This is a genomic window from Bradyrhizobium sp. CSA207 (assembly GCF_029051685.1).
In the GTDB taxonomy this organism is placed as follows: Bacteria; Pseudomonadota; Alphaproteobacteria; order Rhizobiales; family Xanthobacteraceae; genus Bradyrhizobium.
The window spans coordinates 225444-280974 of record NZ_JAACFT010000003.1; the positions used below are offsets into that span (position 1 = coordinate 225444).

Here is a 55531-nt window from a genome sequence, read left to right on the forward strand (position 1 = left end):
AGCCATCACCAATGAAAATATGAGTCTCGCCGAAGGCAATCCGCCCCTCGAGCAATTGCGCGGTCCGCGCCACGATGAACAGGGCTTCGCCGTATTGCTCGATCTTGGGCCGCTGATGGGCGTTGTTGGCATCCTCAATGGCGAGCTCGTGCAGATCGAACTGCTTCTGCACGGCGCCGAGCAGCGCCATGTCGGGCTCATGCAGCCCGATCCAGACCACGTGGCCGGGCTTGGCGCGCCAGCTAGACGCCTCGCTGATGGCGATATTGGCGACGCGCCGTCCGTCGACATAGGCGCCGGCAGCGACGACGCCGTCGGCGGAAACCGGCTCGGCGGCGGATGTGGGCAGCGACGGGACATTCATGGTTTCAATCCCGGCAAATCGTTCGGCCAAATTGCGATGGCCAAATTGCGATAACCATGGCCTGTGCACAAGGCGGCCCGGCGAGGCTAGCACTAGTAAAATCCCCGTCAAATGGTTATGTCTCTTCACGATTTAGCCCCTCGCGAAGCCGATTCCTGCCACCATCGGAACCTCAACCATGAAAGCCGCCATTCTCGTTTTTCCCGGAATCAACCGCGAGCGCGACATGGCGCGCGCGCTGAAGCTGATCTCGGGCAACGAGCCTGCGATGGTGTGGCACGCGGAGACGTCGCTTCCTGCCGGCACTGATCTTGTGGTGGTCCCCGGCGGCTTCTCCTATGGCGACTATCTACGCTGCGGCGCGATTGCGGCGCGCGCGCCGGTGATGGATGCGGTGCGCGACTATTCGGCCAAGGGCGGCCTCGTGCTCGGCGTCTGCAACGGCTTTCAGATCCTCTGCGAATCCGGCCTGCTGCCGGGCGTGTTGATGCGCAACGCGCAACTGAAATTCATCTGCCGCGACGTGCATCTGCGCGTCGAGCGTTCCGACACGCCGTTCACCCGCGGCTACAATGCGGGCCAGGTGATCCGCGTGCCAGTCGCGCATGGCGAAGGCAATTACGAAGCGGACGAAGAGACCATCAAGCGCCTCGAAGGCGAGGGGCGGGTGCTGTACCGCTACTGCTCGGCCGACGGCGTGGTCGATGAGAGCCACAACATCAACGGCGCGGCGCATTCGATCGCCGGCCTCGTCAACGACAACGGCAACGTGCTCGGCATGATGCCGCATCCCGAGAACCACGTCGAAGACATCATGGGCTGCACCGACGGCCGCGGCCTGTTCGCCGGCCTGGTCCAGCACCTGGAAAAGGCCGCGTGATCTCGGTCATTTTGAAGCGGTGTCTCGCCGCATTCGCGGTGCTCTCGTTCGCGACTGCTGCGTCCGCGCAGGATTTTCCCAAGCGTCCGATCACCTTGATTGTGCCGTTCGCGGCCGGCGGCACCTCCGACGTGATCGCCCGCACCGTCGCCGAGCAGATGGGCGTTGCGCTCGGCCAGACCATCGTGATCGAGAACGTCGCCGGGGCCGGCGGCTCGACCGCGCTGGCGCGCGCCTCCCGCGCCGAGCCTGACGGCTACACCATCGCGATCGGCAATGCCGGCACCAATGCCGCGGCCTATACGATCTATCCAAAACTGCCGTTCACGCCGGACTCCTTCCTGCCGATCGCCATTGTGGCGAAAACGTTCGGCATCATCGCCCTGCGCAAGGATTTTCCGGCAAAGGACCTCAAGGAGTTCATCGCCTACGCCAAGGCCAATCCGGGCAAGATCAATCTCGGCCATGCCGGCGTCGGCTCGTCGAATTATTTGATCTGCAAGAGTTTCGTCACGGCCGCCGGGATCGAGGCGACACTGGTGGGCTATCGCGGCGCGGCGCCTGCGCTGACCGACGCGGTCGGCAGCCAGATCGACGGCGTCTGCGATGCGGCAGCGTCCGTCTCGCAGTCGATCAACGAGAAGCTGGTGAGGGGGCTCGTTGTCGGCTCGACCGTGCGGCTCGCCACGCTGCCCGATTTGCCCACGTCCGCCGAAGCGGGCCTGCCCGAATTCGAGGCACAGGGCTGGAACGGCCTCTTCGCGCCCAAGGGCACGCCGCCGGCCGTTATCGCCAAGCTGAACGCCGCCGCGCGCACCGCAGTAGAAACCGACGCGGTGAAGAAGCGTTTTGGCGATCTGTCGACGGTCGCGCCCGATGCCGACGAGCACACGCCGGAGCTGCTTCAGCAACTTGTGTCGCGCGACGTCGAGAAATACCGGAAAATGCTGGCGGACGACGCCAAGTAGCCGCAAGGCTTCGATCCACAATCATTCATTCTTTGCAGGCGGTGCAGCGATCGTGGCGCATCAATGGTGCCTGACCGAAAGTCCGCTCAATCAGGGGTGGTCGGATTCGTCCATGTACAAAAATGGTCGCAATCTGCGCGTACACATCGTCGCGGCTGGAGAGGTAAACCACTGGACAGAGGCATCATCATGCACTTCGGCTCAGCCTGGCGTTCGAAGTTGCCTCACGCCGTGAACGATTCGTTCGCATGGACCGAAGATCAGGCGCTAGTCGATCAGGTCACGACCAACGTCCTGTCGCTGGACGTGCTCGCAAATGATCGCGCGGGCCACGCCGCAAGGCTCTATTCGATCGACGACGGTGGTGGGTGGGGGTTCGACTGGGCGCTTTTGGCAAGGGACGTCGGTCGCGAGGGGACCTCGCCCTGGGAAACGACCGACGACGGCAACCTGATCCGCATCAATCACGGCCAAATCGAGCTCGATCTCAGCCAATCACTATCTGCGCTCGGGGCGACTGATTTCAATTCCATGGCGGCCGGGGACGTCATCGACGACGATTTCGTGTATGCGATCCGGTTCGGGCACGGCAGGCTGAGCGAGGCCCACGTCCACGTGCATGTCGATGGCGTCAACGATCCTGCGACGATCAGTGGCACTTCGACCGGAACGGTGACGGAGGACTGCGCCGTCCAGGCCGCACGTGGCGCGCTGACCGTCACCGATCCCGACCATGGCCAGAGTCAGTTCCAGTCGTCTGCTTCGCTGGCCGGCACCTATGGGACGTTCGCGTTCGACCCGACGACCGGTGTCTGGGGCTACACGCTCGACAATAGCGCGGCCAATGTCCAGGCACTGACCGCCAATGATGTCAGGCACGACCTGCTGACGGTCAGCTCCGCGGACGGCACCTCGCATCAAGTTATCGACGTGACCATCCATGGCGCCGACGAACCGAGGCACCTGGATATCGTGGCGGGTGCGGAGTTCACGGACATCGCGGCAGACCCGGGCTCAGTGGCCGTTGTGTTGCATGATGAGCCCGGCGGATTTCAGGCTCCGGCCCCCTATCACAACGGTACAAGCTACTATAACGGCACGCTTGAATACACGACCGCGATCGGCATCGCCGATCTCAATGGTGACGGCGTGTCAGATATTGCGACCGCCGGCCTTGCCGGCCTCGGTACCAACTCGAGCGCCAGCGTCGGGGTGCTGCTCGGGCATGGCGACGGCACCTTCGGCGCCGCATCGACCTATCACAACGGCACATCGTGGGGACCCAACCAGGAGTACACTTACGCGCTCGATATCGCCGACTTCAACGGGGACGGCGTGCTCGACATCGCGACTGCGGGGGTCACCGGTGACCTCTCCGCCGGCAGCGTGGGCGTGTTGCTCGGAAACGGCGATGGCACGTTCCAGGCAGGCAAGCCCTATAGCACCGGGACCGTCTTCGCCAGTCTGTCGCAGATCACCTACGCGCTGGCGAGCGGCGATTTTAACGCAGACGGCAAGCTCGATATCGTGACCGTCGGCGCGGCAGGGTCCGGCGGTGCCTCTACCGAGAGCGTCAGCATGCTGCTTGGGAACGGTGACGGCAGCTTTGGGACGCCCATGACCTATGCGACGGCAAACCTCGTCGTCGATCATGAAATGACGGAAGCGGTTGCCGTCGGCGACGTGAATGGTGACGGCAGGCTCGATGTCGTCACTGGAGGATTTGACGACAACAACCTCGCGACGGGCAAGACCGTCCACTCCATGAGCCTGCTGCTGGGCAGCGGCGACGGCACTTTGCAAGCGGCGATGCCGCTCTCCAGTGGCATTCCGTTAAACTCGATCTCCTATCAGTCGGAGGAAACCACGGATCTGGTCCTGGCCGATCTGAATGGCGATGGCAGGCTCGACATCGTCGGCGCGACGCACAGTGCGAACAGCAGCGTATTCACCATGCTGGGCAACGGTGACGGGACCTTCCAGCCAGCGTCTAATTGGTCAAACGGTTCTCCGCCGGATGGCGATGAAACGACCACGTCGATCTCGGTCGGTGACATCAATGGCGACGGTCGCCTCGATATTGCCGCGCTCGACAGTGGAGGTTCTGTCGGCGTGCTCTATGGAAACAGTAGCGGCTTTCAGCCAGCCGAGGTCGTGCAGACGGGGATTCACGACGCTCTCGCCATCCAGCTCGGCTACCTCATATCGGCCTGAAACGCGGGTCGATGACCCCCGATGCGCCGGAGCTGTGCGGTAGTTCGTGACGCTCGACGTCGCGAAATACCGGAAATTGCTTGCGGACGACGCCAAACAATAGCGCTTCACGCCAAGGCAGGGTGAGCCTTATGCGTCTGGCTGAGCTTGTGGCTTCCGCTTCATCCGCTTGATCGTGCCGGAGAAGGTGAGCAGCGGCCGGTCGCCGGACATCATCTTGCCGCGCAGGAAGATCAGCGAGCCGCCAGCGCGGGAGACTTCGCCCACGCATTCGATCAGCTCACCCTCCCGTGCACCATCGAGGAAGTCGCAGGCGAAATTTGTGGTCACGGCCCGCCCATCCAGCTCGTGGGTGGCGATCGCAAACAGGCAATAGTCGGCGAACGCCATGAAGCATCCGCCATGGACGTTGCCGGAGCCGTTGAGGTGCTTTTTCTCGACCCTGAAAGCGCTGCGGACACTGCCGTCCGGCTCGATCTTGTGCCAGAACGGGCCGATATGGCTCTCAAAACTGTCGCGGATCCAGGTCCGCCAGCCCTGGAATTCCCCATCGGCGGCAATGTGGAGGTCGGGACGGCGGGACGGCGGCGCTTTGGTCAATTCGTGCAAGGAAACGGGCCTTCAATTACGGGTCTTTAGCCCTTAAATCCGATCCGACCGCGCCTTGCAATTCCTGTTCCCGCATCCCCCGCCGCAAAACGTGGGACAGCGGTAAAATGCACCATAAAGGGCTTTTCGTGAGCCCCCGATGTTCCTAAGAACGGCCAACCCCGCCGAAAGCCTCGAATCCATGAAGAACGAACCCAAGATCACCCCCGAGCTGGTTGCCGCCCACGGGCTCAAGCCCGACGAATATGAGCGCATCCTGAAGCTGATCGGGCGGGAGCCGACCTTCACCGAGCTCGGCATCTTCTCGGCGATGTGGAACGAGCACTGCTCGTACAAATCCTCGCGCATCCATCTGCGCGGATTGCCGACCAAGGCCCCCTGGGTGATCCAGGGCCCCGGCGAGAACGCCGGCGTGATCGATATTGGCGATGGCCAGGCCGTGGTGTTCAAGATGGAGAGCCACAACCACCCAAGCTACATCGAGCCCTACCAGGGCGCGACCACTGGCGTCGGCGGCATTCTGCGCGACGTCTTCACGATGGGCGCGCGGCCCATCGCCTGCCTCAACGCGCTGAGCTTTGGCGCGCCCGAACATGCCAGGACCCGGCATCTGGTCTCCGGCGTCGTGGCCGGCGTCGGCGGCTACGGCAATTCCTTCGGCGTGCCGACGGTCGGTGGCCAGGTGCGCTTCCACACCCGCTATGACGGCAACATCCTCGTCAATGCGATGGCCGTGGGCCTCGCCGATGCCGACAAGATTTTCTATGCGGCCGCCTCCGGCGTGAACATGCCGATCGTCTATCTCGGCTCGAAGACGGGACGCGACGGCATCCATGGTGCCTCGATGGCATCGGCCGAGTTCGACGACAAGTCCGAGGAGAAGCGCCCGACGGTGCAGGTCGGCGATCCCTTCGCCGAGAAGCTTTTGCTCGAAGCTTGCCTCGAGATTATGGAGCAGGGCTGTGTCATCGCGATCCAGGACATGGGTGCGGCGGGCCTGACCTGTTCGGCGGTTGAGATGGGCGCCAAGGGCGATCTCGGCGTCGACCTCGATCTCGACGCGGTGCCGACCCGCGAGACCGGCATGAGCGCCTACGAGATGATGCTCTCCGAGAGCCAGGAGCGCATGCTCATGGTGCTCAAGCCTGAGAAGGAGAAGGAAGCCGAGGCGATCTTCAAGAAGTGGGGGCTCGATTTCGCCGTCGTCGGCTACACCACGCCGAGCAAGCGCTTCGTGGTCAAGCATGGCGGTGACGTCATGGCCGACCTGCCGATCAAGGAGCTCGGCGACGAAGCGCCGCTTTATGACCGCCCGCATGTCGCCGCCACCGCACTGCCGATCGTGCACGCCCGCGAGGTGTCGGCGCCGATGGGTGTCGGTGCCGCGCTGGAGAAGCTGATCGGCACGCCGGATATGTGCAGCAAGCGCTGGGTCTGGGAGCAGTACGACCACGTCATCCTCGGCAACACCATGCAACGGCCCGGCGGCGATGCCGCCGTCGTGCGCGTGCAGGATGGGCCGAAGGGCCTGGCGCTGACCATCGACGTCACGCCGCGCTATTGCGAGGCGGATCCCTATCAGGGCGGCATGCAGGCAGTGGCGGAAGCCTGGCGCAACATCACCGCGGTCGGCGGCAAGCCGCTCGCGATCACCGACAATCTCAACTTTGGCAATCCGGAGCGGCCCGAGATCATGGGCCAGTTCGTCGGCTGCCTGAATGGCATTTCGGAGGCCTGCCGCACGCTCGACTTCCCGGTCGTGTCCGGCAACGTCTCGCTCTACAACGAGACCAACGGCCGCGCGATCCTGCCGACGCCCTCGATCGGCGGCGTCGGCCTGCTCGACGATTTCACCAAGTCGGCTTCGCTGGCTTTCAAGGCCGAGGGCGAAGCGATCCTGCTGATCGGCGAAACCCACGGCTGGCTCGGCCAGTCCGTCTATTTGCGCGACATCTGCGGTCGCGAAGAGGGCGCGCCGCCGCCGGTCGATCTCGCCGCCGAGAAGCGCAACGGCGACTGTGTGCGCGGCATGATCCACGCCGGCACCGCGACCGCCGCGCACGACCTCTCCGACGGCGGCCTTCTGGTCGCGCTTGCCGAGATGGCGATGGCAAGCGGCATCGGCGCGAAGCTGCTCGCAGCGCCCGCTGCACTCGTGCCGCACGCCTATTGGTTCGGCGAGGACCAGGCGCGCTATCTCGTCACCGTGCCGGAGGTGGAAGCTGGCCGTGTGCTCGCCAAGATGCGCGGCTGCGAGGTGCCCTGCGTGCGGATCGGCACCACCGGTGGCGACGCAATCGCGATCGCGGGCGAAGCGCCGGTCGCGATCGACACGTTGCGTGCATCGTTCGAGCGCTGGCTGCCGGAGTATATGGGCGGTAAGGCGGCCTGAGGGGCCGCCGCAAACTCCGTCATTGCGAGCGGAGCGAAGCAATCCAGAATCCCTCCGCGGGGGCAGTCTGGATTGCTTCGTCGCAAGGGCTCCTCGCAATGACGAGGAGAGACCGTGCCTCACAACACGTGCGACGCCCCCGGAATCTTCCGCAACGCCGCGGTCGCAGCCCAGCTCAGAATCACCGTCAGCACGAACACGGCGGAAGCCTTCGCGATTGCAGGCCAATTGTAGTCGAACAGCCAGTATTGCAACCACAGCGTGATCGGATAGTGCAGCAGGAACATGCCGTAGGCAGCGGCCTGCATCGGATCGAGTAGCCTTGCTGAGCCTGACTGCCTGAACCGCTGGAAGAGTGCCAGGATCAGAAACATGATGGCCACGCTGAAGACGGTGACGCAGACGGCGTAAATTCCTTCATACCAGTTCGGCAGTGGAGACGGATTCCCCAGTATTTCTCGCTTGATGAAGATCAGCACCCACAGCAGGCAATACGGAACGATCGCCAAGACCATCCAGTCCCAGCTCACCTTCGCCATCCTGCCGTCAGCCGAGAGCAGTCCGCGATCGATATTCGCAACGCCGATGCCGGCGCCGAAAAAGAAGTAGGTCGCATAGAGCATCACGCGCCCATGCTGGACCGAAAACGGCCCGAACTCGAACCAGTTGCTTGGTCCGAAATACATCAGCCCGGGTACATAGAACGCGGCGCTGACGGCCAGCATGACCGCGAAGAATTCCGCGGGTCGGCGCCGCCCGCGCAGCGAGAGGCGGTTGATAGGGTCGAGCAGATTGGGCGACAGCCGGTACAGGAGGCATGCGATCAGGTCGAAGGCGAACAAGACCCAGAGGAACCAGATCGGCCCGCTTGGCCACGGGCCTTTCGTGATCGTAGTCCACCAGAACTGCGAAAATCCGATCTCGGGGTTGAGCCGCAGCGAGATGGCGTAATACGCGAGCGGAATGACCGTGAATGCGCAGATCACGAACGGTATGCCGAGCCGACGGACGCGGTCTGCCAGATAGCTCGCGGGCCCCTTGCGAGCGATTCCCGACCACGCAAACAGGCCCGACAGGAAGAAGAACATCGCCATGAAGAAACTGTCGGTGGCGAGCACGATCATGTCGAAGCCGACCCAGGAGGTCGGATCGGTGTGGCCGAAATAGGTGTAGGGAATGACGGCGTGATGTAGCAGCACCACCAGCGTCAGGAAGGTGCGGGCGCGGTCGAGCGACAGATTGCGCACCTTGGCCTTCGGCTCGGCATGCGCCTCTACGCCGATCGCCGCGGAATGTGACATCGTGATCATGGTCGCCCCGGTCGCGTTTCTGTCTCGGCCGGACTCTGCCGCCGGGAACCCGATTCAGCAAGGGCGGATTGTGCCGCCACAACCTTCCGTCGTGCCTTTAGGAACCAGTTCCGCGCAACGCGGTTAGCGTTTCCGAAACGGGTGAAGGCCGCCGATTGCAGTGGCCATTGTCGCGGAGCTGGCGATGACGATCTTGAAATGGGCACTGATCTTCCTGCTGATCTCGATCGTGGCAGGTGTGCTCGGCTTCACCGGCATCTCGGCCGCCTCTGCCGACGTCGCCCGTTTCCTGTTTTACATCTTCGTCGTGATCTTCCTGGTGCTGCTGATATTGGGGCTAACGATATTCAGGGCGTAGCCCCACGGCTCCCGCGCGCGGTCGTCGGGCCCGGGCTTGCCGTCTTCGCTGAAGCTTCGCCGGCCCAACACTGAGTGCCCGGCGAAGCCTTGGCGGAGCCGGGTCTCGGGCATCCACGGTCTTCCGTATCCGAAGCACCAAGAACGTGGATGGGCGGGACATAGGCGAGCGTAAGCGACGCCCTCCTTCGGGACGGCTATGGACCGGCCATGACAGGAGAGGTTATCCAACCTCCTCGATCTTCACCTTGTCCGGATAGAAGGCGAGATGCCCGGAAATCTCCGCCATTGCGGGGAAGGGCGTCTCATAGGTCCAGATCGCGTTGTCGAGCGTCTTGCCGTCGGCTTTGATGCTGTAATAGCTCGCATCCCCCTTGTAGGGGCAATGCGTGACGCGGTCGGTGCGCTCGAGCAGCGCCATGTTGGCGTCTTCCCGCGGCACATATTGCACTGCCGGATATTTGGCCTCCTTTAGCGTCAGCGCCTTGGTGCTCTCGGCGATCACGATGTCGCCCGCCGTGACGCGGATACGCCGGGCGGTCGGGGTGATGGTGATGGGGTGGTCGGGCCCTGGAAGCTTCATGACTTCACGCCTTTTTCGATCGATCTGCCGTGCGCGGCACTTTGTCGTGCCTTTATCCTGGTCGGATCACCGATATAGTGCCTCAAGGCGTGACGTAGAAGGCTGTTCACGCTAAGTTTGGCCCTGCCGGTCCCGGGGACCCCGGCAGCGATTCGACGCCGAGGCTGATTTGCAGCCGAGATGAGGAGCAAGACCCGAATGCCAATGGACGCCCACGATATCGAGGCGATGATCAAGGCAGCGATCCCCGATGCCGAGGTGACCATCCGTGACCTCGCCGGCGATGGCGACCACTATGCCGCGACCGTGATCTCGGAATCGTTCCGCGGCAAATCCCGCGTCCAGCAGCACCAGATCGTCTATCAGTCGCTGCGCGGCCAGATGGGCGGCGTGCTGCACGCGCTGGCACTGCAAACCGGGGTGCCAGGTACTTAAGATTTGACGAGTACGTGATCTGACGAGCACCTGACCTGATCGCGAGAGCGGGGGACGACGATGGCTGCGGATAATCCTCGCGGTGCGATGTTTCGCGTCGTCGTGCCGAACCAGCACAGCCGCGTCACCAACGCCGAGCTGTTCTTCGACCTCGTCTTCGTCTTCGCCATCACGCAAGTCTCCCATACGCTGCTGCACCACTTTACGCCGCTCGGCGCGGTACACGTCACGGTGCTGTTTCTGGCCGTGTGGTGGGTGTGGGTCTACACCGCGTGGGTCACCAACTGGCTCAATCCCGAGCTGACCCCGGTCCGCATCCTGCTGTTTCTGATGATGCTGGGCGGCCTCGTGCTGTCGACCACGATCCCGACGGCGTTCGAGGGGCGCGGCCTGTGGTTTGCGATTGCCTATGCGACCATGCAGGTTGGACGCACCGCGTTCTGGCTGTTCGCAACCCCGCGCCATCGGCAACAGGTCCGTCATAACGCCATTCGCATCCTGACGTGGCTCTCGATCTCTGCGGTGTTGTGGATTGCAGGCGGCTTTTTCGAGGGCGAAACGCGGCTATGGCTGTGGATCGCGGCGGTCACATGGGAGTACGTCTCACCGGCGGTGCGCTTCTGGGTCCCGAAGCTGGGGTTTTCGTCGATCGAGGCCTGGGCCGTCGAAGGCGGCCACATGGCGGAGCGCTGCTCCCTGTTCGTCATCATCGCGCTTGGCGAGGCCGTCGTCGTCAATGGCGCGACCTTCGCCGAACTGGACTGGACGGCGGACAACATTCTCGCCTTCGTCTCGGCGCTGGTCGGCAGCATCGCGATGTGGTGGATCTACTTCCACAAGGGCGCGGAGGCCGGCGCTGAGCGGATCTCGAAGACCACCGAATCCGGCCGCCTGGCGCGGCTCGCCTATACCTATCTGCACATGCCGATCGTCGCGGGCATCATCCTGGCCGCGGTCTCGGATGAACTGGTGCTGAAGCACCCGAGCGGCCATTCCGACATCCGCACCATCATGAGCACGGTCGGCGGGCCGCTGGTATTCCTGATCGGCACCATCCTGTTCAAGCACGCGATCCGCGGCTTCCTCCAGCTCTCGCACGGCATCGGCATCATCCTGCTTCTGGCGCTGAGCTGGTTTGCGGCCGATCTCTCGCCGCTATGGCTGTCAGTCGTGACGACGGTGATCATGATCGTGGTCGCGGTGTGGGAGTCGGTGTCGCTGGGGTCGAAGCCGGAGCAGGCCGCCGAACACTGAACCGCCGGCCCCGTGGCTGGCGGAAATTTGTTCAGCGACATGCGCCGGAGCGCTTACTCCGCAGCCTCCAGCGCGTGCACCGAAAACATCTTCGCAGAATCCGTCCAGGTCTCGCGCACGCGCCAGCCGGCTCCTTGCGCCAGCGCAGCAAAACGCTCGAGGCTGTATTTGTAGCTGTTCTCGGTATGGATGCTCTCACCCGCCCGGAATGAGAAGCTCGTGCCGAGCATGCGCACGGTCTGGCTCTTCTTGCTGATCAGATGCATCTCTATTCGATGCCGCTCGCGGTTATAGATCGCGCGATGGGCGAAGGCGGAGAGGTCGAAATTGCCGCCGAGCTCGCGGTTGATGCGCACCAGCACATTGAGGTTGAAGCGCGCGGTGATACCGGCGGCGTCGTTGTAGGCGTCGTGCAGCACGCGCTCCTCTTTCTCCAGGTCGGCGCCGATGATCATCTGCGCGCCCCGGCCGAGAATCGTGCGGGCGCTCTTCAGGAAGGCCTGGGCCTCCTGCGGCTCGAAATTGCCGATGGTCGAGCCGGGGAAGAAGCCGACCTTCGGCATCGAGGCGACCGCCTTGGGCAACTCGAACGGCGTGGTGAAATCGGCTGCCACCGGATGAATGCCGAGCGAGAGGAAGTCCCGCTTCAGGCCGTTCGCCTGGGCCTTTAGGAAATCGCCGGAGATGTCCACGGGCACATAGGCTGCGAACTTGCAGTGGTTGAGCAGCAGACGAACCTTTGTCGTGGCGCCGGCGCCGAACTCGACCAGCGCTGCATGCTCCGGAATGATCTTCGTGATCTCGCTGCCGCGCTCCCTCAGGATCGCAAGCTCCGTGCGCGTCGGATAATATTCGGGCAGGCGCGTGATCGCCTCGAACAATTCCGATCCGGTCGCGTCGTAGAAATATTTCGGCGACAGCTTTTTCGGCTGCCGCGACAAATCCTCGATGGCTTCGCGGGCAAATGCGGTCGTTTGCTCGTCGGGAAGATGGGCCTCGGCCAATGCGCTGCCATGCACATTCATGATACTCTCCTGAACGCGCTGTCCGGCGCGCGGTTGTCGTCGGATGAGAATTAGTCGTAATCGGCAAGCCGCAATCCCGTGAATTGCCAACGATGATGCGGATAGAAGAAGTTGCGATAGGTGACGCGGCTGTGACCGTCAGGCGTTGCCAGCGAGGAGCCGCGCAGCACCAGTTGGTTGATCATGAACTTGCCGTTGTACTCGCCGAGCGCGCCTTCGATGGCGCGGTAACCGGGGTAGGGTGAGTAGGAGGAGCGCGTCCATTGCCAGACGATGCCGAAAGCGTCGTTCAGCGCGCCCGCGCGTGCGGCGACCTCCCATTCCATCTCGGTCGGCAAATGCTTGCCGGCCCAGCGCGCGAAGGCGTCGGCTTCGTAATAGCTGACGTGGCAGACGGGCGCCTCGGGATCGACCGGCTTGAGGCCGGCGAGCGTCATGACATGCCAGGCGCCATCGACCTTGCGCCAATGCCCCGGAGCCTCCCAGCCTTCGCTGTTCACGGCAGCAAAACCGTCCATCAGCCACAGCGTTGCGGTCCGATAGCCGTCGTCACGCATGAACGCGAGCCATTCGCCATTGCTGACGAGATTGCGCGAGATCCTGACCGGGCCAACCAGGGCGCGATGTGCCGGCTTCTCGTTGTCAAAATGGAAGCTGTCGTCGACATGGCCGACGGTATGGATGCCTTCGTTCAGCGTCAGCCATTCCTCGCCGGTGCGCGTCGACGCCGGGAAACGCCACGCCGGATCGTAGGCCGGCGGGATCGGGTTCTGGGCGAAGGCGTGCAGGATGTCGGTGAACATCAATTCTTGGTGTTGCTGTTCGTGGTTGAGCCCGACCTCGACCAACGGCGCGACGGCCTGAAGCGTGTCCTCGCCCGCCTCGCGGAAGAATTTCATGACGGCCGAGTCCACATGCTTGCGATAGGCGCCGACCTGATCGGCGCTTGGCCGCGTGATGTCGCCGCGGCGATGCCGGGCGTGACGGGGGCCTGCGCTGACGTAATAGGAATTGAACAGGAACGCGAAATCGGGATGGAAGGGCCGGTAGCCCGGACAGTGCTCGCCGAGCACGAATTGCTCCCAGAACCAGGTGGTGTGAGCGCGGTGCCATTTCGTCGGGCTCGCGTCTGGCATCGACTGAATCTGCTGGTCCTCGGGCGATAGCGGCGCAGCCCGGCGTTCGGTCTCGTTGCGGACGGTGAGAAAAGCATCCTCCAAGGACCGGGCGAGGCTGCCCGGGGCGGACACCTCTGACGAAAGCGCGGGGGCGGCCGTGGCGGAGGCTTGTTTCGTCACGTTTTTCTCCAGACAGGACAAGAGAACGTTGTTGGCATTGCCGGGTTCCAAAACCAAGGTTCGTCCTAGATAGGGGCTCCGTTACGGTATGAAAGTCCTCCTCGGCAATGATATTAGCGTCATCAGCCCATGCCGCCGGCCGGGCTTCGGATCGGCCGTCCGAGCCCCGTCGCCGCCATTTTACTTTGGATGCACAACGGTTTGGGCTACATATATGGGCAGGTATCGGGTTAAATCGGCTGAGCCGGCCCGAGTTGAATCGTTGAGGGCTCCGCCCCGGAAGGACATGGATATGAGCATAGAGGAATTCATCGGCAACGAAGTTAAGTCGAACGACGTGGTTCTGTTCATGAAGGGCACGCCGCAATTTCCGCAGTGCGGTTTCTCCGGCCAGGTCGTCCAGATCCTCGACCATCTCGGCGTCGGCTATAAGGGCCTCAACGTCCTCGAATCGGCCGAACTGCGCAACGGCATCAAGACCTTCTCGAACTGGCCGACGATTCCTCAGCTCTACGTAAAGGGCGAGTTCGTCGGTGGCTGCGACATCATCCGCGAGATGTTCCAGGCCGGCGAATTGCAGCAGCTCTTCTCCGAGAAGGGCGTTGCGGTCAACGCTGCGGCCTGACGCTTGACCACGCTGACGCGCCGGATCGGCGGCGCCCAGCTCGAGGTCATCGTTGCTGACATCACCACGCTCGGCGTTGACGCCATCGTCAACGCGGCCGACACGTCGCTCCTTGGCGGGGGCGGCGTGGATGGCGCCATCCATCGGGCGGCCGGGCCCGAACTGATCGCCGAGTGCCGCATGCTCCACGGCTGCAAAACCGGCGACGCCAAGATCACCAAAGGCTATCGGCTCAAGGCCGCGCATGTGATCCACACTGTCGGGCCGGTCTGGAATGGCGGCACGCTCGGCGAGGACGATCTGCTCGCCTGCTGCTATCGCCGCTCGATCGAACTGTGCCGGAAGCACGAGCTGACCTCGGTGGCATTCCCCGCGATTTCGACCGGCGTTTTTCGCTTCCCCGCGGACAGGGCCGCCGATATTGCCGTCCGCACGACCATCGAAACGCTGCCGGCCGCACCATCCGTCACCCGCGTGATTTTCTGCTGCTTCTCGGAGCCGAGCGCCGACCTCCACATCGAGGCGCTTGTGCGGCACGCCGGCCCTTGTGCCGACTAACGCGGTCAGTACACTCCGCCGGACCGTGTTCCGGGGAGGGGCTATGATTTCACATTTTGGACGGCGCGCGTTCGTCTGCGGTGCACTCGTGTCGCTCGGTGCGATCTCGCTGGCGCGCGCGGAGGGGACCTACGAGATCCCCGCAGGCGCGCATTTCAACCAGGACAAGCTCGCCAAGGTCAGCGAGTTCTTCAAGAACGAGGTTGCGACCGGCAAGATCGCCGGTGCAACCGTGCTGATCAAGCAGCACGGCAAGCCGGTCTACCGCGAAGCCTTCGGCGTGCAGGACGTGGTCAGCAAGGCGCCGATTACGGACAAAACCATTTTCCGCCTGTTCTCGATGAGCAAGGCGATCACTTCCGTCGTCTCGGTGCAGTTGATCGAGGACGGCAAGATCAAGCTCGACGATCCCGTCTCGAAATACATTCCGTCCTTCGCCAATGTGAAGGTTGGCGTCGAGAAGAAGGCTGAGGACGGCACCAAGTCGCTCGAGCTCGTGCCCCCGAACCGGCCGATGACGGTGCATGACTTGATGACGCACACTTCTGGCGTCACCTATGGCTTCTATGGCGCCAGCCTGGTCCGCAAGGCCTATCGCGACGCCAACATCTATGCCGGCGATTTTGACCTCGCCGAGTTTGCCGAGCGAATCGCAAAACTGCCGCTGCACAACCAGCCGGGCGCGCTGTGGCAATACGGCCACTCCACCGACATCCTGGCGCGGGTCATGGAGGTTGCCGCCGGCAAGCCGCTGCTGGAGATCGAGCGGGAGAAACTGCTTGGCCCGCTCGGCATGGTCGACACCGGCTTCTTCGTCACCGATCCCGAGAAGCAGAAGCTGCTGGCGCAGCCAGTGCCGAACGACAGTGATTTTCGGGTCGGTCGCATCAACGATCCAACCGTCGTCAAGAAAATCCAGTTCGCGAGCGGCGGCATGGTTACGACCATGGCAGACTATGAGCGATTTGCGCAGATGCTGCTCAACGGCGGCAGCCTCGACGGCAAGATCATCCTCAAGCCCGAGACGTTCAAGCTGATGGCGTCCGATCAGATCGGTCCTAGCTCCGGCGTCGATCGCGATTATTTCTACTTCCCGGGCGACGGTTTCGGCTTCGGTCTGGGCCTTGCGGTCCGCACCGATCCCGGCAATGCCAAGCCTCCGCCGCCCGGCGATCTCGGCGAATTGAAATGGGACGGCGCCTCCGGCTGCTATTTCGTGATCGACCCCAAGCAGGACATGTTCTTCGTCCTGCTGGAGCAGACGCCGACCGAACGCCAGCGCGTGCAGCGGACATTGAAGCAGTTGGTTTATGAAGCCATGGAGAATTGACATGCGCGGGCGCCGCGCGCTGATCGCGGCGCTCGTTCTCCTGTTCGGTACAATCGGTGCGCACGCAGGCGCCGAGGGGCGTGTCGCCCACATTTTTTCGCCCGAGGGACTGACAAAAATCTCCGACTACATCAGGAACGAGATCGCGACCGGCAAGATTCCCGGTGCCATCCTGCTGCTCCAGCAGCACGGCAAGCCGGTCTATTACGAGAATTTCGGGGTCCGCGATGTCGCGACCGAGATTTCGATGAGCGCGGACACGATCTTCCGGCTCTATTCGATGTCGAAGCCGATCACCTCCGTCATGGCGATGATGCTGGTCGAGGAAGGCAAGCTCGCGCTCGACGATCCCGTCTCGAAATTCATTCCTGCTTTTGCCGGCATGAAAGTCGGCGTCGAAAAGAAGGCCGAGGGCGGCAAGGTCGCGCTGGCGCTGGAGCCGCTCGATCGTCCAGTCACGATCAAGGACCTGCTGCGGCAGACCTCCGGACTGCCTTACGGCTATTACGGGGGCGGCATGGTGCGCGAGCTTTATGCTGATGCCAACCTCTTCAACAGCGATCTGGCCAACGCCGATTTTGCCGCCAAGATCGCCACGCTGCCGTTGGTCGAGCAGCCGGGCACGGTGTGGGACTACGGCTTTTCCACCGATGTACTCGGCCGCGTCGTCGAGGTGATCTCTGGAAAGACGCTGCTCCAGTTCGAAAAGGAGCGGCTGCTTGATCCGCTCGGCATGACCGAGACGGCGTTCTATGTCGCCGATCCCGCAAAATTTCCCCGCATTGCCGAGCCGATGCCGGACGATCGCAACATCAATGCGACAACGCAGGTTCGCGATATCAGGCGGCCGGCGATATGGGAGTCGGGCGGCGCCGGCATGGTCGGAACGGTCGGCGATTATGCCCGCTTCGCCCAGATGCTGCTCAATGGGGGGATCTACGAAGGCCGGCGTTATCTCAAGCCCGAGACCATTGCGCTGATGGCGTCAGATCATATCGGGCCCGAGACCAGGATCGCGCGCGATCAGAACTATTATCCGGGCGGGAGCTCCGGCTTCGGCCTCGGCTTTGCCGTGCGCACCTCGGTGCCGCCGGGCACCTCATGGCCGCTCGGCGAGTATCGCTGGGACGGCGTCGGCGGCACCTTCTTCTTCATCGATCCCGAGGACGATCTGTTCGGGATCTTCATGGTGCAGACCCCGACGCAGCGCGGCCGGATTCAACTGGCGCTGAAGACGCTGATCTATCAGGCGATGGGGCGGTGAGCTCGACGGTTACGCCGCTTTCGTAGCCCGGATGAAGCGAAGCAAAATCCGGGAATCCATCCGCCCGGCGACAATCCCGGATTGTGCTACGCTCCATCCGGGCTACGGGACTCAGGCCCCGCGCACGATCTCGCGGATGTGGCCGATCGTCTCCTCGATCTGGCTCGCCGTGACGTCGAGATGCGTGCAGGCGCGGATGCGGCCATCCATCATCGCGAGCGTCACGCCGCGCTGACGGAGTGCCGCCACCATCTTGTCGCCGGGAATGCCGGCGCCATCGGGCTTGAAGAACACGAGATTGGTCTCGGGCTCCTGCACCTCCACGCCCGCGATCTGCGACAGCCCGCGCGCCAGGGCGCGCGCGTTGGCGTGGTCGTCGGCGAGACGGTCGACGTGGTGATCGAGCGCGTAGATGCAGGCGGCCGCGCAGATGCCGGCCTGCCGCATCGAGCCGCCGAGGCGTTGCTTCCACTGCCAGACCGCGTCGATGAACGCGCGCGATCCCGCGAGCACGCCGCCGATCGGTGCGCCGAGGCCCTTCGAGAAGTCGATCCACGCCGAATCCCAGCCCGCGGTCATGTCGCGCGGAGAGATGCCGGTTGCCACCGTGGCGTTCAGCAGGCGCGCGCCGTCCATGTGGGTGACGAGGCCGTGTTGCTTCGCGATCGCGACGATCTCGTCCAGCGCGGCCTTCTTCCAGATCGTGCCGCCGCCGATATTGGCGGTCTGCTCGACGCTGACGACCGTCTGCGGCGGCTGGTAGCGGGTGCGTGGGTGCAGCGCCTTGCGCAGGGTTTCCGGCGTGAACTGGCCGTCGGGTCCCTTCAATTGCGTGACCTGGAAGCCGCCGACCGCGGCATGCGCGCCGCCCTCGCGCGCGATGATGTGCGCGCTCTCATGGGCGAGGATCTCGTCGCCGGGACGGCAATGCACCAGCGTAGCCGTGACGTTGCACATCGTGCCGGACGGCATGTACACGGCGGCCTCCTTGCCGAGCAGATCCGCAACGCGCGCGCACAGCGCGTTCACGGTCGGATCGTCGCCGACCTGCTCGTCGCCGACCTCGGCGCGCGCCATTGCCTCGCGCATCGCCGGCGTCGGCTTCGTCTGCGTGTCCGAGAGCAAATTGATGCGCACGGGCGGCGCCTTGGGATCGACGGGGGGAGGGGTGTAGAGCATGGCTGGTCTCGTCATCTAGTCGAACAATTGCGGTCTGATGTCTTGCGCGCCGTGAACAATGGCGCGAATTTCGACGTGGTCGGATTGCACGGTGTAGAAGATCAAATGAGATTGGAAGCGAAATCGTCGATAGCCAACCGCCAGCTCATCCACTTGCTGTCCGATAAGGGGAAAGTCGGCGAGAAGTCCGAACGAACGGATTAGGCCGGCGTAGTAAGCCTCAGCCTGATATTTGCCGAATTGGCTCTCGGTGAAGTCGTAAATGTCGATCAGATCGGCTCGGGTGCGCTCCGATAGCCGGTACTCAGCCATGGCGGCGCTGGGCAACGCGTTGCCGCGCGGCGGCGAGGATGTCGTCCGGCGTGTCCGTCGTGAAGTTGTTGCAGTCGGGCTGAGCGAACAGCTTTTGATATCGGCGGACCTGCTCGTCGCGGGGCAGCGCGGCCCATGTTTCAAGCTCCGCTTCACTCGGCGTTGCGGAGGGCGTGTCGTTGGCGAGTTGGTCGGTTGTCTGAGGCATCGACACTACAATACCACAACAAAAAGGCCCCGGAAACCGGGGCCTTTGAGTGTTGATCTGCCGAGCTATCAGCGCGAATAGAATTCGACCACCAGATGCGGCTCCATCTGCACCGGGAACGGCACGTCGGAGAGGCCGGGGATGCGGATGTATTTCGCGGTCATCTTGCCGTGATCGACTTCGAGATAGTCGGGGGTATCGCGCTCGCCGAGCTGGCTGGCTTCGAGCACATGGGCGAGCTGCTTGGAAGCTTCCTTGACCTCGATCACGTCGCCGACCTTGAGCTGGTAGCTCGAGATGTTGACCTTGCGGCCGTTCACCTTGATGTGGCCGTGGTTGATGAACTGGCGGGCAGCGAAGATCGTGGAGACGAACTTGGCACGGTACACGACCGCGTCGAGACGGCGCTCGAGCAGGCCGATCAGGTTCTCGCCGGTGTCGCCCTTGAGGCGGCTCGCCTCGACATAGATGCCGTGGAACTGGCGCTCGCTGATGTTGGCGTAATAGCCCTTCAGCTTCTGCTTGGCGCGCAGCTGCACGCCGAAGTCCGAGAGCTTGCCCTTGCGGCGCTGGCCGTGCTGGCCGGGGCCATACTCGCGGCGATTGACGGGGCTCTTCGGGCGGCCCCAGATGTTCTGGCCCATACGGCGATCGATCTTGTACTTCGCCTCACTGCGCTTAGTCATCGCGTCCTCTGTAGGTTCATGGTTTGAGGAAACGCGCCCTCCTGTGTGACGGGTTAGTGCCCGGCACCGACAGGTCCGATCCCCAAAGCTGGAAGGGACAGGACCACGGGTCGCGAAACGCTTCGCGGGCCGAAACCGGCCCGCGAGCAGGCGGCTTTTAGGGGAGTTTAGGGCGTGCTGTCAATGCGAATACCCCGGAATTATGTCCTGACCGCCCGGATCGGCTTCGGTCCAGCCGCGCGCAATTCGGTAGCGATTTCAGTGTTCAGCACCTGTTCCAGCCGGGTCAGGACCCGCGCGATTGGGGCGGCGTCAGTGACCCGATGGTCCCAGCGGATCACGACATGGACGGTCTGGTCCGACGCCACCACTCCGTAGCTGACGATGAAAGGGCCCGGCGTGATGGCCTGAAGCTCGCCGCCGCCATAGGCGGCCACCGAGGTCACCGAGAAGCTGCCGAACCAATTGCCCCGCTGCCGGCCGAAATTCAGGCCGATCGCCCAGGACAGGCGCCGCAGCGGCAGCGGCAGGCGCGTTGCCCGGATGATCTTGCGAAACATGGGGACGTCCTTGATCGGCGCCGTCTTGGCGTGCCGGATCAGGGCGTCCACCTCAGCCAGGGGCAGGGCCTCCGGGGCCGCGATTCGCTGCGGCAGCACGCATTCCTCGCCGTCCTCGATCCGGGCGATGGCTATCGACGCCACGCTCTTTGGAAGCTCGTAGAGCATCGGCCACGGCCATTTAGCGTAGACCGTGCGCAGGATCGGCTCGTCCTTGGCGACGAGCGCAAAGGCCTTGACGAACGTCGCGGCCCAGCCCGCCGGTGCGGCCGCGCCAGCGCGGGCCTCGAGCAGGGGGCGGATATAAAGCGGGCGGGACAGCGAGACGAAAGGCACGCCCATCGAGGCGCGCATGAGGTCGACGATCAGGCGGCGCGGCAGCGAAATGTTCTTCGGTTGACCGCGCATCGTTCTCCGGTTCCCGCTGGATTAGAGTCTGTGCAGGACGGGGCAGGACGGGCCCTCCCGCTCGCCGCCTGCTCTAGCATGAACCAACCGGCTTGGGGCCAGTCGGTTCGCCGCATCATCAGGGCGCTGGCGTCGCTAGCGGCTTGGTCTTATCAAAGGTATAAATACCGATGATTTTCAACGGCTTATCGCCATGGGTCTTGGAGTCATGCACCCCCCTGGAACAGTTGACCCTGGCAGTGCCGCGGTTCCCGGCAAGACTGGCCGCAACCACTCAGCGTTTGATGCCCTCGAAGGCGGCCAGAATGCCGCGCTGGAATAGCGACCAGTCGAAGCCGAGCGCGATCGCGCGGTAGCCGCGGTCGACCAGCCGGTTGGCCTGCTCGGCGGTGCGCGCCACGCCGCCGATCGGGACGCCGCTCTTGAGGATGCCGGCTTCGGCGCGCGCGATCAGCTCCAGGAGCTCCGGATCGTCCATCTGGCCGCGCTTATCGATGGAAGTGGCGAGGTCGCCGGGGCCGATCACCGCGACATCGATGCCGGGCGTGGCCATGATCTCGTCGATGCGGTTGACGGCATCGAGATGCTCGATGGTGATCATGCAGATCATCTCATCGTCGGCGCCCGCCATGTAGTCCGGCATCGACTGTCCCCAGCGGAACGGCGCGTGGAAAGGCCCCCAGAGCCGGTCACCCCGCGGCGGATAACGCACGCTGCGCACCGCCTTCTCGGCCTCGGCGCGATTGGTGATCATCGGAAAGTTGATGCCGAAGGCGCCGATGTCCATTGGGGCCTTAGCAAGCCATGGCTCGTTGGCTGCGATGCGCACCAGCGGCGTGCAGGGCGTGCCCGTCGTCGCCGCGATCATCGCATGCGCTTCGGTCAAGCCGATCGGCCCGTGCTCGAGATCGACGATGATCCAGTCGAGCGAGCGCGCCATGATCTGCACGGTCTGCACGCTCGGGATGGTCGCGATCGCGCCGAAGGCAGGGCGGCCCTCGCGCCACAATTGGCGGAGACGGTTGAGCGGCGTAGTCGGGGCCGACATGAGAGAAACCTGCGGGCAAATGACGATGGCAGAGCCTAGCAGCGCGCCGTCGGCGCGCAAAGTCAGGCCGGCACGCGGCCGCCGAAGAACGGCGTCAGGGCTGCACCGAGGCCATGTACGCGGTTCGAGGTGAAGATCATCTCGGCGCCGGATTGCACGATGCCGCCGATGTGCGGACCGAGCAGGTCCGAGACGCGGCGGGCGATCGCGGGTGCCGGATCGATCCAGTCGACCGGCCAGGGCGCAAGCCGCGTCAAGCGTTCGAGCAGTAGCGGGTAATGCGTGCAGGCGAGCACCACCGTATCGGTGCGCGCGCCAGCGTCGGCGGGATCGCCGACGAAGCAGGGGGAGAGCTCGGCCAGAATGGCGCCGTCGCTGATCGTATCGCCGCCGAGCGCGCGTTCCGCGAGCGAGGCGAGCTCGGGCGAGCCCACCAGCGTCACCTCGCAACCCTGGGCGAAGTCGCGGATCAGCGCGCGGGTGTACTCGCGCTTCACCGTGCCTTTGGTGCCGAGCACCGAGACGCGGCGGCTCTTCGACTGGGCGCAGGCCGGCTTGATCGCCGGCACCGTGCCAACGAAGGGCACGGAATAAACGGCGCGCAGGTGCGATAGGACCAGGGTGGAAGCCGTGTTGCAGGCGATGACGACGAGGTCAGGATCATGTGTGCCGATCAGTTCGCCCATCAGCGGCACCACGCGGGCGATGATCTCGTCCTCGCTGTGATGGCCGTAGGGAAAGAAGGCGTCGTCGGCGACGTAGACGTAATGCGCATCCGGGCGCGCGGCCACGACCTCACGCAGCACCGTGAGCCCGCCAAGGCCGGAATCGAACACCAGGATGGTCGGAGAATTGATCACGTGATTACCCTAGCCCATCATGGTTACCATTCGGTTTTTGGGGCGGTTTTGCGGCGAATCTTCCTTTTGCCGGTCGGTCCATACCGTCAGCGGCTATGTGATCGTGCGGCTCAGCGCCACCGGCTTGATCTGCGGGGTCATCAACCCGACGCCGGCGCTGCCGCTGAGACCTCAAGCCGGCAGAAGTGGGAAGGGGCGCCGCTCTGCGCTGCGGCTGGTCACGGCGAAAGTTGACGGCCTTTGCCAAGCCGTAGAAACAATGCGGTGTTTTGCCCGACAGGCAAATGTCGCAGGAGGAGCCATGCTCACCGTCCATCATCTCGGCAAATCGCAATCCGAGCGCATCGTCTGGCTCTGCGAGGAGCTCGACATTCCCTACGAGCTGAAGCGCTATACGCGCGATCCCGTGACCATGCTGGCGCCGGCCGAGTACAAGGCGCTGCATCCGATCGGGGCGGCGCCCGTCATTGCCGACGGCGATCTCGTGCTCGCTGAATCCGGCGCCATCGTTGACTACATCATTGCCAAACACGGCAACGGCCGCCTCGTGCTTGCCCCGGACGATCCCGACTTCGCGCAGTTTCTGTACTGGTTTCACTTCGCCAACGGCACGCTGCAAGCCGGTATGGGCCGGCTGATGCTTCTGAACCGGCTCAAGCTCGCCGAGGACAATCCGATGCTGCTTGCGATCAAGGCGCGCGTCGATCGCGCCTTCGATCTCGTCGATGCCAGGGTTGGCGCGGCTGAGTATCTGGCCGGCAGCGCCTTCACCACCGCCGACATCATGATGGGCTTCTCGCTCACCACGATGCGCTACTTCCAGCCCTACGATCTCGCGCGTTGTCCGAACGTGGTCAAATATCTCGGCCGCATCGGCGCCCGTCCGGCCTACCGGCGCGCGATGGAGAAGGGCGATCCGGGCATGGCGCTGCTGCTGAGCTGAACGGCGGCGCCGGGTCCATCGCGCCGATCATGCGATCCTGTTCGTGGTCGCGGCTCGTTCAGCGGTCAGCTGGTCCTGCAGACGCTGGATGTTTTGCAGCAGGCGCTGGCTGGTGAGGACCAGGAAGTAGTAGCCGAATTGCGGGTCCTGGAAATAGATCTCGAGCAACCGGTCATAAGTGATCGTCAAGACCTGACCGTCTTCGATGCACTCGACCGTTCCGGTTCGCCGGTTATCCGGCGTGAGGAAGCCGAGTTCTCCCATGAGAGTTCCCGGCAAAATCTCGATGTTGATTTCCTTGACGAGGAACTTGCCGGTAACCGTGAGAAACATTTCATTCGCCGGATCGCGCATTTTGAAGAGCGTGTCGCCGCGGCGATATCTGCGTTCGGTCATGAACGGCTTGAGCCACTCGATCGACATGTCGCCTTCGGCGGCGTGGCGCGCCTTCTTGACGAGCTTGAGCATTTGCCGCAGGCGCAAGGCGTTGATCGGAAGCAATAGAAGATACAGCAGGAACGTCGAGACATTCGCGGAGAGCGCGCCGAAAATAGCGAAGAGCGCACAGCCGATCATGTTGGCAACGCGCAGCGGCACCATCGTCCGCATCAGCAGGGTGGCGACGAAGAAGCCGGCGCCGACTGCGGCGAACAGATTGGCAAACGTGATGTTGTGGACCACGATCTCCAGTATCCGATTGAACAGCACGTCATAGGTGATGTTGTCGGGATCGAGGCCCATCTCGACGAAAATCTTCGCGATCCTGAGATTGTCCGCCGCCGCATTGAGAATGCGGTCGAGGATCGACGAAATGTCTGCGCTGCCGGACGGCATCATATTGTCCCCTGCGTAAGACCGCCGGTCTTCGTCGCTGTCCCGAAGAGGGATAATCGAAATCGGATGACGAGCGTTTGACCAGCATTCCGGCGGTTCGGCAATTCTATCCCGAACGGTGGATTCGGCAATTGGCCCCCTGTCGCACGCGGGACCCGCTTCGTGCGTTTTCGAGACCCGGAAAGGACGCAAGGGAGTAGCTTGGTCGGGGCCGTCCGCGTGGCCGGAGAGGCGGAGACCGGCAGCTCTACGGCTTGGCGGCGGGCTGGATGACCTGCTGCTCGACCAGGGCCAAATGCCCCGGCAGCGAGCCGGCGCGCAGCATCATGGCGACGCTGTTGGCCTCCTCCAGGGTGAAATTGCCGGAGATCTGGCCCGAGCCGCCAATGATGGGCTCGCGGATCACGGGGGCCGAGATCACCTTGTCGTCGAGCACGATGGCAAAGGGTTTTCCGATATTCTCTTCCGTGACGTGGGCAAAGCGGCGGGTGCCGCGCCCGTTGAAGCGGAACGAGGCGATCGGATCCTGCGTGCCGCTCGCATAGCCGGGGCCGGCGTAGCTGATGTCGTCGCCTTCCAATGCGCTGTCCTTCGCGACCAGGTAGGGCACCTTGTCCTTGAAGCCGAAGAGCACTTCCGCCGCCGCGGGAAGCGTGCCTTGCTGCGCCTGTTCCGCTGGCATCGAAATGTCGATCAGACGGAAGCTGACCCGGACCTTCTTGGCAAAGACCGCAGTCACGCGCTCCGGCTCCATCACGCCCGGCAGGAAGATGCGGATGCGGTCCGGCCCGTCGGGCTGGACGCTGGCGAGCTTGATGCCGATGTCCTTGAGGCGCTGCTCGATCATGGCGATGGAATCTTCGAGGAGATCGTGCAGCCCGGTGGCGAGTGCAGCGTCAGTGGGCGTGAGTCTGGTGAGGCCGTCGCCGCCATCGACCACGGAGAGCGCATGCGTGGGCAAATTCTCCGCAACTGATGCGAGTTTGCGCACGAGTTGCTCCCGACTCCTGGCATCCGCAATCTTTACCTCGACGCTCCCGTCGCGAATTGCAAGGCCGGAGAACGCAATGCGGCTCTCACGGAGGTTCTTGTAGGCGTCGTCGCGCAATTCGGTGACCACAGAATCGCGCAAGGCGCCGGCATCGACCTTGTAGACGATGCGCGAGCCGCCCTGCTTCTCCATCATGTTGCCGATGAAGGCCGAGACCTTCGCGCGCATCTTGTCGAGCTGCGCCTCCTCGGCCACCGCCGCGCCGGGCAGGGCGATCGCCGCTGCGATCGAAAGCGCAACAACAAGCGGTCTGGTTCGCTCTCGCAGCGGCTTGGTCATGGTGTTCTCGCGTGTGGCGGCATGGCGGCTTTCGGCGAGCCTGCCACCAGTCCTTGGTCCGTGCATCGCGCCAAGAGGTTCATCCCACCTCCTGATTTCGATAAGAAACATCGTCTTTTCATCTGCTTATTGGCGTAACCGGGATACGCATGGTAGGGTTGCTGAAGGAGCAGCTATCGTGGTCCCAGCAAAAAAGCGTGTGCGCAAATACCGAAGTGAGGGTGGTGCTGCAGATCTGGTGCGGGTCGAGGTCCTCATTCCGCCGGACGCCCGCGGCGAGGTTCTGGCGATTGCCTCGCGGATGCGGGCGGAACATCGCCGCATTAAGGAGCTCCAGTCACTCCTCGACAATGCGCTCCGCCTCTACGGACCGCGCATTCTCGACAATGTCGACCTCGATCGCCTGCCCGATCTTCGGTCACGTGCCGCGGTTGCCGCGCGTGCCATGATCGATCGCGGCGACGCCCGGGCCTTTGCCATGGGCAGAAAGATGCTGGATCGCGTCAACGAGCACGAGGACCGAGATGGCTCTTAGCAAGTTGCAGAGCGACGTCTCCTGGTGCTTCGGCTGATCGAAGCCGCAGACCGCTACGTGATGTCCGCGGCGCCCGAATTGACCGGGATACTCGTCGTCAGCAAGTCAGGCGTGCCGATCGAGATCGCGGATCCAGACCTTGCCGATGAAATCCTGCGCAAGGCGACTGCGGAGCCCGAGGTGATGCCCGCGCCGGCCGACTTCAACGTGGTTGGTTGGACGCCGGACCGTCCATAGGCCCTTCTCGACGGCGTCTTAACGCAAGTGGCCGATTGCATCCGGCAATGGACGAACGCCAAATCATCCATCATTCTGTCCGCGCGACCGGCAATCGGGCGCGGCCTCGCCTGAACCAACGTCAAAAGACAAGGGGCGGGGAAATGCATCTGAGGGAGGACGGAATTCATGGCGGGCATCCACGCGCTCGATCGGCTCATCGGCAACGACTATCCGGACCTGGCGACGGACGAGGAGGTCCGGGCCTTCGAGCAGGTCCCCTACGCGGAGCGCGGCGCGGCCGAGAGCACCTATGACGCCATCAGGTTAGGCGCGGCGCGCAACCCCGATGGAGCGGCGATCCAGTTCCTGCAAAACGCCGATCCGGCCGACACGCCCGTCGTGGTGACCTACCGCGACTTCATCGCCCGCGTCACGCAGGCCGCCAACATGTTTCACGCGCTCGGCGCGGAGAAGGGCGACGTCATCAGCTTCATGCTGCCGCTGGTGCCGGATGCCTTCGTGACGCTGTTCGGCGCCGAGGCCGCGGGCATCGCCAATCCCGTCAATCCGCTGCTGGAGCCGCACCAGATCGCAGAGATCCTGGAGGCCGCGAAAACGAAAATCCTGGTGGCGCTCGGGCCGATGCCGGGCACCGACATCTGGCAGAAGGTCGAGCAGATCCGTCCGCAGCTCAAGCATCTCAAGGCGATCGTGCAGGTGTTCGGCGGCGGCGATCCGGCGAAAGGGATCTTTGCGTTCAGCGATCTGATCAAGCAGCCGCCGTCCGACCGGCTCGTCAGCGGCCGCAAGATTGCAGGCAGCGACGTCGCCGCCTATTTCCATACCGGCGGGACAACCGGCACGCCAAAGCTGGTGCGGCACACCCATGCCAACCAGGTCTATCAGGCCTGGGCGCTCAACCTGCTGCTACAGCCGAAGCCCGGCGCCAACATGCTGTTCGGTATGCCGCTGTTTCACGTCGGAGGATCGCTGACCCAGGTGCTGGCGACGTTGTCGGGCGCTGGCTCGCTCGTCGTGCTGTCGCCGAGCGGATGGCGCAATCCGAATTCAGTGAAGAACATCTGGCAACTGGTCGAACGCTTCAAGCCGGAGGCACTGTCGAGCGTGCCGACGGTGCTTGCCGCCACGCTGGCGGTGCCGCCGGGCAATGCCGACATCTCCAGCCTGAAATATGCCGCCGGCGGCGGTTCGGCGATTCCCGTCGCCGTGGGCTCTGCGATCCAGGACAAGCTCAAGCTGCCGGTGGTCGAGGTCTACGGCATGACCGAGACCTCGAGCGTGCACACGCTGGCCTATCCGTCGCGACCGATCCGGCTCGGCTCGGTTGGCTTGCCGATGCCTTACTCACGTGTCCGCATCGTACAGCTCGATGCCGACGGTCGCCTGATCCGCGACTGCGCGCCTGACGAGATCGGTGTTGTCATCATGGCTGGGCCAGGTGTGTTCGGCGGCTATCTCAATGACGAGCACAACAAGGGCGCCTTCGTCGACGAGGTCTGGGTCAATTCGGGCGATCTCGGCCGGCTCGATGCGGACGGCTATCTCTGGATCACCGGCCGCGCCAAGGATCTCGTGATCCGCGGCGGCCACAACATCGATCCGGCGCCGATCGAGGAGATCATGTTTCGTCATCCCGCCGTCGGTTTCGCCGCCGTCGTCGGCCAGCCCGACGCCTATGCCGGTGAGCTGCCTGTCGGTTACGTGCAGCTGAAGCCAGGCGCGAAAGTCGAGCCGGGCGAGCTGGAGGCGTGGGTTCGCGAGCGCACGCCGGAGCGTGCGGCCGTTCCCGTGCAGGTCATCCCGATCGATCCGATGCCGGTGACCGGCGTCGGCAAGGTGTTCAAGCCGCAGCTGCGTTGGGACGCAGCCCAGCGTGTGTTCGCGAAGGTGCTTGCGCCGCTCGCCGAGCGCGGCATCGATTGTAAGGTCAAGGTCGGCGCTCATGGCAGCCACGGCTCGATCGCGACTGTCACGCTTGCGGGCTTGCCGGAGGATCAGCGCGAGCTGGTCGCGAACGAGGTGCATGCGCTGCTTGCACCCTTCGTGATGCGCCACGAGGTGGTGCAAGTGTAGCGAACCCCAAGCAGGGATCGGGCTTTGGCCCTCAGCCCGACAGGAGGGGCGACGCTTTGCCGCATTATCCATATCGCCATGCGAGAGCCTCTATGTGACAGACATCACATAGGAAGGATTGGTAATTGGGCGATGGTCCGAATAGTCTCGTGGAATTGCATTCGGGGGAACGCAAGTGATTCCGTTTCGGCTATTTGCTTTGTTGATTTTTGCCATTGGCCTTTCCTGCGGACCGGCACATGCCGATCGGCGGGTCGCGCTCGTGATCGGCAATTCCGCCTACAAGAGCGTGCCCAAGCTCGGCAATCCCGCGAACGACGCCACCCTGATTGGCGGCATGTTCAAGAAGGCCGGCTTCGATTTCGTTGACGTCAGGCTGGATCTCAACGCCAGCGAGATGCGGCGCACGTTGCGCGAATTCGCCGGCAGGACGCGCGATGCCGACATGGCGGTCATCTACTACGCCGGCCACGGCATCGAGCTCGAAGGCACCAACTATCTCATTCCGACTGACGCGGCGCTGGAGACGGATGGCGATGTTCTCGACGAGACTATTCCGATGGAGCGCGCGCTGTTCGCGGTCGAACCTGCCAAGCAGCTGCGCCTGATCATCCTGGACGCCTGCCGCGACAATCCCTTTTCCAAGACCATGAAGCGCACGCTGGCCTCGCGCGCGATCGGGCGCGGACTCGCCAAGGTCGAGCCGACCAGCCCCAACACCATGATTGCCTTCGCGGCGAAGGCGGGATCGACGGCGTCCGATGGCGATTCCAGAAACAGTCCGTTCGCCATCGCGCTGGTCGAACACCTGCCGAAGCCGGGCCTGGACCTGCGCAAGGCCTTCGGCTTCGTGCGCGACGATGTGCTGCGGAGCACCACGAACAAGCAGGAGCCCTTCGTGTATGGCTCGCTGGGCGGCGATGACGTGCCGCTGGTTCCTGCCAGGCCGGCCGCAACCGGTCCGCAGGCAAATCCGCAGTCCGAGCTCAGGCGGGACTATGAACTTGCGCTCCAGCTCGGCACGCGGGACGGCTGGGAGGCCTTCCTGGCGCAATATCCCGAAGGCTTCTATGCCAACCTGGCCAAAGGCCAGTTGAACAAGATCGGCGCCGAGGAGACGCGCGCGTCGGCCGAACAGAAAGCGAAGTCGGCCGAACAGGAGAAGGCAAGGCTTATTGCCGAACGTGCCCAGAAGGCTGAGCAGGACAGGGCGGCTGCGGCGGCCAAGGCCGCTGAAGAGGCCCGGATCGCGGCGGAGAAGCAAAAGCAGATCGAGCAGGCGAGGACCGACGCAGCCGAACAGCAGCGCAAGGTGGCGGAGGCCGCCGCTGCAAAAGCACAGGCCGAGAAGCAGGCAGCGGAGAAGGCCAAAGCCGAACTCGCCGCCCGGCAGGTCGCGGAGAAGGCGTCAGCACAGCCTGCTGCAAAGCCAGCAGCCGATCGACAGATTCCCGAGGCCGAGAACCAGAAGGTGGCCGCGCTTTCGCCTGCGCCGGCATCCGCGTTGTCTGCAGCCGATCTGGCGAAAGCCGTGCAGAGCGAATTGCGCCGCGTCGGCTGCCTGTCCGCGGCGGCCGACAGTGACTGGAGCCCCGCATCGCAGCGTTCGCTGACACTGTTCAACAAATATGCCGGCACCCAATTCGATGTGAAGCTCGCCAGCGTCGACGCACTCGATGCCCTGAAAGCCAAGCCGGGACGCGTTTGCCCACTCGTATGCAACTTCGGCTTCAAGGCCGACGGCGATCAATGCGTGAAGATCACTTGCCGGGCCGGTTATCGCGTGGGCGACGACAACGAATGCGAGAAGGTGCAGGAGAAGAAGCCGGTTGCGACGCGCGATGATTCCAAGAAGCGCGATCAGGACCGGAAGCAGTCTGAGTCTACGCCCCCGAGCTCGCAGGCTTCCGGGCAGATGATCTGCAACCAAGCCGGCTGTAGACCGGTTGCGAAAGGCTGCCGCCTTGGTTCGGTACCCGCTCCAGGCCTCGGAACCGTGAAAATTCCTGGCGAGATCTGCAACTGACTCGCCCGGCTGCGACCACTGTGGGGCAGGGCGCTGACATCGACAATGTCTACCTAGCCCGCTGGCATCCCTGTCTCCACCAGCCGCACCCAGTATGACGCGCCGTGGCCGAGAATGTTGTCGTTGAAGACGTAGGCCGGGTGATGGCAATCGTTGCCATCGCCCATGCCGACCAGGATCATGGCGCCTGGCCGAGCCTCCAGCATGAACGAAAAATCCTCGGCGCCCATCATCGGAATGAACTTCTCGTTGACGCGATCGGCGCCGACGATGTCGCGGGCGACCCCGGCGGCAACGCCGGCTTCGCGCGGATGGTTCATCGTCACCGGATACATGCGGGTGTATTTGGTCTCTGCCGAGCCGCCATAGGCGCGGGCGACGCTGTCGGCGACCTCGCCGATGCGGCGCTCGACGAGATCGCGGACTTCAGGATCGAGCGTGCGCACGGTGCCGCCGAGCTCGGCGACCTCGGGAATGATGTTGAAGGCGGTACCGGCATGGAATTGCGTGATCGAGATGACGGCGGATTTGAGCGGATCGACGTTGCGGGCGACGATCGACTGCAGCGCGCCCACGATCTGCGAGCCGATCAGGACGCTGTCGACCGACTTGTGCGGGCCGGCGCCGGCATGGCCGCCCTTGCCGTGAACGGTGATCTGGACGTTGTCGGAGGAGGCGAGCATCGGGCCGGGCGTGGTTGCGAAATGACCCTCCGGCAGGCCCGGCATATTGTGCATGCCGTAGACTTCCTGGATGTTCCAGCGGGTCATCAGGCCGTCCTCGACCATCGCCTTGCCGCCGCCGCCGCCTTCCTCGGCGGGTTGGAAGATCATCACAGCCGTGCCGTCGAAATTGCGCGTCTCGGCGAGATATTTGGCCGCGCCCAAGAGCATGGCGGTGTGGCCGTCATGGCCGCAGGCGTGCATCTTGCCGGGGACCTTTGAAGCATAGGACACGCCGGAAGTTTCCATGATCGGCAGCGCATCCATGTCGGCGCGCAGGCCGATGGTCTTGCCGGATGCGGACTTGCGGCCGCGGATCACGCCGACCACGCCGGTGCGGCCGATGCCCGTCTCCACCTCGTCGCAGCCGAACTCGCGCAACTTGTCGGCGACGATGCCGGCGGTGCGGTGAACTTCGTAGAGCAACTCCGGGTTCTCGTGGAAGTCGTGGCGCCAGGCGGCCATTTCGTCGGAGAGGGCGGCGATGCGGTTGACGATGGGCATGGGGGTCCGTTCTTTTGGTTCGTAGGGTGGGTTAGCTCTGCGGCTGCGCGAGCGCAGTCCGCTAGCGTAACCCACCTCGTTTGTTTCCGCGGAGACAGAAGTGCTGGGTTACGCCTTCGGCTAACCCTCCCTACGATCCTACGCTTCCCCGAACACGCGCTTGAAGATCGTGTCGACGTGCTTGAGGTGATAGCCGAGGTCGAACTGCTCCTCGATCTCGGCGTCGGAGAGATACTTCTTCACCTCGGCGTCCTTCTTCAGGAGCAGAAGGAAGTCGCCTTCGCCGCGCCAGACCGGCATGGCGTTGCGCTGCACCAGCTTGTAGGCATCCTCGCGGCTCGCGCCCTTCTGCGTCAGCGCCAGCAGCACGCGCTGCGAATGCACGAGGCCGCCGAGGCGGTCGAGGTTCTTCTGCATGTTGGCGGGATAGACCAGGAGCTTGTCGATCAGCCCGGCCAGACGCACCAGCGCGAAGTCGAGGGTCACGGTGGCATCGGGTCCCATCATGCGCTCGGCGGAGGAGTGCGAGATATCGCGCTCGTGCCAGAGCACGACGTTCTCCAGCGCCGGCGTCACATAGGCTCGCACCATGCGCGAGAGACCGGTGAGATTTTCCGAGAGCACCGGGTTGCGCTTGTGCGGCATCGCCGACGAGCCCTTTTGCCCTTCGGAGAAGAACTCTTCGGCTTCCAGCACCTCGGTGCGCTGCATGTGGCGGATCTCGACCGCGAGACGCTCGACCGAGGAGGCGATCACGCCAAGGGTCGAAAAATACATTGCGTGGCGGTCGCGCGGGATCACCTGGGTCGAGATCGGCTCAGGCACGAGCCCCATGGCTTTGGCGACATGCGCCTCGACGCGCGGATCGATCTGCGCAAACGTGCCGACCGCGCCGGAGATGGCGCAGGTCGCGACCTCCTTCCGCGCCGCGATCAGACGCTCCTTGGCGCGTGAGAATTCGGCATAGGCATAAGCGAGCTTGAGGCCGAACGTCACGGGCTCGGCATGGATGCCGTGCGAGCGGCCGATGGTCGGCGTCATCTTGTGCTCGAAGGCGCGCTTCTTCAGTGCGGCCAGCACCTTGTCGAGGTCGGCGAGCAACAGGTCGGCGGCGCGGGTAAGCTGGACGTTGAGGCAGGTGTCGAGCACGTCGGACGAGGTCATGCCCTGGTGCACGAAGCGGGCTTCGGGGCCGACGATCTCGGCGAGGTGGGTCAGGAAGGCGATGACATCGTGCTTGGTCTCGCGCTCGATCTCGTCGATGCGGGCGACGTCGAAGGTGGCGTTCTTCGCCTTCTCCCAGACCGTCTTGGCGGCTTGTTTCGGGATCGTCCCGAGCTCCGCGAGGGCGTCCGCCGCGTGCGCTTCGATCTCGAACCAGATCTTGAACCGGGTCTGCGGCTCCCAGATCGAGGCCATTTCCGGGCGGGTATAGCGGGGGATCATCTGACGGCTCCAAAGAGGTGGGCAGGGCGCGGCCCAGGGGACGCAAAGGACGGCTCCGGCCAAAATGCTTTTTACGCCGCGATTTAGCAGAGCGGGGAGGGCGAAACAAATGGCGCCGATAAGGTAGCGGGGGATGAGTGGGGGCAGGTTACCGGACCCGGCCTCTCCTGTCTGGAGCCGGCCGGGCCCAGAAATTAACTATCAATCACGGATCATTGAATGACAGATATTGAAATCTGTCAGCGAGACGTGTATATCCGTTCCCGGACGCTCCGATTGGGCGTCCCGCGCCATCCCCAAAAGCCCCGACGTCCGAAACGAATGCGGATCGAGGGCGAAATTGAAGAGAGGGGCCCGTGGACGAATGGAGACTTACGACAATGACGACCGAAATCATCAATTTGACCGGGACGATTGGGCATTGGCTCAATTTACTGGTGGCGCGCCAGATCGCGGCGCAGGCTGCAAAACTGCCTCATTAAGACGAGAGCTTTCCGAAACGACCGGCAGGGGCGCTTCGGAAGCAGCTCCATCGCCGGGCAACTGAGCCTCAACGGGAACATGGTGCTGGCATGAACGAAGCCGTTATCTTGACGCCGGAGCGAATCCTCGAAGTCACCGAGGATGTGCTCAGGCGCTACGGACTTGCCAAGGCCACCGTGGTTGACGTTGCCCGCGCGCTCGATGTCAGCCACGGCAGCGTCTATCGACATTTTCCGAGCAAGGCCTCGCTGCGGGAGGCCGTTGCAAAGCGCTGGCTGGACCGTATCGATGCGCCGTTGCGCCAGATCGCCGAGGAGCAGGGCCCCGCGCCGGTGCGGCTGGACCGCTGGCTGCGCACGCTGTTCGACGCCAAGCGCTCGCGCGTCCTCGACGACCCCGAGATGTTCGAGACCTATCTGACACTGGCGCGCGAAGCCTGTGCGGCCGTCAGGTGTCACAAGGACACCATGATCGACCAGATCGCGTCGATCCTGTCCGATGGCGTGAAGCAGGGCGTATTCGCTGTGAGCGACGTCAAGACGACCGCGCGCGCCATCTTCGACGCCACTGTCCGCTTCCACCATCCGGCCCATGCCGACGAGTGGAAGGATGCCGATTTGCCCGCGCGTGTCGACGCGACGCTTGCACTGGTGCTGCGCGGGTTGAAGGCTGCCTAGGGACGGATGCCCATCCGCTTGTAACGGCTGTTTCAACCTCGTCCCTTGTGGAGGAGAGCGCTTTCACGCGCCGGCGAGGCGTGAGAGGCCCGCTTGGTCGCATGAAATGCGCCATCCGACGGCACGATCGGCGGGCTCTCCGGATAGGCGTTGACTTCGACTTCGACAAGGTCCTTTGACCGCTTTCGTAGTCGATAGAGTGTCAGCTGTTGTTCGAGCATGGGGCAGCGGAAGCTGACGACGGCCGTATCTGGCAGGCGGCAAAGCTCGTCGATGAGCTCGCCTACAGTGATGATCGCGGGATGGGCGGCTACCTTGTGAATGGCCTTACTCATGGCGTTATTCCTCCACTCTGCTACCAACAGAAGCCGAATGGAGTCCGTTCCAATCTGTCCAGCAATAACAGGGCAGCAATCATCGGAAACGTCACATGAGACCAAGCGCATCTGGAGCGATGCGCAAGGATCTCCGTGCGACAGCATTGCTGCTAAATCTTCGTCAGCCCGCAAGCCGCGGCCAGCCGCACCAGCTGTGCATCCGTGCGTGCGCCGGTTTTCGTCTTGATCAGATAGTGATAGTTCTGCACCGTCTTCACACTGAGATTGAGGTGCGCCGCAATCTGTTCGGTCGTCGCGCCGCCGGCGAACTGTCGCAGGATCTCGATCTCGCGTTCGCCCAGTTGATCCAGCGCCGAGCCGGTCGGTGACAGGCTGTCATCGGCGAGCACATGCGCGATGTCGTCGCTCATGGCGCGCTCGCCGCGCGCGACGGCGCGGATCGCGCCGACGACCGCTGAGGGCTCGCTGCTTTTGGTGACGAAGCCGCTGGCACCGGCGTTGAAGGCGGCTTTCACCAGCACAGCCTCGTTGTGCATGGTGAAGACGAGAATGCGTGCCCGCGGGCTGCGCGCGCGGATGTTGCGGATCGCCTCCAGCCCGCTCGCGCCCGGCATCGAGATGTCCATCACGATGACGTCGGGATCATGCGCCTTGAATGCGGCGTAGGCGTCCGCGGCATTGTCGGCTTCCGCCACGACACGCAGATCGCCCTGGCTCTCCAGCACGCGCCGGTAGCCTTGCCGGACGATCGGGTGATCGTCGACCAGCAGCACGGAGATGCCTGTTGCCGCGACCTCGCTCATCGTGGCCCTCATGCGGCGAGCGGGATCATGGCGGCGACGCTCAGGCCGCGATTGGCAGGCAGGATCGACAGCGATCCGCCGGCCGCGGCCAGGCGCTCGCGGATGCCGGTGAGGCCGAAGCCGGCCGACTGCGCCACCCGCGCCGCGTCACCGCCGCCATCGTCCTCGACGCGGATCAGAAGCGCATCGTCCTCGCCCGTGCGCCGCTCGACGCGCAGGGAGATCTCGCGTGCCGCGCCGTGGCGTAGCGCGTTGGTCAGGCATTCCTGGGTGACGCGATAGGCGGTGGTGGCGGCGGGGCCGCTGATGTCGGTGAAATCGCCCCTGAGATCGAGCTGGATCGTCGGCTGCGTAGCGCTCTGCGAGCGCCAGCTGTCAACGAGATTGACGAGGCTTGCCTCCAACCCGAACTCCTCGGGCAGCGGATTGCGCAGGCGCTTCAGCGCATCGCGCAGCGAGGCCATCAAATGATGCGTGGCCTGGGAGATCATGCGCGCGTCCTGCGCGATGCCGCTATCGCCGTTCTGCCTTGCGCCCGCGGTCTCGATCGTGTTGGCGAAGGCGAGGATGGCCGAGAGATTTTGCCCGAACTCGTCGTGCAGCTCGCGGGCGAGCGCGCGCCGCTCGTCGTCGCGGATCTCGAGCAGGCGCCGCGTCAGCGCCGCGCGCTGCTCGGTGGCTTCCTCCAGACGGCTGCCGAGCGCGTCGACGGCGCCCCCGATCATCGCAAGTTCCATCGAGCGGAACCGCGGAAGTTTCGTGCGATATTGCCCGCGCGCCATGCGCTGCAAGGCGGTGACGATCGCCCGTGCCGGGGCCAGCGTGTGCGCGATCGCGAGCGAGGCCAGCAACGCGATTGCGGCCGCCATCAGCAGCGCGACGTCGATCACGTTGAGGATGTACTCCCAGGCGAGCGAGACCGCGGCTGCGGCATCCGGCGTCGCAACGACCGCGCCGGCGGACGCGGCGCGCGGACTGACCGGCCGCACCACCTCGGCATGGCTGCCAAGGAAGGTGGGCACGATCGATGCGAACCAGCGCGGTGGCGTCTTGCCGATGCCCTGGCTTTGGCCGCAAAGTGGCTTTTCGAATGCCGCCGCGGGCTGGAATTCGACGCAGACGCCGGGCGAGATCAGCTTCATCGTCTCCAGCGTGCGCCAGTCCGGAGCCGGCAGCAGATGCTCGCGCTCTCTGCTGCTGCGCAACAGGAGCTCCCGCCAATACAGCGCCTGAAGCGCCTGCGCGACCCGCTGCGCGGAGGCCGCAGTCGCCCGGTCGACGCTGCGATAGGCGTCGAACGTGGCCCACACCGTGGCGGCGGCGAGGCACAGCGCGACGATGACAAGCAAGCGGGCGATAAGCTGAAGCACAAGGCGCATGCGATCACCCCAAAGTTTGGTAAGGTCAGACTAACAACGCCGCCGCGCCTTGCCAATTGCGGGGAACGGCAGGATCGCAGTTCGGGCAAATTTCCCAAGCCGGATTGGGCATGGCTCTTTGGACCCAGCGCGGCGGCTTTGATCTAATGGGCGAGGAATCGCAGGCCGGGAATCGCAGGTCGGGAGCAGTGCAGCATGAGTTCGATGACGATAGGACCGATCGCGGGCAGCGCTGCCGACCCGTCCGAGCGCAGCGCGCTGCTGTTCTGGATGATCTTCACCGGGCTTTCGATCTTCGCCGTCGTGCTGCTGTGGCGGTTCGGCCTGATCCACCTGATGCTGACCTCGGACCGGACCTACATTTCGAGCGTGATCGCGCTGCTCTATGTCGTCACCTGCGGCCATTGCTTCCTGCGGACCCGGGCGATCGAACGCGAAGGGGCGGCGGCACGACGCTGCCGCGCGGTGCTCGCAGCGCCTGACGGCAGCAAGGCGCTCGATGCGAGCGCGGCGGCGCTGCCGCGCGGCTTGGTGCGGGATCACATCGAAAGTCTGGTGACCAAGGCCACGGCGCAGGACTTCCAGCGGGTCGACCAGACGCTGCTGCTGCGGACGCTGGCCGACCGCCTGCGGGGGTCCAACGGGTTCGGCGCCTTCGTCTCCGACACGCTGATGAAGCTCGGCCTGCTCGGCACCATCGTCGGCTTCATCATCATGCTGGCGCCGATCGCGGGGCTCGACGCGGCCGACAAGGTCGCGATGCGGTCGTCGATGGGGCTGATGAGCGACGGCATGGCGGTCGCGATGTACACGACGCTTGCAGGCCTTGTCGGCTCGATCCTGGTCCGGATTCAGTACTACATGCTGGACGCGGCGACTCAGCGGGTGTTCTCGGACGCGGTGGTGCTGACCGAGACCTATGTGACGCCGGCTCTGGAACGTCGGCGTCCGGAAACGCCGTCATGATGGACGACTTCGGTCTCTATCCGCGCGAGGAGCCATTCGATCCGCTGGGCGTGATGCTGTTCAAGGCGCTCCAGGTGATCGCCTTCCTGTTCTTCCTCGCGCTGCTCGCGGTCTCCCCGGACGCCAAGGACGGCAAGATCGACTCCAAGGCGGAGTTCATGATCACGCTCGACTGGCCGGACAGTCATCCCGACGATCTCGACCTGTTCGTGCAGGACCCTGTGGGCAACATCGCCTGGTATCGCCACCGCGAGGCCGGCTTCCTCACGCTCGACCGTGACGACCGGGGCGGGGCCAACGATTTCATCATGGTCGCCGGCAAGAAGATCGCGTCGCCCATTCGCGAAGAGATTGTCACTGTGCGCGGCATCGTCGCCGGCGAATACACTGTCAACGTCTCGCATTTCGTGGCCACGACGGGCGAGCCGGTTTCGGCCAATGTGAAGGTGCAGAAACTCAACCCGACCGCGCAGGTGATCTTCGACAACAAATTCACGCTCGACCACACCGGCGACGAGAAGACCGCGGTGCGCTTCCGGCTCGATGCCGAAGGCAAGGTGGTCAATGTGGATCAGCGGCCGAAATCGCTGCTGGAGACGTTCCGCAGCAGTTGGCGCAATGGCGCGGACGTCGACCCGAAGACCGGCGTGAGGATGCGCCGTGAGTAATTTGCAAACGGTCATCCTCACGCTGTCGGTCGCCTACGCCGTGATCGGCGCGCTGCTGCTGGTCGTACTGGTCTATGCGCGGCTGCACTGGTCGCTGAAGGCGATCGCGGTGGTCGTGACCAGCGCCTTCTACGTGGTCAGCTTCACGGAAATGCGCGGGCTGCTTGGCTGGGCCAGCGCGGACCGCCTGCCGGGCTCCTTCAAGCTGCTCCAGGCCCGCATCGTCGAGCCGCATTCGCTGGAGGGCGATCCCGGCTCGATCTATCTGTGGGTCGAGGAGCTCGACGAGGACAATCGTCCGAGCGGCATCCCCCGGGCCTTTCGCGTGCCCTACAATGACAGGCTCGCCGACAAGACCCACGCGGCACAGAACGAGATCGCGGCGGGGCATCTGCAGGGCGGGCGCGCTGCGGATTTCGGCGGCGGTGAGGGCAGCCTGATCGACATGGTCCGGGAATATGTAACGCCCAAGACGATCATGGAGACGAGCGGCGGCGACTCCTCGACCGGGGAGTTCAATGCACCGCCGGCCGGCGCGCAAGGCGCCGTGTTCACGCCGCTGCCGCCGCCCCGGATGCCGCCAAAGGACGAGCAATAGGCCCTTCACCATTGCCGCGGGGCACGCTGGCAAACCGCGCCGCGCTGGCGCATCCTGTTGACCTCCCTCAATTTGGCCTTATCGGCTTTTGATAAGACCTCGAGGGTGGAGGGTGCGTGCTCCTAGCTGTCTTCTCGGATATCCATGGCAACCGGCAGGCGTTCGAGGCGTGCCTGAAGGTGGCGCGCGCGAGAGGCGCGGAGCGGTTCGTTCTGCTCGGCGATCTCGTCGGCTATGGCGCCGATCCCGAATGGGTCGTGGATACGGCGATGAGGCTGGTCGAGGACGGCGCCATCGCGGTTCGCGGCAACCATGACGAGGCGATCAGCACGACCAGCGAGACCATGAACGCCGAGGCGCAGGTCGCGATCGAATGGACCCGCGGACGGCTCGATGTAGCGCAGCGGCGCTTTTTGGCTGAGCTGCCGATGCTTGTGCAGGACGGCGATCGCCTGTTCGTCCACTCGGAAGCTTCGAGTCCCCAGCGCTGGCACTATGTCCGTTCGACGGCGGATGCCGCCAAAAGCCTGATCGCGACGCCTGCCCATGTTACATTCTGCGGCCACATCCACCGTCCCGCCATCTATTCAATGTCGGTGACGGCGAAGATGACGAGCTTTGTGCCCAAGACCGGCGTCGCCGTGCAGTTCCTGCGCGGTCGGCAGTGGCTGGCGGTGCTCGGTGCGGTCGGCCAGCCGCGCGACGGCGATCCGTCCGCCGCTTTCGTGCTGTTCGATACGGTTTCGTGCGAGATCACCTATTGCCGCGTGCCCTATGACATCGCGAGCGCGGCGGGCAAGATCCGCGAGAACGGCCTGCCGCCCTGGCTGGCCGACCGCCTGTCACAGGGACGCTGACGGCGATGCCGAAACCCCTGGTCAAGCCCGGCGCCGAGATCGACGGTTACACCATCGGCGAATGCGTTCATGCCGGCGGCATGGCGACGTTGTGGAGCGTCACCCATCCCGGCATCAACGTGCCTCTGCTGATGAAGATCCCGCGGGTGTCGGAAGGCGAGGACCCGGCCGCGATCGTCTCCTTCGAGATGGAGATGATGATCCTGCCGCGGCTTGCGGGACCGCACGTGCCGGCCTGTTTCGGCACTGGCGATTTCGCCCACCAGGCCCATGTCGTGATCGAGCGCATTCCCGGGACCACGCTCTACAAGCGGCTGCCCGACCTGCCGTTACCGTACGAGGAGGCGCGGCTGCTGGTTGCGAAGATCGCGGCCGCGCTCGCCGATTTGCACCGCCAGAACGTGATCCATCACGATATCAAGCCGAGCAGCATCATGTTCCGCGACAGCGGCGAAGCGGTGCTGATCGACTATGGTCTGTCGCACCACAATCATCTGCCGGACCTGTTGCAGGCGGAGTTCCGGCTGCCTTACGGCACCGCGCCCTACATGGCGCCGGAGCGGCTGGCGGGGGTGCGCGACGATCAGCGCAGCGATCTGTTCTCGCTCGGCGTGCTGCTTTATTTCTTCACGACGGGGGAGCGGCCGTTCGGCGAAGGCGAGACACTGCGCGCGATGCGGCGCAGGCTGTGGCGCGATCCGCAGCCGCCGCGCAAATTGCGGGCGGACTATCCGCCCTGGCTCCAGGAGGTGGTGCTGCGCTGTCTCGAGATCGAGCCGGTCTGGCGCTATCCGACGGCATCGCAGCTCGCCTTCGATCTCACCCATCCGGGCCAGGTCAAGCTCACCGCACGCTCGGAGCGGATGAAGCGCGATCCCCTCAGCGTGGCGTGGCGGCGCCGCTTCAACCTGGGCGTCATGCAGCCGCGCGCGAAGTCGGATGTCGCAGAGCAGCTCGCCTCGAGCCCGATCCTGGCGGTCGCGCTCGACACCGAGGAAGGCGGGCCGGAGCTGAACGAGGCGTTGCGTGTCACCACGGAGCGTATCCTCGCCACGCTGCCGTCGGCGCGGCTCGCCTGCGTCAACGTGCTCAAGCTCAACCGCATCGCTGTCGACCGTACCCTGGACGAGCAGGGCTCCAACAAACATATCGATCGCCTGGTGGCGCTCAGGCACTGGGCGACGCCGCTGAAGCTGGACGAGAGCCGGCTGTCGGTTCATGTGCTGGAAGCGGTCGATCCCGCCGCAGCGCTGTTGGAATTCGCCGAGGTCAACCAGGTCGACCACGTCATCATCGGTGCGCGGCAGGGCTCCTTCAGGCGCACGCTGCTTGGCAGCGTCTCGGCCAAGGTGGCCTCGGAAGCCGCCTGCACCGTCACCGTGGTGCGGCCGCCGCGGATGGCTGCGGATGCGTCCGACGCAGGGCGAGCGGCCGGCTAGGCGTCCTGCGGGAGGGATCAGGCCGCGCGGGCGGCGTGGCCGTCGCGCTTGCGGCGTATGGGCCAGGTGAACCGGGGGCCATGCTCGCTATGCTCCGCATGACCGCCGAAGAACTGGATGATCTCGCGGCAGGGCTCGCAATTGAAGAGGTTACGCGACGCGGTTGCCTTGGTCATTTCCTTCAGGCAGTTCGGGCAATGCGGTTTCATGGGGTGTCCCGGAAAAAGGAATTTTCAGTGCCGGCTCGGCGGGTGGCGCTGATGCTCCAGGTCCGAATTGTCGAGCCCGGTATCGTCGTTTGGTGCGCCAGCGGCATGCTTGAGGCGGCCGAAGAAATAATCGAGGTTCGGATGCGGTCGGCGCGGGATACGGCACCTGCCCTTGGGCTGACGTTTCACGATCGCGATCTGCATGGCATCAATCCCGGAGAAGGCGAGGGTGAGCGATGCGGGCCGAACGTGCCGTGACTTTCACCGGTCCGGCAGATGGGCCAAACACAACAAATGCACTGAAACCAATCCACAACGCCACGCCAGTCCAAACCAGGGTCGTCGTCATGATGTGCTCCCGTCAAAAGCAGGCAGGAATCACTTGCGGTGATTTGCACGAATCAGGGAAGCCCGGATGAGTACGGATTTTGGTTGCAATTTTAGGCATCGCGCGCCGCAACACTGGTAAGAACCGCAGGCTTGCGAGCCGCTTATGCAGCGCCTGGTGATGGCTCAGATGGCTTCGCCGCGCGCGCCCGCGGCTGCGTTGCGGATCGCGGCGATGTTGGTCTTGTAGGCCTCCAGCGTGCCGCCCCTGAACACGGAGGTGCCGGCGACGAAGGCATTGGCGCCGGCTGCGGCCAACGCGCCCGCGACGTCGGGGCCGACGCCGCCGTCGACTTCGATGTCGATCGGGCGTCCTGCCGTTATCGCGCGGATGTCGCGGATCTTGCCGATCGCGGAGGGAATGAAGGCCTGGCCGCCGAACCCGGGATTGACCGACATCACCAGCACGAGGTCGACCAGATCGAGGACGTATTCGAGCGTGCTGATCGGGGTTCCCGGATTGAGCGACACGCCGGCCTTCTTGCCCAGCGCGCGGATCGCCTGGAGCGAGCGGTGCAGGTGAGGACCCGCCTCCGCATGCACGGTGATGTGGTCGCAGCCGGCCTTTGCAAAGGCCTCGAGATAGGGATCGCAGGGCGAGATCATCAAATGCGCGTCGAAGATCTTCTTCGTGTGCGGGCGCATCGCCTTGATGACGTCGGGCCCATAGGAAATGTTCGGGACGAAGTGGCCGTCCATCACGTCGAGATGGAGCCAGTCGGCGCCGGCAGAATCCACCGCCCGCACCTCTTCGCCGAGCCTGGAGAAATCCGAGGCCAGGATCGAGGGCGCAATTACCAGGGGGCGGGGGGCGAAGGCTTGGGTCATGGCGCAGTTTCCCGTGGCGGCCGTGAGAGAGCAGGCCTCGCCTAACATGGGCCTGTGCGCCGGGCAATGCAGGGGAGGCGGGCTTCCTGTGGGCGGAAATTTCTGCCGTCTGCGGCATGAATTGCCGATGTTCCCGAGCTGCGCGCGGCGCGAGGGAAGCAGATTTCATTGAGCTTTTCGCGCTGGCACGACGCTTGCTGACTTTCCAACGAACATTGGCTGCGGCATGCCGCATCGGTTGGAGTTGTGCAATGTTGTTCGCGCTTGGTGCCGTAGGCAGTGCGCTCGACGCGTTACAGTCGCTGACGAATTCGAAATCGTCATCGTCGACACAGAAGGCCGGGTCGACGCAGAAGACCGGGTCTTCGCAAGGGGCGACCAACCCGTTCGCGATCGACAGCACGTCCAGCACAGTGACCTCGCTGGTCGGCTCAGGCAAAGGTCCACAGATCGCGCCGGAGACGATGAGCGCGTTGCTTGCCGCACAAGGCCAGTCGTCGGACAGCGCAAGCAACACCACCAACTCGACCTCGTCGAGCTCGACGTCCACGAAGTCGATGAGCCGCGAGGACGCACTGAAGGACCTGTTCTCGCAGATCGATGCGGACGGCGATGGCAAGATCACCAAGTCCGAATTCGAGAACGCGCTCGGCGCCGGCGGCACCAACCTGGCGCAGGCTGACGACGTGTTCTCCAAGCTCGATGCAAATTCCGACGACAGCGTTAGCCTCGATGAGATGTCGAAGGCGCTGAAGAGCGGCCACCACCACGCAAACTCGGGCGACGCGTCCGGCAGCGGCTCGGAGTCCTCGTCGCAGGGAAGCGGCGGATCGACCTCGACCACGACGACCGCCGCCGACGGCTCGACCACGACCACCGTCACCTATGCCGACGGATTCAAGATGTCGACCACGGTCCCGGGCGCCTCCAGCGCTTCGAAGGCATCGGGCGCCGGCAACTCCGCCTATAACTGGTTCGAGCAGATGATGCAGCGCGAGGCGCAGGCATCGTCGGGATCCGCGGCTTCATCCACGTCGATGAGTGTGTGACGCGGGCCTAGTCCGAATATGCGCGCGTGATCTCGCGATAGGTGTAGTGATCGCGGATTTCATGGTTGAAGAACGTCCCCTTCGAGCGCGCAGCCCTGAAGGCGTCGGCAACCTCCGGCGGAACATCCTCATAAACGTAGATGCGCCCGCTGACGAAGGTTACCTTCAGCTCGCGGGTATCGGGGGCGTAGCGGAAAAAGCGGATCGCGGACGACTGCATGACGGTGCACCTTGGCCCGTCGCAACAACGCTGGATCAGGCGTTTCGTTGCTAGCCGAACCGGTCCTTCCACGCCGGCAGCGCACCCGCGAATGGCAGCGCCGTTGCGTTGTAGACGCCGCGGGCGATCGCGCGGGCGACCACGTTGGCGGCGACCATGCCGAGCTCGGTGAGCTCGACCAGCGGCTCGATCGGCTTCTCGCAGGTAGCTGCGGCAAACAGCACGTCGCCGTCGAGCGGGGCGTGCACCGGATAGATCGCTCGGGCAAACCCGGTCTGGGCGATCATCGCGAGCCGCTTGGCCTGCGCCTTGGTCAGGATGGCGTCGGTGACGACGAGGCCGATCGTGGTGTTCTCGCCGGCGCTTGCGGCGGCTCCGCCCTTGATGCGCATCGCCAGCATGTCTGGCGTGAACTTGTCCGGCAGACCGCGGGCGCCGAACTCACCGTTCTGCTCGAACGGCGCGGCCCAGAACCAGGGTCCGGTGCCGACGGTGACGCTGCCGACCGCGTTGACGACCATGATGGCGGCGACTTTGACGCCGCTCCGCATCGTCGCCGAGGCCGAACCGAGTCCGCCCTTGAAGGTGGCTGTGGTGGCGCCGAGGCCCGCGCCGACGCTGCCGAGCGCAAAGTCGTTGCCGGCTGCGGCAGCCGCGGCGTAGCCGAGATCGCGATAGGGCGAGAAGCGGCCCCAGGCCTTGTCGCCGCCATTGAGCAGGTCGAACACGATAGCGCCCGGCACGACCGGGATCACGGCCTCCCGGATCCGAAAGCCGCGGCCCTGCTCGGCGAGCCAGGCTTGGACCCCGCCTGCGGAATCGAGGCCGAAGGCGGAGCCGCCCGACAGCGTGATCGCGTCGACGCGCTCGACCGTATTAGCGACGTCGAGCAGCGAGACTTCGCGCGTGCCGGGGCCGCCGCCGCGGACGTCGATCGCCGCGACCGCTGGCGAATCGAAGATGATTGCTGTCGTGCCGGAGGCGAGTTTCGCATCCTCGGCATGGCCGACGCGGACGCCGGCGATATCGGTGAGAAGGTCTTTCAAGGGCGACACTCCTGCGCTCCAGGCGGTTGGCCTGAAGCGATAGCGCACGCATGCGCCGCGCTCAACTGGCCAACGCCGTCCTGAGCATTTTGGCGAGTTCGGACTTGCGGTAGGGCTTTGCCAGCAGCAGCACGCCGGAGTCGAGCCGGCCGTGATGGACGATGGCGTTTTCCGTGTAGCCCGAGGTGAACAGCGTCTTCAGATCGGGGCGCCGCCGTGCCGCCTCGTCGGCGAGCTGCCGGCCGTTCATGGCGCCCGGCATGATGATGTCGGTGAAGAGCAGGTCGATCCCGTTGTCGGCATCGATGATGGTGAGGGCCTCGGCCGCATTGGCAGCTTCGAGCGCGGTGTAGCCGAGAGTCTTGATCTGGGTCACCACATATTGCCGCACCAGCGCATCGTCCTCGACGATCAGGATCTTCTCGTTGCCGCCGGTGATGGGTACATTCTTGCTCGCCTCGAACTCGGTCTCCTGCACGCCGCTCGAGCGCGGCAGGTAGATCTTCACGCTGGTGCCGTGGCCTTCCTCGCTGTAGATCTTGACGTGGCCTCCGGACTGCTTGACGAAGCCGAACACCATGCTGAGCCCGAGGCCGGTACCTTTGCCGACCTCCTTGGTGGTGAAGAACGGGTCGAATACCCGGTCGATCAGGTCGGCCGGGATTCCGGCGCCGGTATCGCTCACCGCGATCATGACGTAGTTGCCGGGCGTGACGTCGGCATTCATGCTGGCGTAGCCGTCGTCGAGAAAAATGTTGCGCGTCTCGAGCACCAGCGTGCCCCCTTCGGGCATGGCGTCGCGCGCGTTGAGGGCGAGATTGAGGATGGCAGAGGTGAGCTGATTTGGATCGACGAGCGCCGGCCAGGCGTCCTCGGTGAGCTGCGGGTTGATGGTGATCTGCTCGCCGAGGGTGGGATGCAGCAGCTTGGCGGCCTCGAGCGCCAGTGCGTTGACGTCGATCTCGCGCGGCTGGAGCGGTTGCTTGCGGGCGAAGGCGAGCAGGTGCTTGGTCAGCTGCGCGCCGCGTTCGGCCGCGTCGTCGATCAGCTTGGTGATGGCGGCGAGCTCGGGCCGGTCGGCGACGGCGTCGCCAAGGATGCCGATCGTGCCGGTGATCACGGTCAGCACGTTGTTGAAGTCGTGGGCGACGCCGCCGGTCAGCTGGCCGATGGCGTCCATCTTCTGGACCTGCCGGAGCTGGGCCTCGGCGGCTTGCTTGTCGGTCAGGTCGCGGCCGATGAAGAAATGGCGCTTCACGGGCTCCGACCAGGTGCCCATCCAGTTCAGAGTGACCTCGTGACCGTCGTAATGGTAGTAACGTGCCTCGAAGCTGCGCTTGATCTGGCCGCGGCGTGCCGCGCGCATCTCGCCTCGCGTCTTCTCGAGGTCGTCGGGATGGATGAATTCGGTCGCGCTGTGTCCGATCATATCCTCCGGGTTGAGGCCGAGGATGTCCTTCACGCTCGGGCTGACCTGGATGAAATTGCCATAACCGTCGGTGACCAGGATCAGGTCCTGCGAGGTCTCGAAGATGCGCTGGCGCTCCTCGATCTCGCGGCGCAGCTTTTCCCTGGACTGTTTCTCCTCCGTGATGTCATGCGCGATCTTGGAGACGCCGATGATCTCGCCGCTGTCGGTCTTAAGCGGAGAAATATTCAGGACGACGTCGAGCGGACGACCGTCCTTTCGGATCCGGACCGTCTCGTGCTGGGCGATCGACTCGTTGCTGCCGACCCGGTTGAGGATACCTCTGACTTCGGCTTTACGATCCTGCGGCACGATGATGTCGATCGACTTGCCGATGGCCTCCGCGGCGGAATAGCCAAACAGATGTTCGGCGGCCTTGTTCCAGCCCGTGATGATACCGTCGAGCGTCTTGGTGATGATGGCGTCATTGGCAGATTCGACGACGGCGCCGTATAGCGCGAGGCGCTTGCCATAATAGTCGCGCTCCGAAGCCGATTGCTGGCGCAGCCTGCCGACAAGTCCCACCGTGTGCGCCTGGAGGCGGACGTTGTCGATCAGCAGCACCGCGAGCACGAAGGTCGCCGCGCCGAGGCCGTAGAGGCGGCCCGTGTAGAAACCGAGATCGAAGCGGGCGATGTTGACGATCGCCGACAGCGCGATGTCGAACAACCAGGCGCACATCACCACCATGAGCCAGACGTCGATCACGGAGTACGGCCGCCGGAACCACAGCGAGACAAGCGCGGCGAAGCTCAAGGACCACACGAAGGACACCACGCCGATCATGATTTGCGTGTAGTGGCCGTCGCGCAGCAGGACCGGAAGCAGGTCGTGCCCGATGGTGACGATCCAAGTGAAGACGATGATGGCGGCAACGACGCCGAGCACGCTGGCGTAGATCGCTTTGGTTGTCGAGCCGGCGATCCTGACACCGCCGTCGGCCTCCTTCAGCCAGGCATAGGCCAGCACGCAGAGCGGGAAGCCGCCGTGCCAGATCATGTAGAGCCAGACGGTGGTCTGCCGGCCGGCGCCCAAAAGTCCGGTCGGCGTGAAAAGCCCGGGGAAAGTGAGGGCATGGACCAGCGCCGCGGCGGCGGTGAACAGATAGCCGGTTGCGAGCAGCAGCAGCGCTCGCGTCCGCAACACCGCGAACTGCGACAGCAGCAGGACCGCGGTGATGATGTCGGCAACGGCGAGGGCGGATTGGTAGCTCGCCACGAAGGCGGGCATTGGCAGCAGCGGGATACCGGCGAAGGGAACGGCCAGCGCGAAAAGGACTGCGGAAACGCCGACGATCGCCGTTGCTGCAGTGCGGTCTGTCTGGGTGGCCGGCAACGTCGACAGAAATGCGCTTCGATCGGTTGTCGCAGGCACGTCTACTTCTTGTAGATGGGTCTTGAGCATCAGCGCCATCTCATCCGGTCGATAGTTTTGCGTCCATGGTAGCGGTTCTGGGCACACATCGTGAACGGAAACGGCCGAGACTCAACCGAAGGTTACAGCTTACTTAATTTTGGTGAGAGCGCGGAATAGGGACCGGGTAAGATGCGCTTTACTGGGTGGTGTCATAATGCCCTGCCACTGCGGCGGGTTCCAGGTTTGAATCATGCGATTTTGATCTCAATATCCGTGAGTTGTTCCCCATGCCCCGCGTTCTCATCATCGACGACCAGAAGAACGTCCGCGCCATGGTTGCGATCGTGCTCCGGGTCAACCGTTATGAAGTCGTGGAGGCCGATTGCGGCGCCGCGGGGGTGAAGGCCTTCACGGAGGCTTCCTTCGACGCGGCGATCGTGGACATCTTCCTCGGCGACACCAGCGGTGTCGACGTCATAGCGACCCTGCGCGAGCGAGCGCCAGGGCTGCCCGTGGTTGCGGTGTCCGGCATGACGGCCCTCGATTTCATGGACCAATCGTCCCATCTCGCCAACGTCGTCTGCCTGCAAAAGCCGTTTCGGCCGAACGATCTCCTGCAGGCGCTTCGGAAGGCACAGGCCGCCGCGGGCGGCGAGCTGCCGGCGGCCGTCTGACCGCGCCGCAAAAGAAACGCCCCGGGCAAGCCGGGGCGTGGTGGTGATTGTATCGTGGCTCGATCCCGGCGAGGCTTCAGGTGCCCTGGCCGCTGATCTCGGTGTAGCCGCCCTTGGCATCCCACTTGTAGACGACATAATCGATCTGCTTGATGTCGCCCTTGGCGTCATACTCGATCGGCCCGATCACGGTGTCCCACTTGCCGGCCTTGATCGCCGCCATGACCTTCTTGGCGTCGGTGGTGCCGGCCTTCTTGGCCGCCTGCGACCACACCTGCATCGCAGCATAGGTGTAGAGCGTGTAGCCCTCGGGGTCGATGTTCTTGGCCTTGAAGGCTTCGACGATCTTCTTCGCGGTCGCTTTGTTGCGCGGATCGGGGCCGAAGGTGAACAGCGTGCCTTCACCGGCCGGGCCGGTGATGGAGGCGTACTCCTTGTCGGCGAGCGCGTCGCCGGCCATCAGGATCGTCTTGAGGCCCTGGTCGCGCATCTGGCGCAGGATCAGGCCGCTCTCCTGATGGTAGCCGCCGACATAGACGAGGTCGATGTTGTCGCGCTTCAGGCGCGAGACGATCGCGTTGAAGTCCTTGTCGCCCTTGTTGTAGGACTCGTACATCTTCTCGGTGATGCCGGCCTTGTTGAGCGCCTTCTTGGTCTCGTCCGCAAGACCCTTGCCGTAGGTGGTCTTGTCGTTGAGGATCGCGATGTTCTTGCCCTTGAAGTTCTTGGCAATGTACTGCGCCGCGATCAGGCCCTGCTGATCGTCGCGGCCGCAGACGCGTGCCACGTTCCACAGCTTGCGCTCGGTGAGCAGTGGGTTGGTCGAGGCCGGCGTGATCTGGAGCACGTTGCCGTCGGCATAGGCCTCCGAGGCCGGGATCGACGACGACGAGCAATAATGTCCGGCCACGAACGGGATTTTTGCGCCGGCGATCTTCTCGGCGACCGAGCGCGCCTGCTTCGGATCGCAGGCGTCGTCCTCGATGTTGAGCGCGAGCTTCTTGCCGTTGACGCCGCCGGCGGCGTTGATGTCGGCCACGGCCATCTCGGCGCCGTTCTTCATCTGGCGGCCGAAGGCGGATTCGCCGCCCGTCATCGGGCCGGCGACTGCGATGGTGACATCCTGCGCGAACGCCGCGCTCGACAGCGCGATGGACACGCCGAATGCCAGACCGATGAGCTTCAATGATTTCATGAGATACCTCGCGGATGGTCGCCTGTGGAAGTTGCCGGGCATGCCGGTTTAAACCGGTGCCATTGTCGAATGAAATTGCGGAGAAGTCACCGGCAAAATACGGGCATTGGCCGAGATATCTCGCCTCATTCGGCCGCACGCGGGTCTGTACGGGTTCGTTCCCGGGCGGACTCAGCCGTGCCGGCCGCCTTCCAGGTAGGCGGCGCGAATCTCGGCGCGCTGCAACAATTCGGCGCCGGTCCCGGCCAGCGTGATTAGGCCATTGACCATGACATAGGCGCGATGGGCAAGCTTGAGGGCATGGTTGGCGTTCTGCTCGACGATCAGGACGGTCAGGCCGTCCTGCCGGTTGAGGGTGCGGATCGCATCGAAAATCTGGCGGGCGATTAGCGGTGCGAGCCCGAGCGAGGGCTCGTCCAGCAGGAGCAGCCGGGGGCGGCTCATCAAGGCGCGGCCGATCGCCAGCATCTGCTGCTCGCCGCCGGACAGGGTTCCACCGCGTTGGGCATAACGCTCCTTCAGGCGCGGAAACAGCGCAAAGACGCGCTCCAGCGTAGCGTCGCGCTCCGAATCGGTGCATCCGGTGGCGTCTGCCCCCATCTGGAGGTTTTCCGCCACGCTCATGCGCGGGAAGATTCGTCGTCCCTCCGGCGATTGCGCGATGCGCAAATGCGCGATTTCGTGGGTGGGCACGTCGGTGATGTCGCGGCTTTCGTACAGGATCTGGCCGGCGCGGGCGCGCGGCTTCCCGAAGATCGTCATCATCAGCGTCGACTTGCCGGCGCCGTTGGCCCCGATCAGGGCGACGATCTCGCCGGGATTGATCTCGACGTCGACGCCCTTCAGCGCCTCGATCTTGCCGTAAGCGGCGCGCAGGCCACGGATCGCGAGCAGGGGAGCGGTCACGATCCGCTCTCCATTACGGCGATCGCCTCTTCCTCGTCGGCGCCGAGATAGGCGGCGATCACCTTGGGATCGTCGCGGACCTCGCGCGGCGAGCCTTGTGCGATCTTCTCGCCGTGGTCCATCACCACGATGTGGTCGGAGATTTCCATCACTACGGACATGTCGTGCTCGATCAGGAGGATCGAGGTGCCTTGTTCATTGCGAATCGACAGCAGCAGCTCGCTCAAGGCGGCGCTCTCGCGCGCATTGAGGCCGGCGGCGGGCTCGTCAAGGCAGAGCAGCGCGGGCTCGGTGCACATCGCGCGCGCGATCTCGAGCCGGCGCTGGTCGCCATAGGCGAGATTGCCGGCGGCATCGTCGGCGCGGTCGAGCAAATTGACCCGCTTGAGCCATTCGGTGGCGAGATCGATCGCGCGCTTTTCGGCGGTGCGGTAGACGGGCGCGCCGATCAGGCCGAGCAAGGTGAAGCCGGAGGCGCGCATCAGCGCATTGTGCTGCGCCACCATCAGGTTTTCCAGCGCGGTCATGCCGGGAAACAGGCGGATGTTCTGGAAGGTGCGCGCCACCTTGGCCTGCTTGGCGATGCGGAAATCGTTCAGACGCTCCAGCGCGATGACCTTGCCGTCGTCGTGGGTGAGGCGGATGCTGCCACCACTGGGCTTGTAGAAGCCGGTGATGCAGTTGAAGACGGTGGTCTTGCCGGCGCCGTTCGGCCCGATCAGCGCGGTGATCTTCTTCGGCTCGGCCGCAAACGACAACTCCTGCACGGCGACGATGCCGCCGAAGCGCATGGTGAGCCGGTCGACGCTGAGGATCTGTTCGCTGCTCATCCGTGTCCCTCCTTGACGAGGTCGGAGGAGATCGCCTTTGCCTTGGTCAGGTACACGGTCGGCGCGCGATGGCCGATCAGGCCCCGCGGCCGCCAGATCATGATCAGCACCATCGCCATGCCGAACACCAGCATGCGGTAATTCTCGAGGCCGCGGAACAGCTCGAAACCGCCGATCATGGCCAGCGCCGCAAGCGCGACGCCGAGCTGCGATCCCATGCCGCCGAGCACGACGATGGCGAGCACCAGTGCCGATTCCTGGAAGGTGAAGGATTCCGGGCTGATGAACCCTTGCCGGGTGGCGAAGAACGCGCCGGCAAAGCCGCCGAACATGGCGCCGGTCGCGAACGCGGTCAGTTTCGTGGTCGTGGTGTTGATGCCGAGCGCGCGGCAGGCGACCTCGTCCTCGCGCAAGGCTTCCCAGGCGCGACCGATCGGCAGGCGGCGCAGGCGGATCGTCACCCAGTTGGTGAGCAGTGCGAGCGCCAGGATCACATAGAACAGGAAGACGATGCGATGGGTCGGCGAGTACTCGATGCCGAGCCTGGCGGCGAGGCCGTTGTCGCTGTTGTCGAGCGGGATGCCGAAGAAGGAGGGGCGGGGAATGCTGGAGACGCCGTTGGGGCCGCCGGTCAGCGACTGCCAGTTTATGATGACAAGGCGGATGATCTCGCCAAAGGCGAGCGTGACGATGGCGAGATAGTCTCCGCGCAGGCGCAGCACGGGAAAGCCGAGCAGCACGCCCCAGAACGCCGCAAGGGTGCCCGCGAGCGGCAGGCAGATCCAGAACGACCAGCCGAAGTTGGTGGCAAGCAACGCGTAGGAATAGGCGCCCACCGCGTAGAAGGCGACGTAGCCGAGATCGAGCAGGCCGGCGAGTCCCACCACCACGTTCAAGCCCCAGCCCAGCATCACATAGGTGAGGACGAGGATCGCGAGGTCGAGGATGTAGCGCTGGTCATAGAAGATCACCGGCACCAGGAACGTGAAGATCAAAAGCGCCGGCGCAAGGTAACGGCCGAGAAAAGACATGCCGCTGCGTACAGCAGGCGGCACCAGACTGTCGGTGCCGTTGGGGCCGATCCATTGCCGCAAGAGCTCGATCACGATCGAGCCGCCGAACACGACGGCGACAAGGGCGGCGACCTCGCCGAAACGCGTCCAATAGGTAAGCTGGCCGTCGGAGCCGGCCTCGGTGCGGACGCCGACCATCAGCGAGAACAGCACCAGCGCGACCAGCGCGCTGATGAGGGACTTTTTCAGGATGTAGGCGATGCCGGCGGTGCGGCTTGCGTGCGTGGTCTCGTGCGGGATGGCTGTCACGCGGCGGTCCGTCAGACTTTTTCGACTTCGGGACGGCCGAGCAGGCCGGTCGGCATGAAGATCAGCACGACGATCAGGATCGAGAACGCCGCGACGTCCTTGTACTCGACCGAGAAATAGGCCGACCAGAACGTTTCGATCAGGCCGATCGCGAGACCGCCGAGCATGGCGCCCGGCAGCGACCCGATGCCGCCGAGCACGGCGGCCGTGAATGCCTTGATGCCGGCGACGAAGCCCATGAAGAAATCGACTAGGCCGTAATAGAGCAGGTACATCAGGCCCGCGACGGCGGCGAGTGCGGCGCCGATCACGAAGGTCATAGAGATGGTGCGGTCGACATCGACCCCGAGCAGCGCCGCCATGGTCTGGTCCTGCTCGCAGGCGCGCATGTCGCGACCGAGCCGGGTGCGCGAGACCAGCCAGGTGAAGATCGCCAGCAGCACGATGGTGGTGATGACCACCACGATCTGGATGTTGGAGAGCTGGATCACGAAGCCGTCCGCGCTCTCATGCAGCGTATAGCCGCCGGTGATGAGGGGCGGGATCGGCTTGACGCGCGCGCCTTGCGCCACCTGGGAATAGTTGGTCAGCACGAAGGACATGCCGATCGCCGACAGCATCGGGGCGAGGCGGAAGGAGTGGCGCAGCGGCCGGTAGGCGATGCGCTCGATGGTCCAGCCATAGAGCGCGGTGATTGCCATTGAGACCAGGATCACGATCAAGAGGATTACCGGCACCGCGGTGAGGCCGGTGGAGACCAGCAGAAGGAAGGTGATCAGCGCGATGAAACCGCCGATCATGAAGACGTCGCCATGGGCGAAGTTGATCATGCCGACGATGCCGTAGACCATCGTGTAGCCGATCGCGATCAGGCCGTAGATCGAGCCGAGCACGAGGCCGTTGATGAGCTGCTGGGTGAAATAATCCATAGGCTGCCGTACCCAAACCTGACACCGCTCAAAGGGAGCTCTTGAGAAAGAGTTCTTGGGCCCCGGCAGCCCTTGAGCATTCTTCCCGTTTTGTAACAGGAGGGAACTGGCGCCCGCAACTGGCCATGCCTGGCCATTGGGGCTTGTGCAGAGCTCATTTCGCCGCGGACGTCGTTTTCTCGGTTCCGCACCTCCGGGGAACCGGGTTCCGCGGGCAACCAAATCAGGTGCCGGTCGTTGTTGCACTCTGACGTCCAACAAGGGAGTTTCCCCCGATGACGAAGCAGCAGAACCAGAATCCGGGTCAGCAGACTCAGAACCCCGGCCAGCAGCGCCCCGGGCAGCAGCAGGGCGGCGGCCAGAAACCCGGACAGCAGCAGCAGGACCCGCAGCGCCAGGGCGACAAGCCCGGCCAGCAGGGCGGCCAGCGCAGTCAGGACGAGTAGTTTGGGAGCCGAGGAGTAAGGAAGGGCCCCGCCGCGAGGTGGGGCCTTTTCCTTGGCCGCGCCGGCCGCCGGGTCTTTAGCCGCGCCGGCCCCCGGGGCGATTAAGGTAAACAAAGGGTTTAAATTGCCGCCACAGTCTGATGCGAGTTAGCTCCCCGCAAAGCCGGTGCCTTCCGTCGAAGGCTTCGGGCAAACGATGCGGGAAGCGGCAATGTTCAGGAATTGGCGTATCGGCTCCGTCAACGGCGCCGTGGTGGCGGCCTATTTCATTCCGGCCTGGACCCTCGTCGCCTTCAACATCATTGTGGCGCCGGTGCATGGCCTTTACGAGCGGCCGACGGTGGCCGTGGCACTGTTCCTCAGCGACCACCTCCAGATGGCGGGGATGAGCACGGTGCGTGCCGCCTGGCTGCTCGCGCTGGGACGGCTGACCGTTGTGGCGTTCTTCGCGATCTACCTCGCGCTCCTTTGCATTCCCCGTGTCCGCAAGAACGGCGGCAGCGACGAGGCGCTCGGCATCGCGCTTGCGATCGGCAGCCTGATCTCGTTCGCCAGCATGGTGATGGCGTCAAAGGTCGGCGAGATGGCCGCGCTGCGATTGCATGCCACCGAACTCCTATTGCTGCTCGGTGCTGCGATCGTGATCGTGATCGAACGGCCGGAGGCGACACCGAAGACCGCCGAGGCCGCAGCGCCGCTAGCCCTTGAGCAGGCCGAGCTCCTGCACAATCGCTGAGGCTTCCTTGACGGCGTGGTTCGCCGCCGGCACGCCGCAATAGATCGCCTGCTGCAACAAGATCTCCTTGATGTCGTCGGGGGTGAAAGCACCCTCGGCGAGCGCCGCGCGCACGTGCAGGCGGAATTCGTCCCATTGCCCAAGTGCGACCATGGTGCCGATCACCAGCACGCGCCGCGTGCGCTCGTCGAAATGCGGCCGCGTCCAGATTTCGCCCCAGGCGTAGCGCGTGATCATGTCCTGGAAGTCGGTGTTGAACGCATTGCGACCCGCGATCGACTTGTCGACCCAGGCGTTGCCCAGCACTTTTCGCCGCACATTCATGCCGGCATCGCGGCGCTT

General features: G+C 64.2%; 58 protein-coding genes and 1 pseudogene (2 of these 59 only partly in view). 26 read left to right on the top strand and 33 right to left on the bottom strand.

Going from position 1 to position 55531, the window contains the following annotated elements; genetic code table 11:
- A protein-coding gene (gene corA, locus GWG65_RS04445) for a magnesium/cobalt transporter CorA (protein ID WP_275194192.1) crosses the window boundary here: on the bottom strand, positions 1-364 show its start. Its footprint begins 653 nt before the window's first position; only the first 364 of its 1017 coding nucleotides appear in the window; its start codon is at positions 362-364; the stop codon falls past the left edge of the window.
- Between the two features lie 178 nt (positions 365-542).
- Between corA and purQ the strand changes: the two genes are divergently transcribed.
- From purQ to GWG65_RS04460, 3 genes are all read left to right on the top strand, one after another.
- On the top strand, positions 543-1244 hold the full coding sequence (gene purQ / locus GWG65_RS04450; protein ID WP_275194193.1) for a phosphoribosylformylglycinamidine synthase subunit PurQ: 702 nt from the start codon (positions 543-545) through the stop codon (positions 1242-1244).
- Positions 1241-2212 (top strand): tripartite tricarboxylate transporter substrate binding protein BugD, encoded by a 972-nt coding sequence (locus GWG65_RS04455; protein ID WP_275194194.1) that lies wholly within the window; start codon positions 1241-1243, stop codon positions 2210-2212. The genes purQ and GWG65_RS04455 overlap by 4 nt, the downstream gene beginning before the upstream one ends.
- 189 nt (positions 2213-2401) lie before the next feature.
- Positions 2402-4426 (top strand): FG-GAP-like repeat-containing protein, encoded by a 2025-nt coding sequence (locus tag GWG65_RS04460; RefSeq protein ID WP_275194195.1) that lies wholly within the window; start codon positions 2402-2404, stop codon positions 4424-4426.
- Between the two features lie 129 nt (positions 4427-4555).
- Here GWG65_RS04460 and GWG65_RS04465 read toward each other — a convergent pair whose 3' ends face one another.
- Positions 4556-5035 carry a PaaI family thioesterase gene (locus GWG65_RS04465; protein ID WP_275194196.1) on the bottom strand — a complete coding sequence of 160 codons (480 nt, stop codon included), beginning with the start codon at positions 5033-5035 and terminating at the stop codon, positions 4556-4558.
- A gap of 181 nt (positions 5036-5216) precedes the next feature.
- Here GWG65_RS04465 and purL point away from each other — a divergent pair, with 181 nt between their 5' ends.
- On the top strand, positions 5217-7427 hold the full coding sequence (purL, locus tag GWG65_RS04470) for a phosphoribosylformylglycinamidine synthase subunit PurL (RefSeq protein ID WP_275194284.1): 2211 nt from the start codon (positions 5217-5219) through the stop codon (positions 7425-7427).
- Between the two features lie 119 nt (positions 7428-7546).
- Here purL and GWG65_RS04475 read toward each other — a convergent pair whose 3' ends face one another.
- Positions 7547-8737, bottom strand: coding sequence for an acyltransferase (locus GWG65_RS04475; protein WP_275194197.1), 1191 nt, complete (start codon positions 8735-8737; stop codon positions 7547-7549).
- 184 nt (positions 8738-8921) lie between these two features.
- Here GWG65_RS04475 and GWG65_RS04480 point away from each other — a divergent pair, with 184 nt between their 5' ends.
- A complete protein-coding gene (locus GWG65_RS04480) occupies positions 8922-9095 on the top strand; it encodes a DUF1328 domain-containing protein (RefSeq protein WP_148742381.1) in 174 nt (57 codons plus the stop codon).
- Positions 9096-9317: 222 nt separating this feature from the next.
- Here the strand turns inward: GWG65_RS04480 and GWG65_RS04485 are convergent, their stop codons facing one another.
- Positions 9318-9677 carry a DUF427 domain-containing protein gene (locus tag GWG65_RS04485; protein ID WP_275194198.1) on the bottom strand — a complete coding sequence of 120 codons (360 nt, stop codon included), beginning with the start codon at positions 9675-9677 and terminating at the stop codon, positions 9318-9320.
- 198 nt (positions 9678-9875) lie between these two features.
- On the opposite strand from GWG65_RS04485, the gene GWG65_RS04490 reads away from it, so the two are divergent.
- Both GWG65_RS04490 and GWG65_RS04495 read left to right on the top strand, forming a co-directional pair.
- Positions 9876-10112, top strand: a complete 237-nt coding sequence (locus tag GWG65_RS04490) for a BolA family transcriptional regulator (RefSeq protein WP_011088461.1) — start codon at positions 9876-9878, stop codon at positions 10110-10112.
- A 60-nt stretch (positions 10113-10172) separates the two neighbouring features.
- Positions 10173-11366: a low temperature requirement protein A gene (locus GWG65_RS04495; protein ID WP_275194199.1), complete on the top strand. Its 1194-nt coding sequence runs from the start codon at positions 10173-10175 to the stop codon at positions 11364-11366.
- Positions 11367-11419: 53 nt separating this feature from the next.
- Here GWG65_RS04495 and egtD read toward each other — a convergent pair whose 3' ends face one another.
- Positions 11420-12391, bottom strand: coding sequence for an L-histidine N(alpha)-methyltransferase (gene egtD / locus GWG65_RS04500; protein WP_275194200.1), 972 nt, complete (start codon positions 12389-12391; stop codon positions 11420-11422).
- A 50-nt stretch (positions 12392-12441) separates the two neighbouring features.
- Complete coding sequence (gene egtB, locus GWG65_RS04505; RefSeq protein WP_275194285.1) at positions 12442-13740, bottom strand: ergothioneine biosynthesis protein EgtB; 1299 nt, start codon at positions 13738-13740, stop codon at positions 12442-12444.
- A gap of 241 nt (positions 13741-13981) precedes the next feature.
- Here egtB and grxD point away from each other — a divergent pair, with 241 nt between their 5' ends.
- Genes grxD through GWG65_RS04525 form a run of 4 tightly spaced genes read left to right on the top strand, consistent with a single transcriptional unit; the run spans position 13982 to position 17466 of the window.
- Entirely contained in the window at positions 13982-14314 is a 333-nt protein-coding gene (grxD, locus tag GWG65_RS04510; protein ID WP_187436151.1) for a Grx4 family monothiol glutaredoxin, read from the top strand.
- A gap of 3 nt (positions 14315-14317) precedes the next feature.
- Positions 14318-14872 (top strand): O-acetyl-ADP-ribose deacetylase, encoded by a 555-nt coding sequence (locus tag GWG65_RS04515; protein ID WP_275194201.1) that lies wholly within the window; start codon positions 14318-14320, stop codon positions 14870-14872.
- Between the two features lie 43 nt (positions 14873-14915).
- Positions 14916-16202, top strand: a complete 1287-nt coding sequence (locus tag GWG65_RS04520; protein ID WP_275194202.1) for a serine hydrolase domain-containing protein — start codon at positions 14916-14918, stop codon at positions 16200-16202.
- 1 nt (position 16203) lies between these two features.
- Complete coding sequence (locus GWG65_RS04525; RefSeq protein ID WP_275194203.1) at positions 16204-17466, top strand: serine hydrolase domain-containing protein; 1263 nt, start codon at positions 16204-16206, stop codon at positions 17464-17466.
- A gap of 111 nt (positions 17467-17577) precedes the next feature.
- On the opposite strand, the gene GWG65_RS04530 is transcribed toward GWG65_RS04525, so the two are convergent.
- From GWG65_RS04530 to murI, 8 genes and pseudogenes are all read right to left on the bottom strand, one after another.
- Entirely contained in the window at positions 17578-18645 is a 1068-nt protein-coding gene (locus tag GWG65_RS04530) for a threonine aldolase family protein (protein ID WP_275194204.1), read from the bottom strand.
- A 15-nt stretch (positions 18646-18660) separates the two neighbouring features.
- Positions 18661-18957: a type II toxin-antitoxin system RelE/ParE family toxin gene (locus GWG65_RS04535; RefSeq protein ID WP_275194205.1), complete on the bottom strand. Its 297-nt coding sequence runs from the start codon at positions 18955-18957 to the stop codon at positions 18661-18663.
- Entirely contained in the window at positions 18950-19165 is a 216-nt protein-coding gene (locus GWG65_RS04540) for a hypothetical protein (RefSeq protein WP_275194206.1), read from the bottom strand. Before GWG65_RS04540 ends, GWG65_RS04535 begins: the two co-directional genes overlap by 8 nt.
- 68 nt (positions 19166-19233) lie before the next feature.
- Entirely contained in the window at positions 19234-19851 is a 618-nt protein-coding gene (gene rpsD, locus GWG65_RS04545) for a 30S ribosomal protein S4 (protein ID WP_275194207.1), read from the bottom strand.
- A 200-nt stretch (positions 19852-20051) separates the two neighbouring features.
- Entirely contained in the window at positions 20052-20819 is a 768-nt protein-coding gene (locus GWG65_RS04550) for an acyltransferase (protein WP_275194208.1), read from the bottom strand.
- A gap of 118 nt (positions 20820-20937) precedes the next feature.
- A pseudogene (locus GWG65_RS04555) lies at positions 20938-21033 on the bottom strand (cupin domain-containing protein); the annotation flags it as partial.
- A gap of 60 nt (positions 21034-21093) precedes the next feature.
- Complete coding sequence (locus GWG65_RS04560; protein WP_275194209.1) at positions 21094-21867, bottom strand: aldolase/citrate lyase family protein; 774 nt, start codon at positions 21865-21867, stop codon at positions 21094-21096.
- 62 nt (positions 21868-21929) lie between these two features.
- On the bottom strand, positions 21930-22727 hold the full coding sequence (gene murI, locus GWG65_RS04565) for a glutamate racemase (protein WP_275194210.1): 798 nt from the start codon (positions 22725-22727) through the stop codon (positions 21930-21932).
- 301 nt (positions 22728-23028) lie between these two features.
- Between murI and GWG65_RS04570 the strand changes: the two genes are divergently transcribed.
- Positions 23029-23670 (top strand): glutathione S-transferase family protein, encoded by a 642-nt coding sequence (locus GWG65_RS04570; RefSeq protein WP_275194211.1) that lies wholly within the window; start codon positions 23029-23031, stop codon positions 23668-23670.
- A gap of 27 nt (positions 23671-23697) precedes the next feature.
- On the opposite strand, the gene GWG65_RS04575 is transcribed toward GWG65_RS04570, so the two are convergent.
- Together GWG65_RS04575 and GWG65_RS04580 are read right to left on the bottom strand one after the other, a co-directional pair.
- Positions 23698-24504: a cyclic nucleotide-binding domain-containing protein gene (locus GWG65_RS04575; RefSeq protein ID WP_275194212.1), complete on the bottom strand. Its 807-nt coding sequence runs from the start codon at positions 24502-24504 to the stop codon at positions 23698-23700.
- Positions 24505-24751: 247 nt separating this feature from the next.
- Positions 24752-25834, bottom strand: coding sequence for a preprotein translocase subunit SecD (locus GWG65_RS04580; protein ID WP_275194213.1), 1083 nt, complete (start codon positions 25832-25834; stop codon positions 24752-24754).
- Between the two features lie 178 nt (positions 25835-26012).
- Here GWG65_RS04580 and GWG65_RS04585 point away from each other — a divergent pair, with 178 nt between their 5' ends.
- From GWG65_RS04585 to GWG65_RS04600, 4 genes are all read left to right on the top strand, one after another.
- Complete coding sequence (locus GWG65_RS04585; RefSeq protein WP_275194214.1) at positions 26013-26369, top strand: hypothetical protein; 357 nt, start codon at positions 26013-26015, stop codon at positions 26367-26369.
- 24 nt (positions 26370-26393) lie between these two features.
- Positions 26394-26606 (top strand): hypothetical protein, encoded by a 213-nt coding sequence (locus tag GWG65_RS04590; RefSeq protein WP_275194215.1) that lies wholly within the window; start codon positions 26394-26396, stop codon positions 26604-26606.
- Positions 26607-26774: 168 nt separating this feature from the next.
- Positions 26775-28682, top strand: a complete 1908-nt coding sequence (locus GWG65_RS04595) for an acyl-CoA synthetase (RefSeq protein WP_275194216.1) — start codon at positions 26775-26777, stop codon at positions 28680-28682.
- Between the two features lie 199 nt (positions 28683-28881).
- Complete coding sequence (locus GWG65_RS04600) at positions 28882-30708, top strand: caspase family protein (RefSeq protein ID WP_275194217.1); 1827 nt, start codon at positions 28882-28884, stop codon at positions 30706-30708.
- A gap of 53 nt (positions 30709-30761) precedes the next feature.
- Here the strand turns inward: GWG65_RS04600 and GWG65_RS04605 are convergent, their stop codons facing one another.
- Positions 30762-31934, bottom strand: a complete 1173-nt coding sequence (locus GWG65_RS04605) for a M20 aminoacylase family protein (protein WP_275194218.1) — start codon at positions 31932-31934, stop codon at positions 30762-30764.
- A gap of 138 nt (positions 31935-32072) precedes the next feature.
- Entirely contained in the window at positions 32073-33380 is a 1308-nt protein-coding gene (purB, locus tag GWG65_RS04610; RefSeq protein WP_275194219.1) for an adenylosuccinate lyase, read from the bottom strand.
- Between the two features lie 572 nt (positions 33381-33952).
- Between purB and GWG65_RS04615 the strand changes: the two genes are divergently transcribed.
- Entirely contained in the window at positions 33953-34540 is a 588-nt protein-coding gene (locus tag GWG65_RS04615) for a TetR family transcriptional regulator (protein WP_275194220.1), read from the top strand.
- A 32-nt stretch (positions 34541-34572) separates the two neighbouring features.
- On the opposite strand, the gene GWG65_RS04620 is transcribed toward GWG65_RS04615, so the two are convergent.
- The 3 genes from GWG65_RS04620 to GWG65_RS04630 all read right to left on the bottom strand — a co-directional run bounded on the left by GWG65_RS04620 (position 34573) and on the right by GWG65_RS04630 (position 37060).
- On the bottom strand, positions 34573-34875 hold the full coding sequence (locus tag GWG65_RS04620) for a hypothetical protein (RefSeq protein ID WP_275194221.1): 303 nt from the start codon (positions 34873-34875) through the stop codon (positions 34573-34575).
- 152 nt (positions 34876-35027) lie between these two features.
- Positions 35028-35681, bottom strand: a complete 654-nt coding sequence (locus GWG65_RS04625; protein WP_275194222.1) for a response regulator transcription factor — start codon at positions 35679-35681, stop codon at positions 35028-35030.
- Between the two features lie 8 nt (positions 35682-35689).
- Complete coding sequence (locus GWG65_RS04630; protein WP_275194223.1) at positions 35690-37060, bottom strand: histidine kinase; 1371 nt, start codon at positions 37058-37060, stop codon at positions 35690-35692.
- Positions 37061-37255: 195 nt separating this feature from the next.
- Between GWG65_RS04630 and GWG65_RS04635 the strand changes: the two genes are divergently transcribed.
- The 5 genes from GWG65_RS04635 to GWG65_RS04655 all read left to right on the top strand — a co-directional run bounded on the left by GWG65_RS04635 (position 37256) and on the right by GWG65_RS04655 (position 41588).
- Entirely contained in the window at positions 37256-38026 is a 771-nt protein-coding gene (locus tag GWG65_RS04635) for a MotA/TolQ/ExbB proton channel family protein (protein ID WP_275194224.1), read from the top strand.
- Positions 38023-38694: a hypothetical protein gene (locus GWG65_RS04640; RefSeq protein WP_275194225.1), complete on the top strand. Its 672-nt coding sequence runs from the start codon at positions 38023-38025 to the stop codon at positions 38692-38694. Before GWG65_RS04635 ends, GWG65_RS04640 begins: the two co-directional genes overlap by 4 nt.
- Complete coding sequence (locus GWG65_RS04645) at positions 38687-39292, top strand: hypothetical protein (RefSeq protein ID WP_275194226.1); 606 nt, start codon at positions 38687-38689, stop codon at positions 39290-39292. The genes GWG65_RS04640 and GWG65_RS04645 overlap by 8 nt, the downstream gene beginning before the upstream one ends.
- A 116-nt stretch (positions 39293-39408) precedes the next feature.
- Positions 39409-40149, top strand: a complete 741-nt coding sequence (locus GWG65_RS04650; protein ID WP_275194227.1) for a metallophosphoesterase family protein — start codon at positions 39409-39411, stop codon at positions 40147-40149.
- Between the two features lie 5 nt (positions 40150-40154).
- Positions 40155-41588 carry a bifunctional serine/threonine-protein kinase/universal stress protein gene (locus GWG65_RS04655; RefSeq protein ID WP_275194228.1) on the top strand — a complete coding sequence of 478 codons (1434 nt, stop codon included), beginning with the start codon at positions 40155-40157 and terminating at the stop codon, positions 41586-41588.
- Between the two features lie 17 nt (positions 41589-41605).
- Here the strand turns inward: GWG65_RS04655 and GWG65_RS04660 are convergent, their stop codons facing one another.
- From GWG65_RS04660 to rpe, 3 genes are all read right to left on the bottom strand, one after another.
- Positions 41606-41797: a hypothetical protein gene (locus GWG65_RS04660; protein ID WP_275194229.1), complete on the bottom strand. Its 192-nt coding sequence runs from the start codon at positions 41795-41797 to the stop codon at positions 41606-41608.
- 24 nt (positions 41798-41821) lie between these two features.
- Positions 41822-42001: a hypothetical protein gene (locus tag GWG65_RS04665; protein ID WP_275194230.1), complete on the bottom strand. Its 180-nt coding sequence runs from the start codon at positions 41999-42001 to the stop codon at positions 41822-41824.
- 309 nt (positions 42002-42310) lie between these two features.
- Positions 42311-43012 carry a ribulose-phosphate 3-epimerase gene (rpe, locus tag GWG65_RS04670; RefSeq protein ID WP_275194231.1) on the bottom strand — a complete coding sequence of 234 codons (702 nt, stop codon included), beginning with the start codon at positions 43010-43012 and terminating at the stop codon, positions 42311-42313.
- Positions 43013-43263: 251 nt separating this feature from the next.
- On the opposite strand from rpe, the gene GWG65_RS04675 reads away from it, so the two are divergent.
- A complete protein-coding gene (locus GWG65_RS04675; protein ID WP_275194232.1) occupies positions 43264-44061 on the top strand; it encodes an EF-hand domain-containing protein in 798 nt (265 codons plus the stop codon).
- Positions 44062-44068: 7 nt separating this feature from the next.
- Here the strand turns inward: GWG65_RS04675 and GWG65_RS04680 are convergent, their stop codons facing one another.
- From GWG65_RS04680 to GWG65_RS04690, 3 genes are all read right to left on the bottom strand, one after another.
- The gene (locus tag GWG65_RS04680; protein ID WP_275194233.1) at positions 44069-44281 is read right to left on the bottom strand and encodes a KTSC domain-containing protein; all 213 of its coding nucleotides are present in this window, start codon (positions 44279-44281) and stop codon (positions 44069-44071) included.
- A 50-nt stretch (positions 44282-44331) separates the two neighbouring features.
- Positions 44332-45327 (bottom strand): P1 family peptidase, encoded by a 996-nt coding sequence (locus GWG65_RS04685; RefSeq protein ID WP_275194234.1) that lies wholly within the window; start codon positions 45325-45327, stop codon positions 44332-44334.
- A gap of 61 nt (positions 45328-45388) precedes the next feature.
- Positions 45389-48199 (bottom strand): PAS domain S-box protein, encoded by a 2811-nt coding sequence (locus tag GWG65_RS04690; protein ID WP_275194235.1) that lies wholly within the window; start codon positions 48197-48199, stop codon positions 45389-45391.
- Between the two features lie 239 nt (positions 48200-48438).
- Here GWG65_RS04690 and GWG65_RS04695 point away from each other — a divergent pair, with 239 nt between their 5' ends.
- Positions 48439-48825, top strand: a complete 387-nt coding sequence (locus tag GWG65_RS04695) for a response regulator (protein WP_275194236.1) — start codon at positions 48439-48441, stop codon at positions 48823-48825.
- A 76-nt stretch (positions 48826-48901) separates the two neighbouring features.
- Here GWG65_RS04695 and GWG65_RS04700 read toward each other — a convergent pair whose 3' ends face one another.
- The 5 genes from GWG65_RS04700 to GWG65_RS04720 all read right to left on the bottom strand — a co-directional run bounded on the left by GWG65_RS04700 (position 48902) and on the right by GWG65_RS04720 (position 54007).
- On the bottom strand, positions 48902-50020 hold the full coding sequence (locus GWG65_RS04700; protein ID WP_275194237.1) for a branched-chain amino acid ABC transporter substrate-binding protein: 1119 nt from the start codon (positions 50018-50020) through the stop codon (positions 48902-48904).
- 171 nt (positions 50021-50191) lie between these two features.
- A complete protein-coding gene (locus tag GWG65_RS04705) occupies positions 50192-50926 on the bottom strand; it encodes an ABC transporter ATP-binding protein (RefSeq protein ID WP_275194238.1) in 735 nt (244 codons plus the stop codon).
- Positions 50923-51756, bottom strand: coding sequence for an ATP-binding cassette domain-containing protein (locus tag GWG65_RS04710; protein ID WP_275194239.1), 834 nt, complete (start codon positions 51754-51756; stop codon positions 50923-50925). The genes GWG65_RS04705 and GWG65_RS04710 overlap by 4 nt, the downstream gene beginning before the upstream one ends.
- The gene (gene livM / locus GWG65_RS04715; RefSeq protein WP_275194240.1) at positions 51753-53078 is read right to left on the bottom strand and encodes a high-affinity branched-chain amino acid ABC transporter permease LivM; all 1326 of its coding nucleotides are present in this window, start codon (positions 53076-53078) and stop codon (positions 51753-51755) included. The genes GWG65_RS04710 and livM overlap by 4 nt, the downstream gene beginning before the upstream one ends.
- Positions 53079-53089: 11 nt before the next feature.
- Positions 53090-54007 carry a branched-chain amino acid ABC transporter permease LivH gene (locus tag GWG65_RS04720; RefSeq protein ID WP_275194241.1) on the bottom strand — a complete coding sequence of 306 codons (918 nt, stop codon included), beginning with the start codon at positions 54005-54007 and terminating at the stop codon, positions 53090-53092.
- A gap of 275 nt (positions 54008-54282) precedes the next feature.
- Between GWG65_RS04720 and GWG65_RS04725 the strand changes: the two genes are divergently transcribed.
- Together GWG65_RS04725 and GWG65_RS04730 are read left to right on the top strand one after the other, a co-directional pair.
- On the top strand, positions 54283-54453 hold the full coding sequence (locus GWG65_RS04725) for a hypothetical protein (RefSeq protein WP_275194242.1): 171 nt from the start codon (positions 54283-54285) through the stop codon (positions 54451-54453).
- A gap of 211 nt (positions 54454-54664) precedes the next feature.
- On the top strand, positions 54665-55189 hold the full coding sequence (locus GWG65_RS04730) for a hypothetical protein (RefSeq protein WP_275194243.1): 525 nt from the start codon (positions 54665-54667) through the stop codon (positions 55187-55189).
- On the opposite strand, the gene GWG65_RS04735 is transcribed toward GWG65_RS04730, so the two are convergent.
- On the bottom strand, positions 55151-55531 hold the 3' portion of the coding sequence (locus GWG65_RS04735) for a carboxymuconolactone decarboxylase family protein (protein ID WP_275194244.1). Its footprint extends 12 nt past the window's final position; only the last 381 of its 393 coding nucleotides appear in the window; its start codon lies beyond the right edge, outside the window; it ends in the stop codon at positions 55151-55153. The two genes, GWG65_RS04730 and GWG65_RS04735, sit on opposite strands and share 39 nt — an antisense overlap.

Bases quoted from the DNA above. Each gene is read 5' to 3' on its own strand.
- purQ (WP_275194193.1), top strand. From the start codon at position 543: ATGAAAGCCGCCATTCTCGTTTTTCCCGGAATCAACCGCGAGCGCGAC.
- GWG65_RS04460 (WP_275194195.1), top strand. From the start codon at position 2,402: ATGCACTTCGGCTCAGCCTGGCGTTCGAAGTTGCCTCACGCCGTGAAC.
- purL (WP_275194284.1), top strand. From the start codon at position 5,217: ATGAAGAACGAACCCAAGATCACCCCCGAGCTGGTTGCCGCCCACGGG.
- GWG65_RS04475 (WP_275194197.1), bottom strand. From the start codon at position 8,737: ATGATCACGATGTCACATTCCGCGGCGATCGGCGTAGAGGCGCATGCC.
- GWG65_RS04480 (WP_148742381.1), top strand. From the start codon at position 8,922: ATGACGATCTTGAAATGGGCACTGATCTTCCTGCTGATCTCGATCGTG.
- GWG65_RS04485 (WP_275194198.1), bottom strand. From the start codon at position 9,677: ATGAAGCTTCCAGGGCCCGACCACCCCATCACCATCACCCCGACCGCC.
- GWG65_RS04490 (WP_011088461.1), top strand. From the start codon at position 9,876: ATGCCAATGGACGCCCACGATATCGAGGCGATGATCAAGGCAGCGATC.
- GWG65_RS04495 (WP_275194199.1), top strand. From the start codon at position 10,173: ATGGCTGCGGATAATCCTCGCGGTGCGATGTTTCGCGTCGTCGTGCCG.
- egtD (WP_275194200.1), bottom strand. From the start codon at position 12,391: ATGAATGTGCATGGCAGCGCATTGGCCGAGGCCCATCTTCCCGACGAG.
- grxD (WP_187436151.1), top strand. From the start codon at position 13,982: ATGAGCATAGAGGAATTCATCGGCAACGAAGTTAAGTCGAACGACGTG.
- GWG65_RS04520 (WP_275194202.1), top strand. From the start codon at position 14,916: ATGATTTCACATTTTGGACGGCGCGCGTTCGTCTGCGGTGCACTCGTG.
- GWG65_RS04525 (WP_275194203.1), top strand. From the start codon at position 16,204: ATGCGCGGGCGCCGCGCGCTGATCGCGGCGCTCGTTCTCCTGTTCGGT.
- GWG65_RS04530 (WP_275194204.1), bottom strand. From the start codon at position 18,645: ATGCTCTACACCCCTCCCCCCGTCGATCCCAAGGCGCCGCCCGTGCGC.
- GWG65_RS04535 (WP_275194205.1), bottom strand. From the start codon at position 18,957: ATGGCTGAGTACCGGCTATCGGAGCGCACCCGAGCCGATCTGATCGAC.
- GWG65_RS04540 (WP_275194206.1), bottom strand. From the start codon at position 19,165: ATGCCTCAGACAACCGACCAACTCGCCAACGACACGCCCTCCGCAACG.
- rpsD (WP_275194207.1), bottom strand. From the start codon at position 19,851: ATGACTAAGCGCAGTGAGGCGAAGTACAAGATCGATCGCCGTATGGGC.
- GWG65_RS04550 (WP_275194208.1), bottom strand. From the start codon at position 20,819: ATGCGCGGTCAACCGAAGAACATTTCGCTGCCGCGCCGCCTGATCGTC.
- GWG65_RS04560 (WP_275194209.1), bottom strand. From the start codon at position 21,867: ATGTCGGCCCCGACTACGCCGCTCAACCGTCTCCGCCAATTGTGGCGC.
- GWG65_RS04570 (WP_275194211.1), top strand. From the start codon at position 23,029: ATGCTCACCGTCCATCATCTCGGCAAATCGCAATCCGAGCGCATCGTC.
- GWG65_RS04575 (WP_275194212.1), bottom strand. From the start codon at position 24,504: ATGCCGTCCGGCAGCGCAGACATTTCGTCGATCCTCGACCGCATTCTC.
- GWG65_RS04580 (WP_275194213.1), bottom strand. From the start codon at position 25,834: ATGACCAAGCCGCTGCGAGAGCGAACCAGACCGCTTGTTGTTGCGCTT.
- GWG65_RS04595 (WP_275194216.1), top strand. From the start codon at position 26,775: ATGGCGGGCATCCACGCGCTCGATCGGCTCATCGGCAACGACTATCCG.
- GWG65_RS04605 (WP_275194218.1), bottom strand. From the start codon at position 31,934: ATGCCCATCGTCAACCGCATCGCCGCCCTCTCCGACGAAATGGCCGCC.
- purB (WP_275194219.1), bottom strand. From the start codon at position 33,380: ATGATCCCCCGCTATACCCGCCCGGAAATGGCCTCGATCTGGGAGCCG.
- GWG65_RS04615 (WP_275194220.1), top strand. From the start codon at position 33,953: ATGAACGAAGCCGTTATCTTGACGCCGGAGCGAATCCTCGAAGTCACC.
- GWG65_RS04620 (WP_275194221.1), bottom strand. From the start codon at position 34,875: ATGAGTAAGGCCATTCACAAGGTAGCCGCCCATCCCGCGATCATCACT.
- GWG65_RS04625 (WP_275194222.1), bottom strand. From the start codon at position 35,681: ATGAGCGAGGTCGCGGCAACAGGCATCTCCGTGCTGCTGGTCGACGAT.
- GWG65_RS04630 (WP_275194223.1), bottom strand. From the start codon at position 37,060: ATGCGCCTTGTGCTTCAGCTTATCGCCCGCTTGCTTGTCATCGTCGCG.
- GWG65_RS04635 (WP_275194224.1), top strand. From the start codon at position 37,256: ATGAGTTCGATGACGATAGGACCGATCGCGGGCAGCGCTGCCGACCCG.
- GWG65_RS04640 (WP_275194225.1), top strand. From the start codon at position 38,023: ATGATGGACGACTTCGGTCTCTATCCGCGCGAGGAGCCATTCGATCCG.
- GWG65_RS04655 (WP_275194228.1), top strand. From the start codon at position 40,155: ATGCCGAAACCCCTGGTCAAGCCCGGCGCCGAGATCGACGGTTACACC.
- GWG65_RS04660 (WP_275194229.1), bottom strand. From the start codon at position 41,797: ATGAAACCGCATTGCCCGAACTGCCTGAAGGAAATGACCAAGGCAACC.
- GWG65_RS04665 (WP_275194230.1), bottom strand. From the start codon at position 42,001: ATGCAGATCGCGATCGTGAAACGTCAGCCCAAGGGCAGGTGCCGTATC.
- rpe (WP_275194231.1), bottom strand. From the start codon at position 43,012: ATGACCCAAGCCTTCGCCCCCCGCCCCCTGGTAATTGCGCCCTCGATC.
- GWG65_RS04675 (WP_275194232.1), top strand. From the start codon at position 43,264: ATGTTGTTCGCGCTTGGTGCCGTAGGCAGTGCGCTCGACGCGTTACAG.
- GWG65_RS04680 (WP_275194233.1), bottom strand. From the start codon at position 44,281: ATGCAGTCGTCCGCGATCCGCTTTTTCCGCTACGCCCCCGATACCCGC.
- GWG65_RS04690 (WP_275194235.1), bottom strand. From the start codon at position 48,199: ATGCTCAAGACCCATCTACAAGAAGTAGACGTGCCTGCGACAACCGAT.
- GWG65_RS04695 (WP_275194236.1), top strand. From the start codon at position 48,439: ATGCCCCGCGTTCTCATCATCGACGACCAGAAGAACGTCCGCGCCATG.
- GWG65_RS04700 (WP_275194237.1), bottom strand. From the start codon at position 50,020: ATGAAATCATTGAAGCTCATCGGTCTGGCATTCGGCGTGTCCATCGCG.
- GWG65_RS04710 (WP_275194239.1), bottom strand. From the start codon at position 51,756: ATGAGCAGCGAACAGATCCTCAGCGTCGACCGGCTCACCATGCGCTTC.
- GWG65_RS04720 (WP_275194241.1), bottom strand. From the start codon at position 54,007: ATGGATTATTTCACCCAGCAGCTCATCAACGGCCTCGTGCTCGGCTCG.
- GWG65_RS04725 (WP_275194242.1), top strand. From the start codon at position 54,283: ATGACGAAGCAGCAGAACCAGAATCCGGGTCAGCAGACTCAGAACCCC.
- GWG65_RS04730 (WP_275194243.1), top strand. From the start codon at position 54,665: ATGTTCAGGAATTGGCGTATCGGCTCCGTCAACGGCGCCGTGGTGGCG.